General features: G+C 66.8%; 50 protein-coding genes, 1 tRNA gene and 2 pseudogenes (1 of these 53 cut by a window edge). 35 read left to right on the top strand and 18 right to left on the bottom strand.

The window, feature by feature from the left end:
• From ABZW96_RS20310 to ABZW96_RS20300, 3 genes are all read left to right on the top strand, one after another.
• Positions 1 to 1,725, top strand: partial view of a protein kinase gene (locus ABZW96_RS20310; RefSeq protein WP_355076686.1) — the 3' portion only. It extends 1,554 nt beyond the left edge of the window; only the last 1,725 of its 3,279 coding nucleotides appear in the window; the start codon falls outside the window, past its left edge; the stop codon is at positions 1,723 to 1,725.
• A gap of 185 nt (positions 1,726 to 1,910) precedes the next feature.
• On the top strand, positions 1,911 to 2,423 hold the full coding sequence (locus tag ABZW96_RS20305) for a hypothetical protein (RefSeq protein ID WP_355076685.1): 513 nt from the start codon (positions 1,911 to 1,913) through the stop codon (positions 2,421 to 2,423).
• A 1-nt stretch (position 2,424) separates the two neighbouring features.
• Positions 2,425 to 3,591 (top strand): MAB_1171c family putative transporter, encoded by a 1,167-nt coding sequence (locus ABZW96_RS20300; protein ID WP_355076683.1) that lies wholly within the window; start codon positions 2,425 to 2,427, stop codon positions 3,589 to 3,591.
• Between the two features lie 133 nt (positions 3,592 to 3,724).
• Here ABZW96_RS20300 and ABZW96_RS20295 read toward each other — a convergent pair whose 3' ends face one another.
• Entirely contained in the window at positions 3,725 to 4,300 is a 576-nt protein-coding gene (locus ABZW96_RS20295; RefSeq protein ID WP_355076681.1) for a TetR/AcrR family transcriptional regulator, read from the bottom strand.
• Between the two features lie 78 nt (positions 4,301 to 4,378).
• Between ABZW96_RS20295 and ABZW96_RS20290 the strand changes: the two genes are divergently transcribed.
• Complete coding sequence (locus tag ABZW96_RS20290) at positions 4,379 to 5,164, top strand: SDR family oxidoreductase (protein ID WP_355076679.1); 786 nt, start codon at positions 4,379 to 4,381, stop codon at positions 5,162 to 5,164.
• Positions 5,161 to 5,670: an SRPBCC family protein gene (locus ABZW96_RS20285; RefSeq protein WP_355076677.1), complete on the top strand. Its 510-nt coding sequence runs from the start codon at positions 5,161 to 5,163 to the stop codon at positions 5,668 to 5,670. Before ABZW96_RS20290 ends, ABZW96_RS20285 begins: the two co-directional genes overlap by 4 nt.
• Before the next feature lie 9 nt (positions 5,671 to 5,679).
• On the opposite strand, the gene ABZW96_RS20280 is transcribed toward ABZW96_RS20285, so the two are convergent.
• The 4 genes from ABZW96_RS20280 to ABZW96_RS20265 form a co-directional block, all read right to left on the bottom strand.
• Positions 5,680 to 6,015 (bottom strand): helix-turn-helix domain-containing protein, encoded by a 336-nt coding sequence (locus ABZW96_RS20280; protein WP_355076676.1) that lies wholly within the window; start codon positions 6,013 to 6,015, stop codon positions 5,680 to 5,682.
• A 2-nt stretch (positions 6,016 to 6,017) separates the two neighbouring features.
• Positions 6,018 to 6,404: a hypothetical protein gene (locus tag ABZW96_RS20275; protein WP_355076674.1), complete on the bottom strand. Its 387-nt coding sequence runs from the start codon at positions 6,402 to 6,404 to the stop codon at positions 6,018 to 6,020.
• Between the two features lie 72 nt (positions 6,405 to 6,476).
• Complete coding sequence (locus ABZW96_RS20270) at positions 6,477 to 7,340, bottom strand: class I SAM-dependent methyltransferase (protein ID WP_355076672.1); 864 nt, start codon at positions 7,338 to 7,340, stop codon at positions 6,477 to 6,479.
• Positions 7,341 to 8,189: 849 nt separating this feature from the next.
• Complete coding sequence (locus ABZW96_RS20265; RefSeq protein ID WP_355076670.1) at positions 8,190 to 8,501, bottom strand: hypothetical protein; 312 nt, start codon at positions 8,499 to 8,501, stop codon at positions 8,190 to 8,192.
• A gap of 924 nt (positions 8,502 to 9,425) precedes the next feature.
• Between ABZW96_RS20265 and ABZW96_RS20260 the strand changes: the two are divergent.
• Both ABZW96_RS20260 and ABZW96_RS20255 read left to right on the top strand, forming a co-directional pair.
• Positions 9,426 to 9,614, top strand: a pseudogene (locus tag ABZW96_RS20260) (alcohol dehydrogenase); the annotation flags it as partial.
• Positions 9,615 to 10,235: 621 nt separating this feature from the next.
• The gene (locus tag ABZW96_RS20255) at positions 10,236 to 10,652 is read left to right on the top strand and encodes an OB-fold domain-containing protein (RefSeq protein WP_355076668.1); all 417 of its coding nucleotides are present in this window, start codon (positions 10,236 to 10,238) and stop codon (positions 10,650 to 10,652) included.
• A 126-nt stretch (positions 10,653 to 10,778) separates the two neighbouring features.
• Here the strand turns inward: ABZW96_RS20255 and ABZW96_RS20250 are convergent, their stop codons facing one another.
• Complete coding sequence (locus tag ABZW96_RS20250) at positions 10,779 to 11,723, bottom strand: LysR substrate-binding domain-containing protein (RefSeq protein WP_355076667.1); 945 nt, start codon at positions 11,721 to 11,723, stop codon at positions 10,779 to 10,781.
• An 82-nt stretch (positions 11,724 to 11,805) separates the two neighbouring features.
• On the opposite strand from ABZW96_RS20250, the gene ABZW96_RS20245 reads away from it, so the two are divergent.
• From ABZW96_RS20245 to ABZW96_RS20230, 4 genes and pseudogenes are all read left to right on the top strand, one after another.
• Positions 11,806 to 12,996, top strand: a complete 1,191-nt coding sequence (locus ABZW96_RS20245) for a thiolase family protein (RefSeq protein ID WP_355076665.1) — start codon at positions 11,806 to 11,808, stop codon at positions 12,994 to 12,996.
• Positions 12,996 to 13,652 carry a 3-oxoacid CoA-transferase subunit A gene (locus tag ABZW96_RS20240; protein WP_355076663.1) on the top strand — a complete coding sequence of 219 codons (657 nt, stop codon included), beginning with the start codon at positions 12,996 to 12,998 and terminating at the stop codon, positions 13,650 to 13,652. Before ABZW96_RS20245 ends, ABZW96_RS20240 begins: the two co-directional genes overlap by 1 nt.
• Positions 13,649 to 14,302: a 3-oxoacid CoA-transferase subunit B gene (locus ABZW96_RS20235; RefSeq protein ID WP_355076661.1), complete on the top strand. Its 654-nt coding sequence runs from the start codon at positions 13,649 to 13,651 to the stop codon at positions 14,300 to 14,302. The genes ABZW96_RS20240 and ABZW96_RS20235 overlap by 4 nt, the downstream gene beginning before the upstream one ends.
• Positions 14,303 to 14,520: 218 nt before the next feature.
• Positions 14,521 to 14,714, top strand: a pseudogene (locus ABZW96_RS20230) (helix-turn-helix transcriptional regulator); the annotation flags it as partial.
• Positions 14,715 to 15,034: 320 nt separating this feature from the next.
• Here ABZW96_RS20230 and ABZW96_RS20225 read toward each other — a convergent pair.
• From ABZW96_RS20225 to ABZW96_RS20200, 6 genes are all read right to left on the bottom strand, one after another.
• Positions 15,035 to 15,108, bottom strand: a tRNA-Pro gene (locus ABZW96_RS20225).
• A 128-nt stretch (positions 15,109 to 15,236) separates the two neighbouring features.
• A complete protein-coding gene (locus ABZW96_RS20220; protein ID WP_355076659.1) occupies positions 15,237 to 16,040 on the bottom strand; it encodes an NAD(P)H-binding protein in 804 nt (267 codons plus the stop codon).
• Positions 16,037 to 16,657, bottom strand: a complete 621-nt coding sequence (locus tag ABZW96_RS20215; protein ID WP_355076658.1) for a TetR family transcriptional regulator — start codon at positions 16,655 to 16,657, stop codon at positions 16,037 to 16,039. Before ABZW96_RS20215 ends, ABZW96_RS20220 begins: the two co-directional genes overlap by 4 nt.
• Before the next feature lie 101 nt (positions 16,658 to 16,758).
• Complete coding sequence (locus ABZW96_RS20210) at positions 16,759 to 17,943, bottom strand: cytochrome P450 (protein WP_355076656.1); 1,185 nt, start codon at positions 17,941 to 17,943, stop codon at positions 16,759 to 16,761.
• A 533-nt stretch (positions 17,944 to 18,476) separates the two neighbouring features.
• The gene (locus ABZW96_RS20205) at positions 18,477 to 19,214 is read right to left on the bottom strand and encodes a GNAT family N-acetyltransferase (protein WP_355076654.1); all 738 of its coding nucleotides are present in this window, start codon (positions 19,212 to 19,214) and stop codon (positions 18,477 to 18,479) included.
• Between the two features lie 118 nt (positions 19,215 to 19,332).
• Positions 19,333 to 20,790, bottom strand: coding sequence for an MFS transporter (locus ABZW96_RS20200; protein ID WP_355076652.1), 1,458 nt, complete (start codon positions 20,788 to 20,790; stop codon positions 19,333 to 19,335).
• A gap of 206 nt (positions 20,791 to 20,996) precedes the next feature.
• On the opposite strand from ABZW96_RS20200, the gene ABZW96_RS20195 reads away from it, so the two are divergent.
• The 3 genes from ABZW96_RS20195 to ABZW96_RS20185 all read left to right on the top strand — a co-directional run bounded on the left by ABZW96_RS20195 (position 20,997) and on the right by ABZW96_RS20185 (position 23,419).
• On the top strand, positions 20,997 to 21,572 hold the full coding sequence (locus ABZW96_RS20195) for a TetR/AcrR family transcriptional regulator (protein ID WP_355076651.1): 576 nt from the start codon (positions 20,997 to 20,999) through the stop codon (positions 21,570 to 21,572).
• Between the two features lie 74 nt (positions 21,573 to 21,646).
• Entirely contained in the window at positions 21,647 to 22,435 is a 789-nt protein-coding gene (locus tag ABZW96_RS20190) for an oxidoreductase (RefSeq protein ID WP_355076649.1), read from the top strand.
• Between the two features lie 159 nt (positions 22,436 to 22,594).
• Entirely contained in the window at positions 22,595 to 23,419 is an 825-nt protein-coding gene (locus ABZW96_RS20185) for an MBL fold metallo-hydrolase (RefSeq protein WP_355076647.1), read from the top strand.
• A 77-nt stretch (positions 23,420 to 23,496) separates the two neighbouring features.
• Here ABZW96_RS20185 and ABZW96_RS20180 read toward each other — a convergent pair whose 3' ends face one another.
• Positions 23,497 to 24,528 carry an amidohydrolase family protein gene (locus ABZW96_RS20180; RefSeq protein WP_355076645.1) on the bottom strand — a complete coding sequence of 344 codons (1,032 nt, stop codon included), beginning with the start codon at positions 24,526 to 24,528 and terminating at the stop codon, positions 23,497 to 23,499.
• Positions 24,529 to 24,702: 174 nt separating this feature from the next.
• Between ABZW96_RS20180 and ABZW96_RS20175 the strand changes: the two genes are divergently transcribed.
• From ABZW96_RS20175 to ABZW96_RS20160, 4 genes are all read left to right on the top strand, one after another.
• Entirely contained in the window at positions 24,703 to 25,566 is an 864-nt protein-coding gene (locus ABZW96_RS20175; RefSeq protein WP_355076643.1) for an alpha/beta fold hydrolase, read from the top strand.
• Positions 25,566 to 26,594, top strand: coding sequence for a VOC family protein (locus ABZW96_RS20170; RefSeq protein WP_355076641.1), 1,029 nt, complete (start codon positions 25,566 to 25,568; stop codon positions 26,592 to 26,594). Before ABZW96_RS20175 ends, ABZW96_RS20170 begins: the two co-directional genes overlap by 1 nt.
• Positions 26,591 to 28,309: a bifunctional 3-(3-hydroxy-phenyl)propionate/3-hydroxycinnamic acid hydroxylase gene (locus ABZW96_RS20165; RefSeq protein ID WP_355076639.1), complete on the top strand. Its 1,719-nt coding sequence runs from the start codon at positions 26,591 to 26,593 to the stop codon at positions 28,307 to 28,309. Before ABZW96_RS20170 ends, ABZW96_RS20165 begins: the two co-directional genes overlap by 4 nt.
• Positions 28,310 to 28,669: 360 nt before the next feature.
• A complete protein-coding gene (locus ABZW96_RS20160; RefSeq protein ID WP_355076637.1) occupies positions 28,670 to 29,575 on the top strand; it encodes a class I SAM-dependent methyltransferase in 906 nt (301 codons plus the stop codon).
• A gap of 33 nt (positions 29,576 to 29,608) precedes the next feature.
• Here ABZW96_RS20160 and ABZW96_RS20155 read toward each other — a convergent pair whose 3' ends face one another.
• Positions 29,609 to 30,856 (bottom strand): alkane 1-monooxygenase, encoded by a 1,248-nt coding sequence (locus ABZW96_RS20155; protein ID WP_355076635.1) that lies wholly within the window; start codon positions 30,854 to 30,856, stop codon positions 29,609 to 29,611.
• 738 nt (positions 30,857 to 31,594) lie between these two features.
• Entirely contained in the window at positions 31,595 to 32,896 is a 1,302-nt protein-coding gene (locus tag ABZW96_RS20150; RefSeq protein ID WP_355076633.1) for a lipase family protein, read from the bottom strand.
• Between the two features lie 190 nt (positions 32,897 to 33,086).
• Here ABZW96_RS20150 and ABZW96_RS20145 point away from each other — a divergent pair, with 190 nt between their 5' ends.
• From ABZW96_RS20145 to ABZW96_RS20135, 3 genes are all read left to right on the top strand, one after another.
• Positions 33,087 to 33,626: a helix-turn-helix domain-containing protein gene (locus ABZW96_RS20145; RefSeq protein ID WP_355076632.1), complete on the top strand. Its 540-nt coding sequence runs from the start codon at positions 33,087 to 33,089 to the stop codon at positions 33,624 to 33,626.
• Between the two features lie 102 nt (positions 33,627 to 33,728).
• Positions 33,729 to 34,385, top strand: coding sequence for an SRPBCC family protein (locus ABZW96_RS20140; protein ID WP_355076630.1), 657 nt, complete (start codon positions 33,729 to 33,731; stop codon positions 34,383 to 34,385).
• Entirely contained in the window at positions 34,385 to 34,786 is a 402-nt protein-coding gene (locus ABZW96_RS20135; protein ID WP_355076628.1) for a metalloregulator ArsR/SmtB family transcription factor, read from the top strand. Before ABZW96_RS20140 ends, ABZW96_RS20135 begins: the two co-directional genes overlap by 1 nt.
• Positions 34,787 to 34,814: 28 nt before the next feature.
• Here ABZW96_RS20135 and ABZW96_RS20130 read toward each other — a convergent pair whose 3' ends face one another.
• On the bottom strand, positions 34,815 to 36,074 hold the full coding sequence (locus ABZW96_RS20130; RefSeq protein WP_355076626.1) for a KasA/KasB family beta-ketoacyl-ACP synthase: 1,260 nt from the start codon (positions 36,072 to 36,074) through the stop codon (positions 34,815 to 34,817).
• Positions 36,075 to 36,180: 106 nt separating this feature from the next.
• Between ABZW96_RS20130 and ABZW96_RS20125 the strand changes: the two genes are divergently transcribed.
• Entirely contained in the window at positions 36,181 to 37,149 is a 969-nt protein-coding gene (locus tag ABZW96_RS20125) for a helix-turn-helix domain-containing protein (protein WP_355076625.1), read from the top strand.
• Here the strand turns inward: ABZW96_RS20125 and ABZW96_RS20120 are convergent.
• Both ABZW96_RS20120 and ABZW96_RS20115 read right to left on the bottom strand, forming a co-directional pair.
• Positions 37,146 to 37,844, bottom strand: coding sequence for an HAD-IB family hydrolase (locus tag ABZW96_RS20120; RefSeq protein ID WP_355076623.1), 699 nt, complete (start codon positions 37,842 to 37,844; stop codon positions 37,146 to 37,148). The two genes, ABZW96_RS20125 and ABZW96_RS20120, sit on opposite strands and share 4 nt — an antisense overlap.
• On the bottom strand, positions 37,841 to 39,112 hold the full coding sequence (locus ABZW96_RS20115; protein WP_355076621.1) for a cation:proton antiporter: 1,272 nt from the start codon (positions 39,110 to 39,112) through the stop codon (positions 37,841 to 37,843). Before ABZW96_RS20115 ends, ABZW96_RS20120 begins: the two co-directional genes overlap by 4 nt.
• A 307-nt stretch (positions 39,113 to 39,419) precedes the next feature.
• Between ABZW96_RS20115 and ABZW96_RS20110 the strand changes: the two genes are divergently transcribed.
• From ABZW96_RS20110 to ABZW96_RS20050, 13 genes are all read left to right on the top strand, one after another.
• Positions 39,420 to 40,235 (top strand): SDR family oxidoreductase, encoded by an 816-nt coding sequence (locus tag ABZW96_RS20110; RefSeq protein ID WP_355076620.1) that lies wholly within the window; start codon positions 39,420 to 39,422, stop codon positions 40,233 to 40,235.
• A 10-nt stretch (positions 40,236 to 40,245) separates the two neighbouring features.
• The gene (locus tag ABZW96_RS20105) at positions 40,246 to 41,424 is read left to right on the top strand and encodes an acyl-CoA dehydrogenase family protein (RefSeq protein WP_355076618.1); all 1,179 of its coding nucleotides are present in this window, start codon (positions 40,246 to 40,248) and stop codon (positions 41,422 to 41,424) included.
• A 5-nt stretch (positions 41,425 to 41,429) separates the two neighbouring features.
• The gene (locus tag ABZW96_RS20100; RefSeq protein ID WP_355076616.1) at positions 41,430 to 42,575 is read left to right on the top strand and encodes an acyltransferase; all 1,146 of its coding nucleotides are present in this window, start codon (positions 41,430 to 41,432) and stop codon (positions 42,573 to 42,575) included.
• 382 nt (positions 42,576 to 42,957) lie between these two features.
• Positions 42,958 to 43,986 carry an isocyanide synthase family protein gene (locus ABZW96_RS20095; protein WP_355076614.1) on the top strand — a complete coding sequence of 343 codons (1,029 nt, stop codon included), beginning with the start codon at positions 42,958 to 42,960 and terminating at the stop codon, positions 43,984 to 43,986.
• 14 nt (positions 43,987 to 44,000) lie between these two features.
• Entirely contained in the window at positions 44,001 to 44,804 is an 804-nt protein-coding gene (locus ABZW96_RS20090) for a TauD/TfdA family dioxygenase (RefSeq protein WP_355076612.1), read from the top strand.
• 27 nt (positions 44,805 to 44,831) lie between these two features.
• The gene (locus tag ABZW96_RS20085; protein ID WP_355076610.1) at positions 44,832 to 46,628 is read left to right on the top strand and encodes an NAD(P)/FAD-dependent oxidoreductase; all 1,797 of its coding nucleotides are present in this window, start codon (positions 44,832 to 44,834) and stop codon (positions 46,626 to 46,628) included.
• 9 nt (positions 46,629 to 46,637) lie between these two features.
• Positions 46,638 to 47,579, top strand: a complete 942-nt coding sequence (locus tag ABZW96_RS20080; RefSeq protein ID WP_355076609.1) for a helix-turn-helix domain-containing protein — start codon at positions 46,638 to 46,640, stop codon at positions 47,577 to 47,579.
• A 217-nt stretch (positions 47,580 to 47,796) separates the two neighbouring features.
• Positions 47,797 to 49,476, top strand: coding sequence for a S8 family serine peptidase (locus tag ABZW96_RS20075; RefSeq protein ID WP_355076607.1), 1,680 nt, complete (start codon positions 47,797 to 47,799; stop codon positions 49,474 to 49,476).
• Between the two features lie 4 nt (positions 49,477 to 49,480).
• Positions 49,481 to 49,888: a hypothetical protein gene (locus ABZW96_RS20070; protein WP_355076605.1), complete on the top strand. Its 408-nt coding sequence runs from the start codon at positions 49,481 to 49,483 to the stop codon at positions 49,886 to 49,888.
• Positions 49,889 to 49,977: 89 nt separating this feature from the next.
• Positions 49,978 to 50,328, top strand: a complete 351-nt coding sequence (locus tag ABZW96_RS20065; protein WP_355076603.1) for a hypothetical protein — start codon at positions 49,978 to 49,980, stop codon at positions 50,326 to 50,328.
• Positions 50,329 to 50,849: 521 nt separating this feature from the next.
• Complete coding sequence (locus tag ABZW96_RS20060; RefSeq protein ID WP_355076601.1) at positions 50,850 to 52,493, top strand: fatty acyl-AMP ligase; 1,644 nt, start codon at positions 50,850 to 50,852, stop codon at positions 52,491 to 52,493.
• A 30-nt stretch (positions 52,494 to 52,523) separates the two neighbouring features.
• On the top strand, positions 52,524 to 52,790 hold the full coding sequence (locus ABZW96_RS20055) for an acyl carrier protein (RefSeq protein WP_355076599.1): 267 nt from the start codon (positions 52,524 to 52,526) through the stop codon (positions 52,788 to 52,790).
• Positions 52,787 to 57,073 carry an aminotransferase class I/II-fold pyridoxal phosphate-dependent enzyme gene (locus ABZW96_RS20050; RefSeq protein WP_355076597.1) on the top strand — a complete coding sequence of 1,429 codons (4,287 nt, stop codon included), beginning with the start codon at positions 52,787 to 52,789 and terminating at the stop codon, positions 57,071 to 57,073. Before ABZW96_RS20055 ends, ABZW96_RS20050 begins: the two co-directional genes overlap by 4 nt.
• Positions 57,074 to 57,438: the final 365 nt, after the last annotated feature.

Below are 57,438 nucleotides of genomic sequence, written 5' to 3'. Positions count from 1 at the left end.
GAACTCACCGAGGACAACCAACGCCCCATCGCCCGGATCTGCCGGCAGCTGGACGGCTTGCCGTTGCCGATCGAGCTGGCGACGGCCTGGTTGCGGGTGATGTCGCCGGAGCAGATATTGCGACGCTTGACCGACCGGTTCGCCTTGCTCACTCGCGGCAGCAGGAGCGCACCGCCGCGGCAACAGACATTGCGCATGTGCATCGACTGGAGCTACGACCTGTGTACACCGGTGCAACAACGAGTGTGGGCTCAGTTGTCGGTCTTCGCGGGCAGCTTCGACCTCGAGGCCGCGCAATACGTCTGCGGAGAGGATCTGGCAGCGGAGAACATTCTGGATACGGTCGCGTTCCTCGTCGACAAGTCGATCCTCATTCGCGAAGAGTCGGCGGGGGTGGTGCGGTTTCGGATGCTGGACACGGTGCGTGACTACGGCCGCGAAAAAGGGGAGCGGACCGGCGAATACCTCGAACTCTGCCGTCGCCACCGTGACTGGTACGAACAGCTGGCGATCGATGCGAATGCCGACTTGATCAGTCCTCGGGACTTCGAGTGGGTCGGACGGTTGCGCCGGGAGCAGCCGAACATGCGGCAAGCGCTGGAATTCTGCGTGTCCGACAGCCCCGAAGCCGGAATCCGGATCGCCAACGCTCTGTTGCCCTTCCGGTTCTCCCACGGCTCCCTCGCCGAGGAGCGTCGCTGGCTGGAGCGTCTGCTGGCCCGCCGCACCGGCACAGTCACCGTCGACCAGGCCGCGGCGATATTCGCGACCTCCCTCATAGCCGCAGTACAGGGCGACGTCTCAGGGGTGGCCGATCTGGTACGCGAAGGGCACGCGTTCGCCGAGCGGACGACCGACCCGCTGATCCGCGCACACATCGACTTCGCCGATGGACTCCTCGCACTGTTCAATGGAAACCTCTCCGACGCCCGCCTGTATCTCGAGAAAGCCCTCCAGGTGTATACCGAGCGAGGCGGCCCTCTCCTCTTCCGAGTCGACGCGCTGACCTTTCTCGGTCTCACACACGGACTTAGTGACGACAGCGCGCGGGCCATCGAATATTTCGAACGCTCTCTCGCGCTCATCGAAGAACACGGCGGGACGGTATATCAGGCCTACGCGATGTGGGCGCTGGCTATTTCGTTGTGGCGTCGAGGAGATTCCGTGCGGGCGACTCGACTCATCGTGCGAGCACTGCGGGTGAGCAGGAAGGTGGACGACCGCACGAACCTCAGCATGTGCCTGCAAGCACTGGCGTGGATCGCAGCCGACCACGAAGCTGCCGAGCGTGTGGTCGTCTTGTTCGCGGCCGCCGAACAGATCGGCCGGTCCGTGGGTACCGCGCCGACCCAATTCCCAGAGCTGCTCGCTTATCAGGAAGAGTGCGAGCGCCGAACTCGAGAAGCCATCAGCGAGCACGCCTACGCCGCGGCCCACCGGGAGGGCGCCGCGCTCGATCTCGACGCCGCGATCGCCTACGCCCTGGGTGAACCGGCCTCACCCTCGGCGCGAAATCCCCTGGGCAGCAAATTGACCAAACGCGAGCGTCAAGTCGCCGAACTGGTCGCCGAAGGCCTGACCAACAGGGAGATCGCCGCTCGCTTGGTGATCTCGCCCCGCACCGCACAAGGCCATGTCGAACACGTGCTGACCAAACTGGGCTTCACCTCGCGAACACAGGTCGCGGCGTGGATAGCGGCCTCACGCAACTCCTCGGCAACATGAGCGAGCTTTCACGATCGACTACGCATTTCTCGGTCGGTCAACCGGACGAATGATGTCGCGGCCGATCCGTCGAAGTCGGTGCGAGAAAGCCTGCGCGACAAGCCGCGTCCGCGACGATGCTCGGTCGGCGGCTACGCTCATCGCGGTATCGGCATAGGTGACGTGATCGACAAGGGGAAGGCGTAATGGAGGATCTCGCCGCGCGATTCGAGGAGCTGGGTCGCCTGGTACCGATCCCCCACCCATGGGACGTAACGGAGTACATCGCGCGGGTGGCAGAGTACCGGGAACGGCCGATCACGTTGTGCCCGATCGATGTCGGCGCACTCTCGGAGAACGGATGCGGCACCGGAAGCGGCCTGTGGATCGCCCGTGCAGGCGACGACGTGATCATGTACGGAGCCGACACCGAATGGCATGCCGATCACATCATCGCCCACGAGATCGGTCATATGTTGCTCGGCCACGGAGGAACTGCGAGCGGTACCGATGGTGCCGCGGCCGATCTGCCGTTGCGCGAATTGATGCCCTCGCTGTCGCTGGAAACCATCCGCAGCGTACTGCGCCGCCAGGACTACGGAAGTGAGCGCGAGCGCGCCGCCGAAACCTTCGCGGACCTGTTGCTCGTCGAAGCGATGCTGCCGAAGCGGTCGGCGAGCCGGTTCCGCTCGACGTTCTTCCGAAACCGGCATCGGTGAGATGACTTCCCCGATCCCGGGTTCGATCACCTGGCCCGTCCTGACAGGTATCGCGTTGGCGCTCATCGGTCGGTGGTGGCTGTTGCCGGACAGCGTCGTCGACCGGCTCGTCAACCGCGCGCTCGCCGCGGCTCTCCTCGAACACCTGTTGCGGGAGTCGTGGTTCGAACAGTCACTGACCCGGCTGCTGCCCGGCGACAACAGCGACGTGGTGAACATCGCCCGGCAGCTCTCGCTGGGAGCAACCGTGCTGGCCGTCTCGAATATCTACGGCATCGCCAAGCTGTGGGCAGGCGCAGACCCCGCCCACACGTGGCACAGGCAGCGGCGCTACTACCTGCTCACCCTCACCGCCACCGTTGTCATCCTGATCGCAGGGACGCCCGCCCGCCGCGCCGACCAGTTGATCGACCAAGCCCTCGGCTGGCCTGCCGTCGTGATCTGGATCGCGTTTTCCCTGCCGCTCGGTGCGACGGCTGTGCTCGTCAGCCGGGCAAGCGTGCGCGAGATGCGCGCCGCGGGCGATAGCCCCTGGCAGGAACGCGCACTGTACACGGTGGTCCTGTGCACCGCGGTGGGCATGGGGATTGTCGCGGTCGCATACCCGATCGATTCGCTTGTCAGTGTCCTGACCGGCCAACCGCCATTCGATCCCGAAATGCGCTGGAAAGCATGGTGCGGGTTCCTTCTCTCGGCGGTCGGCGCTCCCGCTGTGGTCACGGTGCCGCTGATCAGCGCCTTGGTCTCCCACGTCGGATGGGACCGCACCAGCCGATATCGCCGCCGCTTGCAGCCGATGTGGGCCGATCTCACCGCAGCCGTACCGGAAATCGTCATGGAGACGCGGCGCGACCTCGACGGCCGAACAGACCCGGCCATCCGTCTGCACCGCATGACGGTCGAGATCCGCGACAGTCTGCTGCATCTCAAGCGCTACAGCGACTGCCCCGACGATCTGGCCGCCACCGGCGGCGACCCGCACATCTATGCCCGTCGCGTCGCCGAGGCCATCGCCACGAAAGCTGCCGGGCACGCCCCGCGCGCGAGCCGGCTCACGCCGCGGCACCAAATCCAACCGGGGGCAAGGGATCTCACCGCGGAGCTGCGCCAGCTCCTCGCACTCGCCAAGGCATGGCCACACGTCCGCGGCCTGACAAAATCGCCGTAGCCGTCGCGCGTCGGTGTATCCGCCGCCGTCGACTGCTCGAAATTCCTCATATCGACGGTGATGGTGTCGCGAAAATCGTCCCCACGCGAACGTCCGCCTAGTCAGGGCGCCGCAGGGTGGATGCCACGGGTGGTCACGGTAGCCCGGCGAGGGCCGCGACGACTGCCCATGCGTCGGCACGTGGTTCCGAAGTCCAAGGGGCCGTTGGTTTGTGGATCCGTAGCGAGACCACGCCGTGCAGGGCGCACCACGCGCGCAGCGCGAGGTCCGGGGACTTCTCGGCGGCCGGTAACAGATCGGCCAGACGATCCAGCAGATCCAGTCCCGGCCCGGTACCGGGCTCGATCGAGGGATCGGGTCGTTCGAACAGCAACTGGTAGGCGCCGGGATGATTCTCGGCCCACGTCAGATAGGCATCGATCAGCGAACGAAGCCGGTCGACGCGGGTGCCGTCGGGCATGTCCGCGGCGTCGAGCGCATGCCGCAGCCGGCCGAACAATTCCTCGGTCACGGCATAGTTCAGCGCATCTTGAGACGGGAAGTGCATGTAGACCGCGCTGGGCGCGACACCGCAGGCCCGGGCGATGGCCCGCAGTGACGGCGTCGGCAACGACTGCGGTTCCAGCAGCAGCTCGATCGCGGCGGCAACCAACTCCGCGCGCAGCTGCTCGCCCTCTCCGCGCGCTCGTCGTTGGCGTGTATCGGTCATCGAGGCTCCCTTGACATGGATCACTGAACAGATGTTAAGTATAGCTAGCTGAACACCTGTTCACCTTCAGGAGGCGACATGAAGAACTGGGATGGCGCGACGGCGGTCGTGACCGGTGCGAGTAGCGGAATCGGCGCGGCATTCGCCACGGCCTTGGCGGAAAGACGGTGTGACCTGATCCTGGTCGCCAGGCGCGAGCATCGGCTGCGCGAGCTGGCGACAGACCTCGAACACACCTTCGGTATCCGGGCTCGGGTCGTCACCGCGGACCTTTCGATCCCCGCGGATGTCGAGCGCCTCGCCGCCCTGCTGAGCGCGGACGAGCACCCGATCGACGTACTGGTCAACAACGCCGGTTTCGCGACCCACGGCCCGCTCGCCGACCACGACCGCGCGCGCGTGCGCGAGGAGATCGCGGTCAACATCACCGCCGTCGCGGAACTGACCCGGGCGGCACTGCCGGACATGATCCGGCGCGGCCGCGGAGCGGTGATCAACATCGCCTCCACCGCGGCGTTCCAACCGATCCCGTTCATGGCCGTCTACGGCGCGACGAAGGCGTTCGTGCTCTCGTTCACCGAGGCGTTGTGGGGCGAGCTGGAAGGTAGTGGCGTCACCGCGCTCGCCGTGTGCCCGGGCGCCACCGATACCGAGTTCTTCGAGGTGGCGGGCGAAGCCGCCAGTGTCGGACGACGGCAGACATCGGAGCAGGTGGTGGCGACCGCTCTGCGCGAACTGGACCGTCGCACGCCCCGGCCGAGCGTGGTATCCGGGCTGACGAACGCGGTGTCCACGCGTCTGCCGCGGTACCTGCCGCGCCGCACCACGATTCGCCTGACCCGTGGATTGGTCGCCGCGAAATGACCATGTACGCCCTGCGTCCCAGCAGCCTGCGCGATATCTCTTCGATGCGCCGCCACCTACTCAGCGAACGTATCGTGGACGCATCGGCGCAGCGAACCTTCGACATTCTCGCCACCGGGGAAGGCCAAGGGGAGTGGGCCGACGGGTACCGGGCCACCACCTGGTACGGAAATGCTGCGCATGACGTGGGAACGATCCGCGACATTCACTTGCGCTGGATCACGGTGCGCGAACGATTCCTGGCCTGGGAGCCCGCCGCCCGTTTCACGTTCTCCGCCGATGCCATGTCGATCCCGCTGGCGCGCCGAATGATCGAAGACATCACCTTCGAGCCGCTCGGCCCCGGCCGCTGCCGCATGGTCTGGCAGGTACACCTCGACCCGGCGCCGGCGCTGCGCCCGGTCGAATCATTGGTGATGCGACGCCTTTTCGAGCCGATGTTCGACTCGTTCGCCGCCGGACTCGCCGGATTCGCTCGCACACATAGTACTCGCGGGATGGTTTGACCATGGCGGCTAGTGAAGTTGGCGGTCCCAGTCTTGGGCCCATGCGGTGATCGGTTGCAAGCTGTGGATGAGTCGTTGTCCGATCGGTGTCAGCGAGTAGCCGTTCACGTGGTCGACGATGCCGGCCGCCGTGAGTTCATGGAGCCGACGGGTCAGCACGCTCGAGGAGATTTCGCCGCATGCCGTACGCAGTTCGCGGAAGGTCGGTGGGTGTGCGGCTCTGTCGAGTTCCCAGATCACTCGCAGGGTCCACCGCCGCCCGATCAGGTCGAACAGGGCCATGATCGGGCGGCCGGTCGAGGAGCCGCGGACGGGATGTCCGGGTCGTGGCGCGTCGGTGGGCATGGCTATCCGGCCTGGCTGGGCAGAGGTGAATCCTGCAGCCGCCGTGCCATTTCCGCGATCGCGATGCGCAGGGTTCCCAACGGACGCAGGAACAACGTGACGTGTGTGATCCGATCGGAGGCGTCGCGTTCCTCGCGCAGCATGCCCTGCAAGTGGTGATCCTCGACCTGTGCGGTGAACGCGAAAACCCCGTCCCGTTCGGCTCTCCACTGGTTCGTCTCGGTGATACCACCGAGCACTGTCGAGATCAGTCCCAGCACGTGTGTGGCGTCCTCGCGCCCGTGATAGTCGGCGACCGGGCTGGTGAAGATCGCGTCGTCCGCAAGATGCTGTGCGAGGTCCTGCGAGCGGTCGGCTTGCCAGAAGGAGAGAACCACACTGTCGCTCATGCCTCTATTTTAGAGGCATGAGCGACAGTGTGGTAGGCGCTGGTCCGGCGGCCGCAACCGCGGCAGACGAACTCAGCGGCTCGCGCGCAGTATGCGGATCGCGCGCAGTGCGGGGGGCGGTTCGCCCTCGAAATTTTCGGATCCTTCGAGGTAGCCGGCGATGAGGTCGGGGGCGGAGTGGTCTTCGAGGTCGGTGAAGCCGAGGGCGCGCAGCTGTGCGGCGAGGTCGTCGGGCGTGAAGTAGCTGAACACGGGTTCACCGAGGCCGGCCAGCCGATCGGCGCGGGCCTGCTGGTGCGCACGGTCGTCATCGGTGTCCGCGGGCTGCAGGTAGTCGAAGACCACCTCGACCGGCTGGGCCTGACCGGCGATGTATTCGAGAGTGGCGTGGGCGGCGTCGGGAGTCAGATAGAAGACGACGCCGAGCCACACGAAGACGGCCGGGTCCGTCCGTTCGAATCCGGTGGATTCCAACGCCGCTGCCAGCGTCTGGGTTTCGAAATCGACCGGCACGAAGGTCAACGTCTCGGGGCGGTCGATTCCGGCGGTAGTGAGGCGTTCGCGTTTCCACGCTTGGGTGGCGGGGTGGTCGACCTCGAAGACACGCAAGTCCGGGCGCGGATTGCGGTAGGCGAAGGTGTCCAGACCGGCGCCGAGGATCACGACCTGCCGCACACCGGCGGCGATGGCCGCGGCCACGGCCTCCTCGGCGAAGCGCGCGCGGGCGGCGAAGAACAGTCGGCGGGGCCGATCGCTGACCCCGTCACGGTGGTGATCGGTTGTGGGTGTCCCCTTTTCGGCCAGGTCCTCTGCGGTGACGCCGAGTAGACGTGCCGCCAGGGGGTCGGTGAAGATTTGTGGTCGGTCAGCGATCTGGTGATAGGCGCGGGCGTACGCGGTGATGAGCGCTGTACGGCTGGGTCCGTCGTTATCCATGTTCGACAACCTAGTCACGAGTGTGGCGCACGCTCTATGCATTACTCACGCTCACTCCGATCTGCGCACCCGCAACCCGATGATCACCTCGCGACTGGTTATCGCGATGTCCGACAACCGCCGCCGGTAACGGCTGTGAACCCGCCCGGAGCACCCCGCAGCCGGAACACGCCACCGGATCCTCACCGGTAGCAGCCTCGATCCGCACTGCCGAACCCGCCGCGCGCACCACCTCGATCCGCGCATATCCCTACCGAGGGTCAGGAGCCGTCGGATACACGGTCCAGAACGCTATCGTCGGCTATCGGCTATCGGCTATCGGCTATCGGCTATCGGCTATCGGCTATCGGCTATCGGCTATCGGCTGGACTACTCCGACCCCATATTTCCCATTAGCTGGGATCGGTACGGATCGAGCCAACCGGCCACCGCCCTCCAGTCGGCTGGGGTCATTCGAGCAAGAGGATGTGCCGCGAACTCGAGACAGTATGTGTGCAGGCGTCGACGCTGATCCGCTGCCGATAGCAGCGCTCTTCTGCATCGTGAGCAGAATCTGTTCGTTGTTGTGTTGATGTTCTCGTCCATTGTTCTCCCGCCAGTAAATGCGCGAAGAGGATCGGAACCGGTTGTGTAGCGCTATCGAGACCGAGCCGATCAGTCGTCGGTTACGAGCGACTGTGTCCATGTCCACGTAGCTGCGAACAACCATGCGAATCGGTGACGTCCAGGCGAGCTGGATCGACACGCTCAGGATCCGGCGACGCTATCGCGCTTCGGCCGTGCCATGTACGGCGAACTGTCGCGTGACGTGCGTGGCACGGCGACTCGCTGACGAGCCTGCCTGAGGGGTCATCGGTGCGAGATTGCTCGAGTTCGGAGCGGCCTCGACAATGCGCATGCGCAGTTCGAGTCGGCGATCTGACCCGAGGTGGAGCGTATTCCAGCATCGGCTGGTCGCGTCGGGTCGATTCTGTCGCACCATTGGCTGTGCAGTGTTCGCCAGCCTTCGGGGGCCGTGCGGATCCACTTCTCTTGCAGCTCTGCCGCAGCCAAGGCGGGGTTCTCGCGCTCGACTTCGTTTTCCGCGTGTGCGGCCCGGTCGACCAGCGCGGTCCAGCGGTGGAAATCCTGATGGAGTGCCTGTTCGGCCTTCTTGTGCACTGTCAGCTCCTAAGGTGACGGTTGTCGTTGTTTTTCTGAACCTGCGCTTCTGGATGGTGCGCTCGGATCACCACAAGTCGGATCCGTATATCGCGAGCGTTGCTGTGGGCGGTGACTGGTTGTGACGTATCACGGCTCCTGGCTCACCTTGGTAAAATTGATGCACCGCATCAGATTTCGATCTACCGGTACTCGAATGTGCCGATGCCCCTCGCTGTGCGTATTGAATAGCTACATGCTCGGTCGGCTGCATGTGCGGTAGGTGCGGCCACGGCTACCATGCCCGTGGCGCCGAGGGCGACGCCGATGCGTTCGCGATTCGCGCCGCAGCGCTGGTATAGATGTCGGCAGTCAGACATTGTGCATCGATCTCTTGTACGGAAGGATCGGATTCCGACAGCGCGTAGGGCTGCACGGACCCTTGGAGAGAGCCGCTGAGGCTCGCCGATGGAGCGGTCTTCTGTTGTCGGATGCTCAACTCTCCGGCGTCACGCATTCGCGCGGCTACCATCCCGTCATCACGGGGCTGACCGCGGTGCCGGGTGGCCAACGTTTGATGTCGGCTTGGTCACAATTCAAGCACAGACGATTAACTATGCACAGGGCAAGTGGGGACTTTTCTATCAAAAGCCGCAGGTCTGCCATGGCTTCGTCGCCCAACCAGCGAATTTGCTGATTGCATGTGATGCATATCACATGCGATATCTATTGACGGTTACCTGACCCTCTGTGTCCGACTTCCGGCTCGATGGAGCGGACATGAATTCGCCACCTGAGTGTGGTGGCGTGGGCCGGCGACCGGGCTGAGGGCTCTGCAACGAGTCGGTGCTACGTCGGCATGGTCTATTGCCGTGCGATGTTGTCGCAGTGCGGGATTCAGCCACCGCTGTATTTTTGGGGAGGCGGAACGCGCCGCACTCGCGGCGCCAACTGCACATCCACGGAGCCAACGGGTCCGCACCCGAACACAACAAGCGCGCACTCGAATACATCTCCTCAGGGCAAGTGCCGGTGAAAGACCTCATCACCCATCGCATCCCCCTCGAAAACGTGCTGGACGCATTCTCGATCGTCAAGAACGGCGCGGCCATCAAGGTGACCGTGGAGCCTTGAGCTGTCGGCGGCCTTCCGTGCCCCGGCCGCGGGCCGGGGACGGGGGAGGCCCTCTGCGGTCCGTGTCGCATCACGGACCCAGATGGGCAACCGTGCACACGGGTGTGCAGAAGGTCGATCGGACGGTGAAGAACACCGCACCATCGCGAGTTGCGGTGCGCCGCGATCGGAGATCACCCGGACGCCGCCTCCTCGAATAGGTCAAGGGGTGACCGGCCACGCCCGGAGTTGTTCCTACAACAGCTGAGATCACTATCGAACCGGGAACGTCCGGCAGTCTTACCGGCTTGCAGTACCTGCGACGTGTCCGTGGCCTTGGCAGCAGATGTCGGGTGTGTGCCGATTCGTCGGCGGGTACCCGCAGGTTGCGCGAGCACTGAGGTTGTGGCGCTGGAATCAGGTGCCGAACAGCGAGCGAGGTTGTCAGAGATGCCGCGGGCTGGTGCGGAGCGTGAATGCAGTGTGGCCTGTCCAGGCCCTGTGGCTGACAGGGGGTTTTCCGCCGCGCCGGTCGGTTGAGGCGGGAAATAGGTATACCGCGGGTCATTCGACCGTCGCCGGGCGCGTCTTTCCATCGCAGGCTGGAGCGGAACCTGTCAGCACCCTCTCGTGGAGGCCCGTATGTACCCGCCTGACCTGGAGAAAACTGCGAAGTGCCTCGGCGACGACAGCGGGCTGTGCGCGGATGACGTGTTGATGATTCACCGTTGCGTGCGGTGCGCCAAGCTGCTCGCGCCGATCACGTCTGGGTGTTCGTCCTGTGGATCCGGCGAGCTCGAGCGTGTGCCGTCGTCGGGTGCGGGTTCGGTCGTGTCGTGGCGGGTTGTCGACCAAGCCTCGTCCGATCGGCCAGGTAGGTTGGTGCCACTGACGATCGCGATCGTGGCGCTCGACGAGGGCCCGTGGGTCTACACCTCCCTGGAAGGGGAGATCCCCTCGTCGCCGGGTCGGTCCGTGCGCGTTCGATTCCAGCCCCATCCATGGGAGGACCGGTTCCCAGTCTTCGCGGTCAGCGCCGATCCCCGAAATTCGGCGTAGTGGCCCGCGACGCGCCTATCCGATCGAGACTGATCGATGCACCGCTCACCAGATCAATCTGTCTACCGAGGCCACTTTGCCACGGGTACGTCGGTGTCCAACCAGTGCCGTAGCGGGGTGGGCCTGCTAGGTAGCGTGCGCTGCGGCTCGGACCAGCGCCGCGACAGTTGCCACGCCGGGCGAGTTTTTTGATTCTCGGTGGGCCAGCATGAGATCGACCGTTTCCGGCTGCCGGAGTGGTCGGTAGGTGACGCCGTCCAGTCCTAGGCTGCGGACGGGTTCGGGGGCGAGGGCGACGCCGAGGCCGGCGGCTACGGAGACGGCGAGGGTGGCGGTTTCGCTGACTTCCAGGACGGGGGGCCGGAATCCGGCGCGGGCGCATGCGTCGAGCACCAGGTGGTGCATGGTGGATCGGTCGCCGGAGGGGTGGGTGATGAAGGTTTCGCCGTCCAGGGCGGCGAGATCGACCGGATCGGTGTGGGCTAGTGGGTGGTTGACGGGGAGGACGGCGAGAAGGTGTTCGGTGCGCAGTGTTTCGAGCACGATGTTCGGCGCGTCGGGGCTCCGTGCGAGCAGGTGGTGGAGTCCTCGGGCTGGTCCCGGTTCGGAGCTCGGTTGGGGTCGGACCAGTGCCAGGTCGTATTCGCCGGTGGCCAGGCCGTCGAGCAGTTGCGGGGACAGCAGTTCGCCGCGCACTCGCAGGTCGATGTCGGGGAGTTCGGTGCGGACCATCCGGGTCAGGCGGGGGAGGACGTCGTAGGTGGCGGTGCCGATGAAGCCGACCGAGACGCGGCCTGCGCTGCCGCGGGCGAATGCCGCCATGTCGTCGGTGGCGCGTGCGCATGCCGCCTCGATCCGCCGGGCGTGTTCGGTGAAGCGTTCGCCCGCGGGGGTGATCTCGACGCGGCGGGTCGAGCGGTCGAACAGCTGGATTCCGAGTTGGGTTTCGAGTTGTTTGATCTGTTGGGACAGGGCGGGTTGGGCGATGTGGACGCGAGCTGCGGCTCGGCCGAAATGACGCTCGTCGGCGAGGGCGAGGAAATAGCGCAGGGTCCGCAGGTCGAAGTCCACACAGCCATCCTATCGCTGCTACTTATCAATTCACCCGAAATGAGTATTGGACTGCATCAATCTGCGTGTCTAGCGTCGAGGCGTGACCGATTCCTTCGTCTATGCCGCGGCGCGCACGCCGTTCGGGCGTTTCGGGGGTGCGCTGGCCGATCAGCGCCCCGATGATTTGGCCGCCGCGGCCCTGTCGGGTGTGCTGGCCAAAGCACCGCACCTGTCGCCTTATGCGGTGGGGGAGGTGGTCTGGGGGTGTGCGAATCAGGCCGGTGAGGACAATCGCAACGTCGGTCGGATGGCGGTGCTGCTGGCCGGGCTGCCGACCGGGGTGCCGGCGACCACGGTGAACCGGTTGTGCGGCTCGTCTTTGGATGCGGTGATGAGTGCCTCGCGGATCATCGAGGCCGGTGACGCGGAGGCGGTGGTGGCCGGGGGAGTGGAGTCGATGACGCGGGCGCCGTGGGTGCTGCCGAAGCCTTCGCGGGCCTTTCCTGCCGGGAACGTCACCGCGGTCTCGACCACGCTGGGCTGGCGGCTGGTCAACGACAGGATGCCTGCGGAGTGGACGGTGTCGCTGGGTGAGTGCAACGAACAGCTCGCGCAGCGGTTCGGGATCTCCCGTGCCCGCCAGGACGGGTTCGCCGCCCGCTCACACCTTTTGGCGGACGCGGCGTGGGATGCGGGTTTCTACGACAACCTCGTGATCGCGGTCGGTGGCCTGGCCCGCGACGAGGGCATCCGTCCCGGCTCCACTGCCGAGAAGCTGGCCGGATTGAAACCGGCGTTCCGGGAGGATGGGTCGATCACCGCCGGGAACGCTTCCCCGCTCAACGACGGCGCCGCTGCGGTCCTGCTCGCGAGCGACTCAGCCGGTTTGGGTATCGATCCGCTGGCTCGGATCGCTGGCCGGGGGACGTATGCGCTGGATCCGCAGGATTTCGGTTACGCACCGGTGGAGGCGGCCAATCGCGCGCTGGCTCGCGCGGGGATCGGCTGGGCTGATGTGTCGGCGGTGGAACTGAACGAGGCTTTCGCGGTGCAGTCGCTGGCTTGTGTCGATGCCTGGCTCGCGCAGGGACTGGCCGATCCGGAGATCGTCAATGCCAAGGGCGGCGCGATCGCGATCGGGCATCCGCTGGGTGCTTCGGGCGCGCGGATCGTGGGCACTTTGGCGCACCGTCTCGTCGAGTCCGGTGGCCGGTGGGGTGTGGCGGCGATCTGCATCGGTGTCGGTCAGGGATTGGCGGTCGTGCTCGAGAACGTGCGGGGGGTGTGGTGATGGTGGACATCTGTGGGACGACCGCGGCGGCGGTCGCCGGAATCGCCGACGGCAGCACCGTTCTCGTCGGTGGTTTCGGTATGGCGGGGATGCCCGTGCAACTCATCGAAGCACTCATCGACCAGGGCGCGACCGATCTGACGGTGGTGTCGAACAACGCGGGCAACGGCGACACCGGCCTCGCCGCGCTGCTGGCCGCCAAACGGGTGCGCAAGGTGATCTGCTCATTCCCCCGTCAGTCCGACTCGTGGGTCTTCGACCGCCTCTACCGGGCTGGACAGATCGAGCTCGAGGTCGTGCCGCAGGGTAACCTCGCCGAACGCATCCGCGCGGCGGGCGCGGGGATCGGCGCGTTCTTCTGCCCCACCGGCGTCGGCACCCAACTCGCCGCAGGTAAGGAGACCCGCGAGATCGACGGCCGCACTTACGTTCTGGAGTATCCACTGCGCGGGGACGTCGCCCTCATCGGCGCCTACCGATCGGATCGAATGGGCAATCTGGTCTACCGCAAGACCGCCCGCAACTTCGGCCCGGTCATGGCGACCGCCGCCACCACGACCATCGTCCAAGTCCAAGAGATCGTCGAAACCGGCGCCCTGGATCCCGAAGCGGTCGTCACCCCCAGCATCTACGTCGACAAGGTGGTCGCGGTATGAACACCGGCCCGCTCAGCAAGGATCAGATCGCGGCCCTGATCGCCGAGGACATCCCGCCCGGCGCGTATGTCAACCTCGGCATCGGCCAGCCCACCACCGTCGCCGATCATCTCTCGGCCAGTTCCGGGGTGGTGCTGCACACCGAGAACGGCATGCTGAACATGGGCCCCGCAGCGGTGGGTGACGACATCGATCCAGACCTCACCAACGCGGGCAAGATCCCCGTCACCGAGCTCCCCGGAAGCGCCTACTTCCACCACGCCGACTCCTTCGCCATGATGCGCGGCGGGCATTTGGATGTGTGCGTGCTCGGCGCCTTCCAGGTCTCCGCGACCGGTGACCTGGCGAACTGGCACACCGGCGCACCCGACGCCATCCCCGCGGTGGGCGGCGCGATGGATCTGGCCATCGGAGCCAAACAGATCTTCGTGATGATGACGCTGTTCACCAAAGACGGCACCCCGAAACTGGTTCCGGCCTGCACCTACCCCCTCACCGGAGTCGCCTGCGTGTCAAGGGTTTACACCGACCTCGCGGTCTTCGACATCGAACCCGACGCAGTCGTCGTGCGCGACACCTACGGCATCAGCCTCCCCGAACTGGCCAGCCGCTTGGACGTGCCCCTGCGAGGCCGACGAGTAACGGCCTGACCGGAGTCACGTCCGGTCTTCCGGCTTCCCGAGTTGTGACCGCCGCAAGACAGCGTGTCACCGGTCGCCGGCCGACCACGCGCGCGGTCCTGGAACGAACGGTCGCATCAGCGTTCACCAGGCACCAGCTTCCGGTGGACCGTTCAGCACCGGGAAAGAGGTCAAGTCCGAATGCGTGGTTTAGCGGATGGTGGTCCGCGTCAGGGCCAGGCGTGGCACTGACCAGACGTGAACGCCAGGTCGCAGAGCTTATCGCCCAAGGCCGCACCAACAACAGATCGCCGCCGAACTGGTGATCTCTCAACGCACCGCCCAGGGCCACGTCGAGCACATCCTCACCAAGCTCGGATTCACCTCCCGCGCTCAGATCGCGGCGTGGATCGCAGAAGGCACCGATCGACAAAATCAGTGAGCGCCTCGACCAGTTGTCGGTGTGCTGTACCTAAAGCAAGGTCGATACTCGGACACGCCCCACACTAGGGACGTGTTGAGCGCTAGTGTTCCGCGCCTGAAATCCGTTGATTGATTCTAGGATTGCCGCGATCGTGGTCCGCCACGGCGAACACGTCGTGCAGGCGCATGCCGGTGCCGGTCCATCGGGACGTCCTGGAACGCTGGGCCCGCGGCGACGAGGGCGAAAGTATGAGATTTTGACTGGCTCGGGTCGAATCCGGCCCCATGCCGATGAACGAGAAAACCCCTTCCGACGCTGGTCGGAAGGGGTTTCCTGTGTCGGGCTGACAGGATTTGAACCTGCGACCACTTGACCCCCAGTCAAGTGCGCTACCAAACTGCGCCACAGCCCGTTGCGTCCGCTGTGCGGGCGCTCGAAGAGATTACCGCACGAGGCTGGAGGGGTGCTAATCGGCTGGTCAGAGGGGGTTGAAGGGTTGGGCTGGCCGGGGTGGATCGCCGGTCGGGGAGGAGTGGGCGGTCAGCGGTAGTCGTCCACGTGGTCTACGGCCCATTGGGCGAAGGTGCGGGCGGGTGTGCCGGTGACCGACTCGGAAGTGAGGCCGACCGGGCTCGGTTCCGAGCCGGCCTTCGCCCACATGTCGAGGACGGGGCGGTAGTAGACGTCGGCTGCTTCCTCATAGGTCAGTTCGATCAGTTGGACCGGCTCGCCCAGGGCGGCGGCGATGGCGGCGACCTGCTGGTGGTGCGACAGGGATTCGGGGCCGGTGAGCGGGTAGGTCTTGCCCGCGTGGGAGGAGTCGTCGAGCGCCGCGATGGCCGCGTCGGCGATATCGGCCTCATGGATGGGGGTCAGGTGCAGGTCGGGGAAGGGGACGCGGACGACGCGCTCGGCCCTGATGGTGGGAAACCAGGTGCGGGCGTTGGCGGCGAAGGCTCCCGGCCGCAGGACGGTCAGCGGCAGGCCGGATGCTCGCAGCGGGTTCTCGACCGCGAGATGCCTTGCGCCGATGGGGTTCTGGTCGTTCTCCGCCGCGATGGACGACAGCAGCACGACGTGGGCGACACCAGCGGCCTCGGCGGCGTCGATGAAGTTGCCGATGCCTTCCGCGGCGGCGTAGCAGAAGACCTTGTCCACGCCCGCGAGCGCGGCGGTGACCGATTCCGGGTCGGTCAGGTCGAGTCCGACGAGTTCGACATCGTCCGGCACGGTGGTCTCGGCGGGACGAGAGCTGGCCGCGCGCACCGGTTTTCCGGCCGCGCGCAGCTGGTCGACGACGGTCCGGCCGACGATGCCGCGAACGCCGGTGACGAGGTAGGTCATGAAATATCTCCTTCGGAACGGGAATCGGTGAGATGGGCGAGAATGCGGCGCAACTGTTCGCCGTAGCGCTGCTCGAATTCGGCGGTCCGGGCCTCCACGCCGAACAGTTCGCGAACCTGGACCGGCAGCAGCAGTGGGGCGATGACCATCCCCATCACCGCGAGCTGGAACGCGGCCGGGTCGAGGTCGGCGGCGACCTCGCCGCGCTCTTGCCGGCGCCTGGTCTCGGCGATGTCGGTCTCGGAGATCGGGTGCGTACCGGTCGGCGCGGCATCGGACAATCCCCGCCACATGAGCAAGCGGATGCCGCGGGGGTCGCGCAGACCATCGCGGAGATAGTTCGTGACCACCTCCGCCAACGGCAGCGCCGGATCGCTGAAGGCGGCCTCACGCTCCAGCCAGTTCTGCTGGAGCGCCCGGTAGAGACCTTCCTTGCCGCCGAAGTAGTAGGTGATCAACTGCTTGTTGACACCGGCCCGCTGGGCGATGTCACCCACCCGGGCACCGGCGTAGCCCTTGGCGGCGAACTCCTCCAAAGCCGCCTCGAGCAGGCAGCGTTTGGTGCGTTCGGCGTCGCGGACGCGGTGAGCGGGATCAGGTGTGCGGTGTGTCGCCACATACCCAGATTAGGCCAGTATTTTACAACTGGCTAATTGTTTTAGACGCTCGGTGGATAGTCGAGGTGCGTTGCCTCGCACCGCGACCCGCCCCATCGCTGTCAAACGAACGCCAGGGGCGGAGACGCCGGAAAGGTCACCGGAACGGCCGCCGGTGCGCGGTGGAAGGAGCTCGGCAGCCACTCCAGTTCGTCGGCGGGGACCGACAGCCGGATCTCCGGAAGGGCGTCCAGCAGTTGGTCGAGCGCTTCCTGGACGATGACCATGGCGACCGACTGGGCAGGACAGGTGTGTGGCCCGGCGCCCCAGGCCAGGTGCGACCGGTTGCCCTGGCGCTCGCCTGCCACCGCCGCGGGATCGTTGTTGCACGCCGCCAAACCGATCAACACCGGTTGGTGCTGGGGCAGCCACACATTCCCGACGATCTGCGGCTGGTTCGGGTATCGCACGCAGGAATTCGCAGTGGGAGGATCGGTGAACAGCACCTCGTCGATGGCGTCCCGGGTGGACAGCGCTCCGCCGAGCAGTTCGCCGCCGAATCGTTCATCGGTCACCAGCAACAGCACGGTGACCGCGATGAGGTTCCACGTCGGTTCGGCGCCCGTGGTGTACAACGAGGCCATCTGCTGCACGAGTTCGGTTTCGCTCAACCGAGCCGGATGCTGTACCAGCCAGGACGCCACATCCGCCGCGGGCGCCGCGCGTTTGGCCGAGATCACCTCGAGCATCGCCGCGGCGAGCGTTCGATGGCTCGCCTCCGCCGAGGCCGCGTCGGCGGCGTCGCGCAGGCTCATCATCGCCGTGTAGGCGTTCTGCCGGACCTCCGGCGGGAATCCCAATACCTCTTCCAGCACCCTGACGGTGAGCGGGATCGCGTACTGGCTGAGCAGATCCGCCGAACCGGCCACGCAGAAACCGTTGATCAGCGACAGCGCGGTGCGTTCCACGGTGTCGCGCAGCGTGTGCAGGTCGATGCGATCGAGGCTGCCGGTGACGGCGTTCCGGTAGCGAGCATGCTCCTCTCCCGCTGTCCGCGACGCGTCCGGCCGCCAGCGCATCGCCCACGGCACCGGACATCCTTCCGGCACGTTCTGTTCCCATACGCTGGGATCGGCCGAGAAATGCACGGCGTCGGTGAGCACGTCCAATGCCGTGCGGTAATCGATGATCAATGTCGCGGGCACCTCCGGCGCTACTTCGACCGGGACGAGCGGGCCGTGATCGCTGCGCATCCGCCGGTATGCGGCGTGCGGGTCGGCCGCGAACTCGTTCGAATACAGCTTCACCCTCGCGCACCGTGGCGATCGAAGGGCAGCGCAAGAGACGAGGGATCAGTCAAGACAGGCTCCTGGAACGAAATGCACGATCGAGAGCGGAATCCGCACGACTTCTCTGGCGTACGCGAATCCGGCCCTGCGCGGAATGGCCGGGTCGGCTACCGAAGGAAAGCGTGTGCGAGAGAACGACGACACGCAGTGGGTGAAAATAGTCGCAGGCCTGCCGATCGGATCGTGAATCCTGGTGATCCGTATACCCGGTGCCACCTCGACACTTCTGAACTCCCCTGCTTACGCCGCCGGCATTCGGTGCCACGGCCGAACCCGGCCGTCATACCGACCGGTCCGCCAAAAGTGTTCGACCGCAGCGTAATTCGACTAACGAGGGGAGCATACCGAGGTCTGTCGTCCTTCGCAGCGCGAGCAATTCGAGACAGTCATGCCCCGCGAGACATTCGCCTCCGCGACGTTCTGCCCGGACATGAATATTTGTAAACGCATCTCTAACAAAGCGTGAACTGATCACCCCCCGACGCGGTGCGTCAAACCATGACACTCGTGGGCGACGACTGCGCAGGGGCCTGCACGACAGTCAATTTCGAACGTTTGCGCAGCGTGAATCCCAGCGTCTCGTACAAATGGATCGCCGATGTATTGCCGGCGGAAGCGTGCAGAAACGGTGTCTCACCCCGCGCGCGGATGCCCGCGCCGACCGCGCGGACCAGGCGCGTAGCGAAGCCGCGGCCACGGAATCCGCCGTCGGTGCACACGGCGCTGATCTCGGTCCAGCCCGGCGGGTGCATGCGCTCCCCGGCCATCGCCACCAGTCTGCCGTCGACCCGCAGCCCCAGATAGGTGCCCATCTCGATGGTCCGCGGAGCGAATGGGCCGGGTTGGGTGCGAGCGATCAGCTCGAGGATCTCGGGCACGGCCGCCGCGGTGAGCCGTTCCAGTTCCGGGTCGTGGGCGACGCGCAGGGCGGTGCCGTCCATCTGTACCGAGTCCATGTGGTTCAGGACCGTCCAGCCGTCGGGCGGCACGTGGCCGTAGCCGCGCAACGCGGTGCTGCCGCCCGGCCCGAGAAGTGTGGCCAGGTCGGCCCAGTCTCGTTCGTCCAGCACCGGCGGGTGGCCGACGAACCTGGCGACCTCCGGGTCGTAGCGGCCGATCCGGCCCACCCAGCCGGCGAACCGGCGGTGTTCGCCACGCAGCGACGCCCGCACCGGGTCGTCGAGCGGGTGTAGCGAGGTATCGACGTCGACAATCGAATCAGTGGTCACCGCGTACTCCTCCACAACAGCGTCCGACGGGAGAACGTTAGCGAGGCGCACGATCACCCGACACTGGTTGCGCTCACCGCGATTCCGATGCATCGACCCGCGTGGAGGCGCGGGCGAGTCATCGCGCGTGTGTCGAAACCATCGATGTCTGCGGCGTATTCGCGCCGGTGCGGAAGTCGGGCGCGAACGCCGCCACTGTCGCCAGGGCCGAGGCCGCGAAGCACAGCAGCACCGCCCAGCCAAGTGACGCCGACGACGCGGTTCCACCGAATGCCAGTAGTACACCGGTGGTCATGGCGATGCAGAACGTGGCCGACAGCCGCTGCGTCAACTGCAGGAAGGACGCGGCCACCCCGTGCAACGACGAGGGTGAGAACGCCAGTGTCACCGCCCGCAGCGGCGGCTCCACCACGCCGCTGGTGAGACCGCAGGCGACTTGGATCGCGGCCAGCACGAGGAACAGAATCCACCCGTCCAGGAACAGTGTCGTGGCGGCGGTCGCCGCCATGCAGGCGGTTTGGACGACGAGCCCGTAGGCTACGACCACGGACCCGTGCACCGCGAAAAGCCGTTGCCCCCAACGCGCCGCGAAGATCCGGGCCAGCGCGGAGGGAATCAGTGCCAGCGCGACCACCAGTGCGGGGATCTTGTGGACCTGGAGGAAGTACACCGTCTTCACCGTGGTGAACGCGAGCATCGATCCGAACCACAGCAGCGCCACCACATTTCCCGTGACGTAGCCCCGGGAACGCATCAACGGCGGCGCGAACAGCGGCAGACGGCCGCGGCGGGCGTATGCGCGCTCCCAGAGGGCCAGTCCGATGACGAGAAGGCCGCTCGCGACGACGATGGCGGCGACCGCTGGGGCGGGGAGACCTGGATCGATGACGGGGATCGTGACGATGACGACGAGCAGCCCGAGCGCCGCGATCCCTGGGAGGTCCAGATCGGTCGAGCGGCGCCCACGGACGTCGCGAGGGAGCCCGCGGAGGCCGAGCGCGACCGTCGCGAGCGTGAACGGCACGGGCAGCACCAGTACGGCGCGCCAGCCCAGATCCGGCGGCAGCATCCAGAGTGCCGTTCCGGCGAGGACCGGCCCGGCGATCGCGGCCAGCGCGCCCGCGGTGGTGTACGCAGCGAGAGCGCGCAGGCGGGCGGCTCCGGTGAAGACGTCCTGGATGACGCCGAGCACCTGCGCGCTGATCACCCCCGCGCCGAAGCCCTGCACCAACCGGCCCGCGATCAGCGGCCACGCGCCGGGGGCGAACGCGGAGACGACGGCGCCCACGAGGAAAAGCCCGAGTCCGGCGACGAACAGGTTGCGGCGGCCGTACGCGTCGCCGAGCCGCCCGGCGGGGGCGAGCCCGAGGCCGAAGGTCAGCGAGTACGACGCCAGGTACCACTGCACGTCCGAGTTCGCCAGACCGAGCGTCGACCGCACGTCCGGCGCCGTGAAAGCGACCGCCGCGGAGTCGAGCAGCGTCGCGAAGCCCGCCCCCAGGCAGCACCAGAGAGCGGCAGCCCGATCGCGGATGACCGGTGGGCGGGTGACCGAGGATTGCGGTGAGTGCCTCAACTCGGCGCCTGTCCCGCACCACCGTGCGGCCTGATCCGGCCGCCGGTGGTCGTCGCATGCATGCCGGAAGTATCGAGCCGCGACGAATCGATCGGAAGCTTTAGGATCGCCCCGATCTCATGGCCGATGCCCGGCAGGCGGGCCGGAGAGGCGCCGAATCACACGCTTTCTTGACCTGCCGGTCGAAAACTATTACGGTTCAAATCATGGGCAGGCCGCGCAACTTCGATCCGGACACGGTGGTGGAGCGGGCCATGGAGGCGTTCTGGACCCATGGGTACGCCAACACCTCGCCCGCGCAGCTGGCCGAGGCCACCGGGGTCGGCAAGGGGAGTCTCTACCACGCTTTCGGTAGCAAACGCGCGTTGTTCGACCAGGCTTTGGATCGCTACGACCGGCTCGGTGCCGAGCTGGCCGCCGAGATCCTGTCCCGCCCGGGTTCCACTCGCGACTGTCTGGCCACGTTCCTGTGCGGTCTGGTGGATTCCGACCTGGCCCAGCCGGTTCGGCGCGGCTGCTTGGCGGTGAACACCGCCATGGAACTGGGCGGACACGACCCGGAGATCACCCGCGCGGTCCGCGCCATGCAGGACCGTGTGATCGGAGCGTTGGAGGCTCGCATCGATCAGGGGCGGCGCGACGGTGACGTGCGCGCCGGGGCCGACCCTCGGGCGGCGGCCGAATTCTTGATGAACACCATCGTCGGCCTGCGAGTGATGGCCAAGACCTACGATGCGCCCACGTTGCATCGCGTCATCGATACCGCTTTGACCAGCCTCTGAATTCCGATGCCCGACCGTCGGCCCGCTTGCTGCCCACATTGTTGACCTGTAGTTCAAGAAAGAAAGGTTCCCTCATGGATCTCGAACTGTCCGGCAAGACCGCCGTCGTCACCGGCGCCAGTCGCGGCATCGGCCTCGCGGTGGCGGAGGCGTTGACCGCCGAAGGTGTCCGGGTGGTCGGCGCCGCGCGCACCATCACCCCCGAGCTCGAAAAGGCCAGTGTCGCGGCCGTTCCCGTCGACCTCTCCACTTCCGAGGGCGCGACTCGGTTGATCGATGCCGCCCTCGAAGAACTGGGCGGCTTCGATATCGTGATCAACAACGTCGGCGCGGTGAACGCCGCGCGCCTGGAGTTGGGCGGATTCCTCGAGGTCGATGACGCGCAGTGGCGCGAGCTGTTCGACCTGAATCTGTTCAGCGCGATCTGGGTCACCCGTGCGGCCCTGCCCAGCCTGCTGGAACGGCGCGGCTCGATCGTCACCATCTCATCGATCAACAAGCATCTGCCCGCCGCGGGCCCGGTCGGTTACAGCGAGGCCAAGGCCGCGTTGACCGCGCTCACCAAGCGGCTCAGCGAGGAGTTCGGGCCGCGCGGAGTGCGGGTCAACACCGTCTCTCCCGGCGTGGTCGGCACGCCGCTGTGGCGTGGACCCGACGGCGTCGGCGCCAAGTTCGCTGCTGCCCAGGGGCTTTCGCAGGAGGAACTGCTCGCGGCCGTGCCCGAGCAGTTCGGCATCGCCTCCGGCCGGATCAGCGAGCCGGAGGAGGTCGCCGCTCTCGTCGCCTTCCTCGCGTCACCGAAAGCAGCGAATATCGTCGGTGCGGACTACATCATCGACGGAGGCACCTTGAAGATCGCCTGACGAGGTCCGCGGCGGGAGTGCTCTCGTGCTCCCGTCGCATGGTCTTCCGGGTCGAATACGTTCGCGCACTTGGTATCACGAGCTTCGCCGGTATCTGTCGCGTCCGGAAGCGTCAGCATGTAGCGTGGCTGGTCGGACGGCGCGGATAGGAGCGGACTGGTGCGTGTCCATCATTTGGATGCCGGGGGAACCCGTCCCTTCGGAGGCCGTTTGTTCGACGGCCGGCCGGGGTTTCGGCGTACGGCCGCCGGAGCTTGCCACTGTTTGTTGATCGAGCACTCCGCTGGATTGGTCCTGGTCGACACGGGTTACGGCGAGCAGGCGCTGTCGCGGCCGGATGCCTGGGTGGGGCGTCAACTCATCCGGCAATCGAATCCGGTTCTGGACCAGCCGATCGCACGGCAGATCGAGGCGCTGGGCTTCTCCCGCGACGACGTCCGCGACGTCATCGTCACGCACCTCGATCTCGATCACGCCGGTGGCCTCGCCGATTTCCCGCAGGCCACCGTGCATGTGCACCGGGCGGAACTCGATGCCGTCGCGGGCCCCTTCGGCAGGCGCGAGAAGTTGCGGTATCGGCCGGTGCAATTCGAGCACGGACCCGAGTGGTCGGTGTACGACGAAACCGACAGCGACGCGGAGCGCTGGTTCGGGTTCCAGGCGGTGCGTGAACTGCGGGGGCTGCCGCCGGAAATCCTCATGGTTCCGCTGGCCGGACACACGCGCGGTCATGTCGGCGTCGCGGTCGACACCGGAAACGGCTGGCTGTTGCACGCCGGTGACGCATACACCTATCACGGGCAGATGCGTGCGAAGCCGTCGATGCCGTTGGGCGCGCGAATCTTCCAGTGGTACGTGGACACTCGGCGACAGTCCCGCATCGAGAATCAGCAGCGGCTACGGGAACTCGTCCACGACAACGGCGACGCGGTGACGGTCTTCTCCGCTCACTGTGCGACGGAGTTCGAACGACTTCGCGGTTGACACCCGACGCCCGGAGCGGCACGCGCCTATGATCCGACACCGAAGGATCGGTGCGACGGCCGGCGCCGAAGCCGGGTTCAGCGCCGGGCGATCGCCCGCGCCACGCTGCGGAAGAGTTTGCGCCGAAGGCTCGTTCGTGCCCTGGCGAGCAGCGGTGGCTCCGGCGCCGGTGCGGTCGCGCCGAAGCGGGGGAAGAGCGCGATGGCATTGTCGCGCTGAATGTTTCGTCGCGTGCTGTCGTCACATCCGGGAAAAGTGTCGAGCCCGGCGTTGAAATAGTGGACCGCGGGTTCGGGCGCGAAGGGCCAGTCGCTGCCGTAGAGCACGTGCCCGGGTTCGGCGAACGCGAGCAGGGACGGCAGTGCCGCCGCGCTCGCCGACAACGCGGTATCGAAATAGAACCCGGCGAAGTCGTCCAGGATGTCCAGCGGGCTGCGCCCGGTGTCGTTGAAGATGGCCAGTGCCATGCGGTGTGCGGCGTAGGGGACGAACCCGCCTGCGTGGGCGAGGACGAAGCGGATGTTGGGATACCGCCGCCGAATGCCATTGCGTACGAGCAGGTACGCCGCGCGGGTGGTGTCGAGCAGGAAATCCGCGGCGAATGGCGCGACGCCCGGCACGGCGGGCGCGGGCAGGTCCGCCGGGTGGACGAACGCGACGGCTGATCGCCGGTCCAGCACCCGGAAGAGGTCGTCCTGCCCGTCCTCGCCGAGATAGGTCCCCGCCGCGTTGCCGAGCAGCACGACGCCGTCGGCGCGCAGGTCGTCGAGGGCGCGTCGAGCCTCGTCGGCGGCAGCGGTGACGTCGGGCATGGCGAGGGTGGCGAAGAACCCGAACCGGCCGGGTTCGGCCTGTGCCAGCGCGGCGGTGTAGTCGTTGACCGAACGGGCGAGTGCGGCCGCCTGTGCCGGCTCGGCCAGGAAGGTGGTGCCGGGCGTCGACACCGACAGCACCGCCGAGGCGATCCCGGCCCGCGCCATCGACGCACGCGCCGCCTCGGGACTCCACTCGGGCAGTGCACGCCCGCCCGGGGCGGTCACACCGTGCGCCCGCAGCGCTTGGGCATAGTCCGGCGGGATCACGTGCTGATGCACGTCGATGCGATTCATGGGGTTCCAGCAGTCCTTTCTCCGGGCGCACCGGGCTCGAAGAGGTCCGGACCCTCACTCTGGCGCACTCCCGGGGCGTTGCGCAAGCAATTCTGATGATTTCATCATTTCTGCTTGACAGACTATTTCTACATAACTGATGATTACATCAGATAGACGATCTGGGAGGTAGTGATGACAACCGGCAGTGCCGCCGAGACCGGGCGGATGATCCGGGTCGGCAATCGAGACATCTTCTACAGCGAAGCCGGCGCGGGCGCCGCCGTGGTGCTCTTGCACGGGGGCGGACCTGGAGCCAGCGGCAGGTCGAACTACTCCCGCAACATCGAGGCGCTGGCCCGGCGTTTCCGAGTGATCGTTCCGGACATGCCCGGCTACGGGCGCTCGACCAAGCGCATCGACCAGTCCGATCCGTTCGGCGACTTGGCCGCGGCGGTCGGTGGGTTGCTCGACGCCCTCGATATCGACTCGGCACACCTGATCGGCAACTCCTACGGGGGAGCGGCGGCGTTGCGGTTGGCCATGGACCGACCCGAGAAGGTGCGGAAACTGATCCTCATGGGCCCCGGTGGGGTGGGCACCACGCGCGCGTTGCCGACCAAAGGCTTGCAGTCGCTGCTGTCCTATTACGGCGGTGACGGCCCGAGCCGGGCCAAGCTGGCCGAGTTCATCCGCGAGTATCTGGTTCACGATGCCGGCGGTGTCACCGAGGAGATCATCGACGACCGTTATCGGGCCAGTCTCGATCCCGACGTGCTCGCCGATCCGCCCTTGCGGCGTCCCTCGGGACCGTCGGCATTGCGAACGCTGTGGCGGATGGACTTCACCCGCGACGCCCGGTTGCCGGGCGTGCGCAATCCGACGCTGGTGATCTGGGGCGCCGAGGACAAGGTGAACCGGCCCGGCGGTGGGCGCATGCTCGCCGAGCGGATGCCCAACTGCGATCTTTACCTGGCGGCGGAGACCGGCCACTGGGTGCAGTGGGAGCGCGCGGAGCTGTTCAACGCGCTGGCCGTCGCGTTCCTGGGAGCGGCGTGATGAGCGAGCGCACGGGCCGGGCAACCGGTGGGTCGGTGTTCGGCGCGGTGCATCTGGGCTATGTCGTCGTGCATTCGCGGCGACTGGCCGACTGGCGTCGGTTCGGCGGATTGGCCATCGGGATGCACGTCGACGAACTGGACACCGACGTGTTGCGCTTCCGTCTGGACGACCACGCCTGCCGCTTCCTCATCCGGCACGGCACGGCCGAGGACGTCACCGCGCTGGGCTGGCAGGTGGACGACCACGAGACCTTCGACCGCATCCTTGCCCGGGTGAGCGACCGCGGCGTGCCGATCGAGGAAGGCACCGCCGAGCAGGCGGCCGCGCGCGGCGTGCAGCGCCTGTGGCGCTTCCCCGGCCCCAAGGGCATCGCCACCGAAATCTTCACAACGCCGGTGACCAGTCCGGAACCCTTGCGGATGCTCAGTTCCGGCTGGGTCACCGGCGAGGCGGGGATGGGCCACGTGGCGATCGTCTCCCGTGAACCGGAGTCGATGCGCGGCTACTACGACACGGTGTTCGACGCGCGGTTGACGGACTACATCGACGAGAACATCTCCGGCTTGACGATGAAGATCCGGTTCTTGCGAGTGAACGAGCGTCACCATTCGATCGCGATCGCGAACCTGCGCGGGATGAAGATCGATCCGCTGCGAACTCGGGTGCAGCACATCAATATCCAGTCCGCGAGCCTGGAGGACATGCTGGCCGCGTTCGGCCGGGTCACCGATCTGGGTTTCCGGATGGCGTGGTCGGTCGGCCAGCACACCAACGATCGCGAATTGTCGTTCTATTGCGTGACGCCGTCCGGTTTCGAGCTGGAGGTCGGCTGGAATCCGGTGGTGATCGGCCCGGAACTGGAATCGACCTGGGAACCGAGCACCTATCAGGGCATCAGCATCTGGGGCCACACCACGGTGGGGGAGACGGTGCTGGACAAGTTCGCCCAGTTCCGGCAAGCCCTGCGGACCATCAGGACTCCGGAACCCACTGTCGCCGAACTGACGGGAGGACTGTCGCGATGAACGACTTCGATGTCGATGTGGTGGTGGTCGGCCTCGGCCCGACCGGTTTGACCCTGGCCAACCTGCTGGGACGGCGAGGGGTGCGAGTGCTGGTGCTGGAACGGGAGCCGGAGTACTACGGGATGGCCCGCGCGGTGTACACCGATGACGAAGGCATGCGGGTCTTCCAGACCGCCGGGGCCGCGGACGAATTGCCGGCGGACATGAACGTCGATTCGACCGTGCAGTGGGTGCGCGGGGACGGCTCGGTGCTGGCGCAGTTCCATCAGACCGACCGGCCGCTGGGCTGGCCCGTGGTCAACTTCCTGTACCAGCCGTATCTGGAGAACACGCTCGAACGGGCACTCGACCGCTATCCGCACGTCACGGTGCGGCGCGGTCGCGAGGCGGTCGACTTCGACCAGGATGCCGACGGCGTGCACGTCGAGCACGCCGAATGCCGGGGTACGGGCTACGGCAAGCGTCCGGCGGACACCGATCCGCGCACGGCCGAACGGGTGCGGGCGAAGTTCCTGGTCGGCTGCGACGGCGGCCGGAGCGTGGTGCGCACCAAGCTCGGTATCGAGATGTCCGGCACCAGTTTTCCGGAACGGTGGCTGGTCGTCGATCTGAGAGCCCGTGAGGGTGTCGATGCGTTCCGGCATCTGCCGTATTTCAACTTCGTGTGCGACCCGGAACTGCCGATCGTGTCCTGCCCGCAGCCGGACCGGCATCACCGGTTCGAGTTCATGCTGTCGGAATCCCAGACCAACGAGGAGATGGAGGACCCGGAGACCGTACGCCGCTACATCGCACGCTTCGTCGACCCGGACGAAGTGGAGGTGCTGCGCAAACTCGTCTACACCTTCAACGCGGTTGTCGCCGATCGCTGGCGCGACGGGCGGATCCTCGTCGCGGGCGACGCCGCGCACATGACCCCGCAGTTCATCGGTCAAGGCATGAATTCCGGAGTGCGCGATGCGGACAACCTGTCCTGGAAGCTGACCGCGATCATCGAACACGGTGCGGCGCTGCACATCCTGGACAGCTACGAGTCCGAGCGGAGGCCGCACGCGAAGGCGATGATCGATCTGTCGGTATTGAACAAGCAGATCGTCTCGCTCGACAACAAGCTGCTCGCGGCGGCCAGGGACATCGGGCTCACCACCGCGCTGCGGGTGCCGGGGCTCGGCGGCTGGATCCGCGGCGCGAAAATGAAACCGCGGCCGCGCTTCCGTCGCGGCGCCTATCTCGGTCTGCCCCGGCGCGTGCTGCGTGGTATCGAGGGAACCCTTGCCCCGCAACCGGACATCCGCGACTACAACGGACGTCACCGGCGCTTGGACGAGGCGTTGGGCATCGGATTCGCGGTCCTGGGCTACGGCACCGATCCGCGCCGGGCCTTCGGGCCGGAGCAATTGGCATTCCTGCGTGGTCTCGACGCCGCCTTCGTCACCGTGTATCCGCTCGGTGGACGCCCGCAGGGCAAACCGGGCGACGGCCGCGACGACGTCACCGACATCGAAGACCACACCGGCACTCTGACCCGCTGGTTCGGCAAGGCCGGACTGCGCCCCGGCGGCGTCCTCGTGCTGCGCCCCGACCGATTCGTCTTCGGCGCCGCCGCGGCCGGGCACGGCGCGTCATTGGTCACCGAACTCGCACGGCAACTGGGCATCTTTCCGATGTCGCGAGTGGAACAGCACGACACCCGCGCGCAGTACGAGCAGGCCTGACAACCTCGCGCGGCATGTTCCCAGCTGCGGCCGGGGTGGCAGCGGCCCGGACGCACCGGCATCCGCATCGGGCTGCCGGTCCGAGGCCCGCGCGCTGTCTTGCCGCCCGATCCGGCCTCAGGGAGTCGGGCGAGTCGCGATTGGCCTCGAGTTTGCCGAGATGGACCGTTCTAGGACGTGCTCTCGTGGAGCGAGGTAGCGTGAAGATGTGTCGGCCGAGGCCGGCCACGGGAAACAGCGTGGTCGTCCCCGTCGGCAGCGCGTGGTCGGTGCGTTCACATCGTGGTCCGTACCCGGCAGGAAGCCGCCCGGCGGCTTCCGCTGAACAGCAGTGCCGGTTCGTGCGAAAGATCCGCCATCATGAGTGTTCACGCCCCCCTTTACCACGAGGTGCTCTCCCGCGAGGAGTTGCCGGACGAGTTCTTCGGGCTCTTCCTCGACCCGACCCGCACCTACAGCTGTGCTTTCTGGTCCCACCCTGACGACACCCTGGAAAAAGCCCAGACGGCGAAGATCGACCTGGCCTTGGCCAAGTGCGATCTGCAGCCGGGAATGGCCCTGCTGGACGTCGGTTGTGGCTGGGGCTCCACCATGCTGCGCGCCATGGACACCTACGGGGTGAACACGATCGGGCTGACCCGCAGCCGTAACCAGTACCGATACGTGCGGGACATGCTCGTCGACCGGCTGATCCGGGGCCGTCCGTACGGTGGGGTGCGCGTGCAGGGCTGGGAGGACTTCGACCGGCGCGCCGACCGGATCGTCTGCATCGGAGCGCTGGAACACCTGCCGGTGGACCGCTACGGAGAGTTCTTCGATTTCGCCTACCGGATCATGCCCTCCGACGGGGTGCTGCTGTTGCAGACCGTGGTCAGCTACAGCCGCGAACATCTGCGGGCACACGGTACCCAGATCACCAGCGACGACTTCGCGTTCTTGCGATTTCTGCGCGAGACCATCTTCCCCGGCGGCGAGCTTCCGCTGCCGACCGGTCATCATCCCAAAGGGGTCACCGAATACGCCGAGGACGCCGGATTCACCGTCGCCGACATCCAGGCACTGGGACCGCACTACACCACGACACTGGACTGCTGGGCCGACGCCCTCCACGAAAACCGGGACCGGGCTATCGAGCTCGCCGGGCGGGACACCTATAACGCCTATATGCGGTATCTGACCGGTTCCGCCGAGTACTTCCGCCGCGGGCATACCGACGTCATGCAGTTCACCTGTCTCAAACCCGACGCTCGGCGCCCGCCGCACTGAATCCGTACCCTCGCCTGCCGGGCGGCGGCCGCATCAGCGATTCGCCTCCGTGGGGAACAGGTCGTCGTCGCCGGTCGACGGGCTCATGCCGTGCGTGCCGGGGTCCGCGGCCCATCGCACGTCATCGCGCGGGTACCGGATGGGCAGCGGTAGCCTGCGTCTGCGGAGCTTGAGGTTGATGAGCGTCATGTCGCCGTTGTAGTGGGCGAGGACGCGGGGGTCCATGACCGCACGCCACAACGGGGGGATCGCGGCGAGCACGACCATGGTGGCGTAGCCGGCGGGCAGTTGCGGCGCCACGTCGCAGCTGCGCAGGGTCTGATAGCGGCGGCCGGGGTTGGCGTGGTGGTCGCTGTGGCGCTGGAGGTGGAACAGGAAGATGTTGGTGACCAGGCGGTCGCTGTTCCAGCTGTCGCGCGGCGAGCAGCGAGCGTAACGCCCGTCGGGTCGGCGGGTACGCAGCAGTCCGTAGTGTTCGACGTAGTTGACGGTTTCCAGCAGGCCCGCGCCGATGAGCGCCTGAATGGCGAGGTACGGCGTGACAACGGGGCCGAAGGTCACGATCAGGCCGCCGAACAGCACCGCGCTCATCGCCCAGGCCTGCAACAAATGGTTACCGGGACTGAACCAACGTTTGCCGTTACGGGCCAGGCGCGTGCGTTCCAGCGCCAGTGCCGACCGGAACCCGCCCATCATGGTGCGCGGCAGGAACTGCCACAGCGATTCGCCGAAGCGGGCGCTGGCCGGGTCCTCGGGTGTGGCGACGCGGACGTGGTGGCCGCGGTTGTGCTCGACGAAGAAATGTCCGTACCCGGACTGCGCGAGCGCGATCTTGGCCAGCCACCGTTCGAGATGTTCGGCGCGGTGGCCGAGTTCGTGGGCGGCGTTGATACCGATGCCCGAGACGAAGCCGAGAGTGACTGCCAAGCCGAGCTTGTCGGCGAGGCTCAGCTCATGGCTGGCCCACATATAGCCGGCGATGAGCAGGCCGATGAATTGCATCGGCAGGAACAGAAAGGTGCACCACCGGTAATAACGATCGTTGGACAGCGCTTCGTAGTCTTCGTCGCGCGGGTTGCTTCCGTCGTCGCCGATGAACCAGTCCAGCAACGGGATCACCACCAGCACGATGATCGGGCCGATCCACCAGAACAGTTCCAGTCCGGTGTGTGCCACCAACGTGGAAGGCAGCAGTGCGCAACCCGGGGCGATCAAGCCGAGAATCCAGAGGTACCGCTTGGGGTCGCGGGCTCGCGTGTGCTCGAAGATCGTCATAGTCATCTCGCCGATCCGTGAGGACGACACTCAACCGACAGTTCCGACTGCGGACAACACCTGAACCATGCGCGCCAATCCAGGATAACTGGAAGTTCGCCAGGTGGTGGTGAACCGTGGAAAGCGCTGCCTGAGCGGGCAATCCTCATTATGCGCACACGGTCCGACGCCCGATCGGTGGGGAGGTTTTCGGGACCCGTCTCGCGTGTGTCGCCTGTTCGGCTCGGCGTGGCGTGGACGGGATCGGCAACGGTGTGCTTGTTCGCCGCTGTGACGTCGACTGTCTGGAAGCGCTGCGGATTTCGACAGCCGAGGTTCGACAGCCGGCCTTCGGACGGTCGAAGTTGCCGGATCCGACGCGGGTCGATTCGTGCCAGATGTCCGAGTGTCACCGTTGCGCACACCTGAGTGGCTCAGGTCGGCGGGGGTGAGCCAACTCCGACATCCGCACCTTTCCGTCCCGATTTCGACCCAGCTAGCGAAGATCAACAGCAAATTTTCTGCAAATCAATGCACCGGCTCCGAGGCATCGGGAGACCGTGGGGTGCGGCTCCGCCTGCCGCACGGCCGCCTGTGCTCCTCCGGGCAGGCAGTCGGCCGCGGCTCGGTCGTGAAAACCGAACCGCGGCCGACCATGGTGCACGAAGTTCGCGGCACTACGAGCAGAACTTCTGTGCGCGGCGCGGCGCGCCGAATCTCCGATTCAGATACTGACGGTATCCGAGTTGGTCGTGCTTTCGCAAATCAGGGCAGCGCTCCGCAGTTGGTCGGCGCGGGCTGGCCCGCGAGCCGTTCGGTCATCCAGTCCTGCGAGGCCCCCAGCGACGGGAAGAACGCCAGTACGTGGGTAACCCGCAACCCGGTGATGACGCTGGGTAGCTCGGCATTCGCATTCAGCTGGACGGGTGCGCCACCGCCGCACCATCCGGCGGCCAGTTCGCGCACGGGCACGTACGGCGCGCCCTCGTCGGCCTGGTTCGAGGCGATGAGGACTGGCACTCCCGGGGTCATCGTGCCGACCCGCTGGTCGTTGAACGCCGCCTTCAACACCGGCGACTGATCGATCACCGCCGTCAGTGGTTGCCCGCTGGTGGTCCACTGTGAGGTATTCGGGAACTGCTGGGCCAGTCCCAGCGGCACGGCGCACTTGTCCATCGACTCGCGCATGATCGCCTTACCGGTGTCGTTGAGTTCGGCGTCGAGCACCGGCCGGGTCTCGGGGTAATTGGCGGCGATGCCGTTGAGGATCCACGCGAAGGCGGGTCCGAGCGGGGCTCGTCCGTCGTTGAAGGCGATGAAGTACTCGTCATCTACCACCGGCCCGCCGACGTAGGCGCCCCGCACGTTCAGATCGGGGGCGTAGCTCGGCTGCAGTTCGGCCGCGCCCGCGGAGGCCATGCCGCCCTGGGAGTATCCGTACAGAATGACCGGCGATCCGGGATTCAGGCTGGTGCCCGGCAATTGCAGCGCCGCGCGCGCGGCGTCGAGGACCGCGTAGGCCTGAGATTTGCGGTTGAGGTAGTCGTGCACATCCGGTGTGCCCAGACCGTGGTAGTCGGTCACCATCACCGACATGCCGCGGGCCAGCAGCGTGTAGATCGCCAGTACGTCGTATTCGACGATTACGTCGAACGGGGGCTGGTATTGGACGAATTGCGCCAGCAATTTCGACGGCGCGCACTGATCGCCTTGCCCCTTGGTGCCGACCGCGTAGGAGATCAGCGGTCGTTCGCCCGGACCGGTCCACGGCTGGGACGGTTCCAGATAGGTTCCCGTCACCGCTGTGCGGGCACCGTGGGTATCGCTGCTGGTGTACATGATGCGCGTCGACGTCGCGGGGACCTGCCCTGGGACGCCGGGGACCGAGATCGCCAGCCGCGACCCTTCGGTGCGGATGATGGAGCCCGGTGCGCCCGCCGGTGCCGCAGGCGGGATGTAGAAATCGTCGCCGGCGACGGTTTCCGCCGCAGGTTCCGTCCATGCGTGTGGGGCGGCGACGGCCCCACCCCCGACCACGAGGAGGGTTCCCGTCAAAGCTGTGGCCAATCTGAGTATTCGGCTCCTCACGATGCGATCCTTCCTGCGATTGGGATACCCCTGGCATCTAGAATCGGATACTGAGAGTATCTGTAAGGGGTCGAAATTGTCCGGGAATAGCGATGAGTGTCGGCGGCTCGCGGGGGCGGGGCGTTCCCGGCCGACCCGGGCGCAGAGCCAGGCGCGGACGCGCGCTGTTTTGATCGCGACCGCCGAGCGGCTTTTTCTGGAGGACGGTTTTCAGGCCACGACTCTGGACAAGGTCGCGAAAGCCGCCGGTTTCACCAAAGGGGCGGTGTATTCGAACTTCCGCACCAAAGACGAGTTGTGTCTGGCGGTGCTCGACGAAATTCACGCTGAGCGGGCGGCGGAGGTCGCCGAGATCATCGCCGCGCCGACGGCCGCGCAGCGACTGCTCCGGATGACGGAATGGGCCGAACGGGTGGTCGGCGAGCCCGACTGGACGCATCTCGAACTGGAGTTCAGCGTGCACGCTCGGCGCGACGAGCACCTGCGCGCCGAGTTGGCGACCCGGCTCGACAACATCGTGGGCATGGTCGGCGCCGCCTTGCGCGCGACGGACGATCTCGACACCCCGATGCCCCGGGCCGAAGCCGCCGTCGCCGTGCTGGCCCTCGGCGTGGGGCTGGGTCTGTTCCGGTCGATCGATCCCGGCATACCGGTCGCGGGAATGATCTCCGCGCTGCGCGCGATCGCGGGGTTGTCTCCAGACGACTGATCGGGGCGGCGCGCGTCCGGTCTCTCGGGGTGGCGCCGCACCGGGTCTTGCGGTCACGCCGCGCGCCGATAATATAAGTGAAAACTTATCAAGGAGGTTGTCATGGCGTTGCTCACCGATCCCGCCGCCATCGCCGGGCTCGTGACCCGTGAGGTCCGCACCGGATCCCGCGACGGCGTACCCACCCGAATAGCAGTCGCCCGTCGGAACTACCCGACCGGTCGAGCGGATCTCTGGGACGCGCTCACCGATGCCGAGCGGATTCCGCGCTGGTTCCTGCCGATCAGCGGTGATCTGCGGGTCGGCGGGCGCTATCAGCTCGAAGGCAACGCCAACGGCGTCGTCGAACAGTGCGACGCGCCGGAGCGGTTCGCCGTGACCTGGGAGATGGGACCGCAGATCTCCTGGCTCACCGTCGTTCTCACGCCGACCGCGGACGGCACCGAACTGGAGTTGCTGCACGAGGCGCCGGTCGCCCCCGAGTTCTGGGCGCAATACGGGCCGGGCGCGGTGGGCGTCGGCTGGGATCTCGCCCTCATGGGTCTCGGGCTGCACTTGTCGAGCGGAGATCCGGTGGACCCGGCCGAGGGGCTGGCCTTCTCGACCACACCCGAGGGCCTGACGTTCGTCCGGACGGCGGCTCTCGGCTGGGCGGAGGCGGCCGTAAGTGACGGTGACGATCCAGACGCCGCGAACTCGGCGGCGCGGCGGACGATCGACTTCTATACGGTCGTCCCGGAGGACGGCGCCGAGTCCTGATGGATCGATCGCCGGCGAAGATCTTCGAGGCGCTCGGCGACCCCGTCCGCCGGTTTCTTCTCGAAATGGTGGCGGCCGAAGAGCAGCCCGCGGGCGCGCTGGTCGCCGCCGTGCAGCAGCGCACGCGGATCTCCCAGCCCGGCGTCTCCCAGCACCTCAAGGTGCTCCGCGACGCCGGGCTGGTACACGTCCGCGCCGAGGGCACACGACGGCTGTACGCCCTCGACCCCGCCGGTATCGAGGCCGCGCGGGCTTGGCTGACCGGGCTGGCGGACCCGATGCGCCATTTCGCTCAACCGCTCGACGCGCTCGCGACGGAGATCGCCCGTGGAAAACGCGCGCGTCGCGGGACCGGTCGAACCGGCGGCGAGGATTCCGGCAGGCGAACTCGCCACGCATGAGTGGCGGGCGCACCGGGCGTCGCCGCGGTCAGCAGCGGCCGAACACCACGGCCGCGTTGTGGCCGCCGAATCCGTACGAGTTGTTCAGCGCGTACTCGATGTTCTGGGTGCGCGCGCTGCCGTGCACGATATCGAGATCGATCTCGGGATCCTGGTTGTCGAGGTTCAAGGTGGGTGGCACCACACCGTCGCGCACGCTGAGCACGGTCAAGGCGGCTTCGACCGCGCCCACCGCGCCTACGGAGTGCCCCAGCGCGGATTTGGGGGCGTAGACCGAGGGGTGGTCGCCCACGGCCGCCCGGATCCCCTTGGCCTCCGCCAGGTCGCCGAACGAGGTGGCCGTCGCATGGGCGTTGACGTGGTCGATGTCTTTGCCGCTCACGCCTGCCGTTTCCAGCGCGCGGCGCATCGCGCGAATGTTTCCGGCGCCCTCCGGATGCGGGAGCACCATGTGGTAGCCGTCCGCGGTCAGGCCCGCCCCCATCAGGCGAGCCAGGGGCTTCGCGCCTCGCGCCCGCGCGTGATCTTCGGACTCCAGCACGAACAACGCGGCGGCTTCGCCGAAGACGAAACCGTCGCGGTCACGGTCGAACGGGCGCGACGCGCGCTCGGGCTCGTCGATCCGGGTGCTCAATGCCCGCATCATCGCGAATCCGGCCACCGCCAGCGGGTTGATGCGGCCTTCCACACCGCCCGCCACGATCATGTCGGCTTCCCCCAGGATGATCGAGCGCCACGCGTGGACCAGCGCCTCGCATCCCGAAGCGCACGCCGAGACGGGTGTGATCACGCTGGCTCGCGCACCGAGCTCCAGCCCGACCACCGCGGCGGCGCCGTTCGGCATGGCCATGGGCACCGCGAAAGGGGACACCTTGCGGTAGCCCGATTCCCGCATCAGGTCGTTGGACTCGATGATCGTGTCGGCGCCACCGAGACCGGTGCCGATGCAGACGCCGAGTCGATCGGGATCGACCTCCGGGCGGCCCGCGGTGTCCCAGATCCGTTTGCCCATGACATAGGCGACCTGCTGGACGTAGGACATGCGGCGCTTCTGGACGCGGCTGAGCTCTTCGGTCGGATCGAGCTTGAACTGGCCGCCGATGTCGACGGGCACCTGGAAACGCTCGAAGTCGGGGTCCTGCACCTTGGCGATTCCGGTCTCTCCGGCGAGCAGTCCCTTCCATGTCGCATCGGTGCCGGTGCCGACGGCGGTCGACATCTCGACAGCGGTCACGACGACGCTCCGGAACCCTCCGTTGCTGGTCGAGAAGTCCGTCAAATCGGACATCAAACCCCTTCTTTCGGCTTGTCGGCTCGCATACTCGAGCGAGGCTATGTGCGCGCCGGAAGACCGGGGTAGTAGCCCGAGTGCCGTTCACCGCTACGATCGGGCCATGCAACCGGATGGGGGAGAGCGTCGGGTCACGGTGGTCATTCCCGACGAAGTAGTGCTTCTGGACGCCGCGATCCCGATCGACGTGTTCGGATCCGACCCGAACTACCGGCTCGAGGTGTGCGCGGTCTCGCGGACGGCGGCGACCTCGGTTCCGGGGCTGTCGTGTGTGACGGTGGCCGGGCTGGAGGCGCTGCGTGACGCGGAGACGGTGGTGGTGCCCGGGTACGCGTCCTTCGCGACGCCGCCGCCGGAACCGGTGCTGCGAGCGCTTCGCGCGGCCCACGGCCGCGGCGCGCGAATGCTGTCGATCTGTACCGGTGCTTTCGCGCTGGCCGCCGCGGGGTTGCTGTCGCACCGGCCCGCCACGACGCATTGGCGGGCCGCTCCGTTGCTCCAGAGCGAATACCCCGACGTCGAGGTGCACGCGGATCGGCTGTTCGTGGACGACGGCGATGTGCTGACCTCCGCCGGAGTGACCAGCGGTATCGATCTCTGCCTGCACGTGGTGCGCAAAGACATCGGCGCTGCGGCCGCCAACGAACGGGCTCGCGATCTGGTGGCGCCCCCGGTGCGCGAGGGCGGCCAAGCCCAGTACACCCGGCAGTTCGCCAAGCAGACCTCCTCAGGCGCGCTCGCCGAGACACGGGCGTGGATTCTGGCGAACCTCGACCGCAGGCACTCGCTCGAGGATCTCGCCAAGCGTTCGAATCTCTCACGCCGCAGCTTCATACGGCGATTCCGGCAAGAGACCGGAACCTCCACGCACGTTTGGATCACCAGCGCGCGCCTGAACCAGGCGCGGGAACTGCTCGAGACGACCGAACTCCCGATCGACCAGATCGGCTACCGCGTCGGCCTCGGGAACCCGGCGAACACCAGGGCTCTGTTCAAGCGCCATCTCGGTGTCAGCCCGGGGCAGTATCGGCACATGTTCACGATCGGCAACGGAAGGCAGCAGGGAAGCTAGCCGGGCAGCCGTTCCGCGGGATAGCCGTGCAGCCGCCGGTCGGTGTCGCCGACGACGACCGGGTGGCCGACCAGGTCGAACATCGCGATATCGGAGTGGTGATCGCCGAACGCCGTGCAGGACGACAGGTCCACGGCCGTTCGCTCGGCGTAACGCAGCAGCGCCGCGGACTTGTCGGCGCCGACCATCGTCGCGGGCACCGCACCGGTGTATCTGCCGCCCGCGGTCTCCAGCGTCGTGCACAAGACCGACGTGGCGCCGACGGCTTCGGCGATCGGGTGGAGTGCGGGGACGAACGAGCCGGACACCAGGACGATGCGAGTCCCGGCGCGGCGCAACTCGTCCAACCGGCGCCGCACCGCGACATTGAAGAACGCCGAATCCGCGGCACGGGACGCGAACCAGTCACGGCCGGTGCGCGACACCTCGGCGACTTCGCGGCCGGCCCAGTGCCGATAGAACCACCGATGGGATTCGCCGCGGCTCATCCCCGCCGCGCGCAGCGCGCGGAACTCCTCGAGCACGGCGTCGGCTTCCTCGCCTCGAGCACGGCGTCGCGCGTCGAAGACGAACAAGGACAGGAAGGTGACATCACGGACCAACGTTTCGTCGACGTCGACGAAAGCCGCTGGGACGTGGCCGTCGTCGACCGCAGGCGCGCCGGCGGGATCGGGAGCCGCGTGCGGTTGGTTCACGAGGCCGCGGCCTCCGTCTGAACAGCGGATTCCGCGCGTCGCTCGGTTTTCCCCGTGCCCTGGGGCGCGCCGTCGTCGCGCAGGGTGTGCGGGACACCGAAGAGTTTCAGCAACGGCGCCGTCATCGCCGTTGTGATCAACGCCATCATGACGAGCAGCGAGTACAGCCGCTGGTCGATGACGCCGATCGTGAGCCCGACATTCAGGATCACCAGTTCCGTCAACCCCCGGGTGTTCATGAGCGCGGCCAGCGCGGCGGATTCCGTCCGGCCGGTCCGGCCGAACCGAGCCGCCGAGTAGGTACCGCCGAGTTTCCCCGCGAGCGCGGCGAACATGATCGCCGCGAACTCGGCGATACTGGTGCGATCCAGTCCGCCCAGGTCGACCTGGAGGCCGGCCACCACGAAGAACGCGGGCAGGAAGATGCTGCTCAGCAGTTGCGCGCCGCTGTCGACGGCCGCGCGCAGCCGCCGGGGGAAGACGACCCCGAACAGGAACGCGCCGAAGATCAGGTGCAACCCGATCCATTCGGTGGTCGCTCCCAGCAGAAGGGCGCCGGAGACGCCGACGAAGACCATGTTGGACGGGTTCTTCTCGGATCCGGCGCCCGCGATGCGGTCCAGGGCGGGGCGCACCGCCCACCACAACACCACGACCAGCGGAACGAACAACAGCAACCGCCAGTGGTGACCGAGGCCGGGCCGGGCGATGCCGATGACCACCGCCAGGACGCACCAGGCGAGGACGTCGTCCAATGCCGCGCAGGTCATTGCCGTCTGGCCCAGCCGGGTGCCGAGCAGCTTGCGGTCGTGCAGGATGCGGGCCAGCACCGGAAACGCCGTGACGGCCAAGGCGCAGCCGATGAAGAGCGCGAAGTTCAGCCGGTTGCCGCCGTCGTGCCGGGCCAGCGCCCACACCGCGACGGCGGAGCCGAGCGCGAACGGTGTGAGGTAGGCCGACAGCGCGACCGCGGTGACCGATCGTCGCCGTCCCGCGACGGACCGCAGATCCATCTCGAGGCCCGCCGAGAACATGAAGATCATCACGCCGACGTTCGCGAATGCCGTGAGATACGAGCGAATATCGTGCGGGAAGACGGTCTCGGACAAGTGCGCCCCGAGCAACGTCGGGCCCGCGAGTACGCCTGCCACGATCTCGCCGATCACCGGAGGCTGGCCCAATCGCTCGGCCAGCCAACCCAGCACACGCGCCGCGGCCACGATCAGTACGAGATCCAACAACAAGAAGATCATTTGGTCGCTCGGCAACGCCTCGACTCCGTTCCGACATCGAGGGGAGGAGCGGATCCGATTCTCGCACGGGGTATTTCCGTGACGCGTCGACCGCAGTGTGAATCCCCCGAAACATGGACTGCCTGCGCTCAGACGATATCGCACCGGCCCGACGAGCGAGAGTCGAGAGTGATCTACGACACATTCGCGAGGGTGTCGGCGCGGGCTGGCGCAAAGGTGTGCATGTCTGTCGCGAAAGGTACTGGCTGGTCGCTCTTTCCGTTCGGAATACTTCGATCCATGGCTTGCGCCGGTCGGAGGGCGCAGCCGAGGGGAGTCGACGTTGTTCGAAGGTAAGACAGTACTCGTAACCGGTGCGGCAACCATCATCGGCACCGAAGTCGCTCGCGTCTTCGCCGACTATTCGGCGAATGTCGTACTGGGTGACCTGGATACGGACGGGGGAGAGAAGGCGGCCGCCGAGATCGGCGAGCGCGCTCTCTTCGTACCCGTCGACCTGCGCAGCGATTCGTCGGTCAGGTCGTTCGTCGCGGACGCGGCCGACGCGCACGGACGCATCGACGCGCTGGTCAACATCGCCTGCGTCTACGGTGACGACGGGCCTGGCGCAGATGCGCGGGCCGAGTGGCTCGAGGTGCTGAACACCAATGTCGTCGGTACGGCGATGTTGTGCGAAGCGGCCCGAAACCGACTGCGGGACACGGCGGGCTCCATCGTCAACTTCACCTCGCCCAGCGGGCGAGTAGCTCAGGCCGGGCGCGTTCGATACCCGGTCAGCAAGGCGGGGTTGTTGCAGCTGACCCGCAGTCTCGCATTGGAATACGCGGGCGACGGGATCCGGGTGAACAGTGTCTCCCCGGGCTGGACCTGGTCTCGCGTGATGAACGAGATCACCGAAGGGGACCGAGCCCGCACCGATGCGGTGGCCTCCCGGTTCCACATGCTGGGCAGGGCGGGAGACGCACGCGAGATCGGCGAAGTCGCGGCGTTTCTCGCCTCGTCCAAGGCCAGCTTCGTCACCGGAGCCGAATGGACCGTGGACGGCGGTTACTCGGCCCTCGGTCCCGAGCAGACCACTTCGGCGATCGAACTGCTCCAGCGTGAGCGGCCGCGACCGCACGCACCTTCTCTGGCTTAGGAGTTCCGCAATGACTGCAGCAACAATTTCGGCGACATCCCTGCTGACCGCGGTGCGTTCGCTGGTTCCCGATCTGGCGGCACGTCGCAGCGAGATCGATGCGCAGCGCAGGCTTCCCTCCGACATCGTCGAGCGGCTGCGTGAGATCGGTGTGTACCGCATGTGTTTCAGTGCGGAGATCGGTGGCCCCGGCCTGACGTCGCTGGAGCAATTCGAGGTCGTCGAGGCGCTGTCCTACGGGGACACCGCCACCGGCTGGTGCGCCATGATCGGCGCCGCGACCGGCATCTACGCCGGCTATCTCGACGAGCGGGCCGTCGCGGAGCTGATGCCGACCCAGGATCTGATCACCGCGGGACTGATCTTCCCGGCCGGCCGCGCCGAGCGGGTGGCGAACGGTTATCGCTTGACGGGGCGTTGGAAGTTCGGCAGCGCCATCACGCACGCAGACCTGGTCATCGGCGGCGCTTTCGTGACATCGGGCGGTCGCATGGAAGAGACCGCGGAGGGCGCGCCGGTCGTCCGGCTCTTCTTCATGCCCCGCGATCAGGTCGCCGTGTTCGACACCTGGGACACCACGGGCTTGCGCGGCAGCGGCAGCAACGATTACGCGGTCGAGGGTCTCTTCGTCCCAGAGCACCATTCCTTCGCGTTCAGTGAACGGAAGAGCTGTCGCGGGAAGCTGTCCGAACCGGAGGCGCTGGCCCGCATCATGCCGGGTGTCCCGCTCGGCACGGCCCGTGCGGCCCTCGACTACGTCCGCGGCCTGGCGGAGGGGAAGACGGTGAACGCGACCGGTCAGAAGTGGGCGGACAACTACCGCGCCCAGTACCTGCTCGGTGAGTGCGAGATGGAGTACATCGTCGCGCGCGGCGCTGTCGTCAACACGGTGGAGGAGCTGTGGAACGCGTTGGACCACAGGCGTTTCGCGGACTTGCCGACCGATCTCCGGATCGCGACCGCCTTGGCAAGGACCAACGCGTTCCGCGCCGCGCAGCGCATCCTCACCCGGCTGTGCGAACTCGTCGGCACCGATTCGATCTACCGGCCGAATCCGCTGGACATCTGGCTGCGTGACACGAACACGATGGCGCGGCACATCATCGCGCACGACCAGGTGATCCAGTCCACCGGCGCCTTCGTGCTGGGCGGCAGGCCGGAATTCCCCTTCGTCGTGGGTCTGGGCTGATCGCGATGGAAGTCGATAATCGCAAACGGCTGCCGTCCCTGACCGGACTGCGGTTCTTCGCGGCGTTCTCGGTGTTCGTCTTCCATGTGATGCTGCCCGCCTCGCCGATACCGCCTTACAAACCGGTCAATCTGTTCGCCGACCCGGATATCGCCTACGACGCGGCATGGGTGGTCGGCAAGGCGGGTTTTCTCGGGGTGTCGTTCTTCTTCGTCTTGAGCGGCTTCGTGCTGACCTGGTCGTGGAAACCGGGATCGAGCAAATTGCAGTTCATTCGGCGGCGAGTGGTCAAGATATTTCCCAATCACTTGACGCTGTGGGTGGCCTCGATGGTGTTGTTCGCGGCGGCTATCACGCCGTGGAAGGCATGGCTGCCGAATTTATTCCTGATCCATGCCTGGTTCCCGCAGAATTACATCAACGCGGGGGTCAACACGCCGTCCTGGACATTGTCCTGTGAGCTCCTTTTCTATGTTCTGTTCCCGTTCTTGATACCGGGCGTACTGCGCATCGAGTCGAAATACCTGTGGTACTGCGCCGCCGCCATGGTGGCCGGCATCTGTGTGATCGTGCTGCTGACCGCATTCGTCATACCGAGTTCCGAGAAGTCGGAGCTCACACCCATACCCGTATTGCAGCTCTGGTTCGGCTATCTCTTTCCGCCGTCGCGGCTGTTCGAATTCTTCCTCGGCGTGTTCGTGGCACGGATAGTGCAAGAGGGGCGCTGGATACGGGTGCCGCTCTGGGCGTCTCTCGCAGCGGTGGTCGCGGGATACGTGGTGGCGATGTACACGCCGTTCTACGTCGGCTTCGTCCTGGCGACCGCGGTCCCCCTCGCGCTGTTGATCGGGTCCGCCGCCCAGTCCGACCTCGACGGCGCCTCGCGGTTCCTGTCCAGCAGGCTCATGGTGCGGCTCGGTGAGATCTCCTTCGCCTTCTACATCTGTCAAGGCGTGACGCTGTTCTACGTCCGCCGCACGATGGACGCCGCCACCTTCAGCGCGCCGGTCGCGGTATCGCTGATCGTCGCGTTGTTCTTCCTGAATATTCTCGCCGCATGGTCTTTGTTCACCTTTGTGGAATCTCCCGCGATGCGCCGCTTCGCCCGGCCGAAACGCGTCGCGGTTGTCGCGGAAAAGGTGGCGAGTTAGGCGCTTCGGTTTACTGTCGGCAACAATCGAATTACCTGTTCGGCGGTGCGTGGCGATGCCATGCACCGCCGAATTGCCTTCCCTGCGGTGGAAAACAATATGGTTGCCGCCCTGTCCGGGCAGCGCTATCCTGGTGTTATAAACCACAGAACCGTTTAAAACATGGGGGGTGCTGGATCAATTGGGGTAGGTGATTCGGATCCGGCTGTGAGCATCGGGGCTCGCGGTTCTCGGGTATCGAATGAATTTCGGCACTGAATCCGTATCCCAGCACGACGTTCTGATCGCAAGCAGATGCCGACGGCTCGCTCCGCGCTGATCGCGGGAATTTTTCTGTGCCGTCCGGTTGCGTGCGCTCTTTTTGTGTGTCCGGAAGGTAGTGATGAGTACGACTGTCGACAACGGCTCCGAGCGACTCCAGGAGCTCGAGCGACCACAAGCCCACCCGAGACCCGACGACGACGTCGAGTCGGTTGCCACCCAGATCCTTCGCATGGTCTTCGCCCGTCGGCGCAGTGCCGAGGAGAAGTCGCTGTGCGATGTGGCTCCCTGTGCGGACTGCTTCGCGCCGCACCTGAGCAAAGTGATCCGATACATCGAGGCCGGCGTGCCGGTCCATTTCATCATCCCCGCGTTCCCGGCGAAGTCGCGCAACCGCCGCAAGACGCTGGGGCGGCTGCCCGACATGGCGGAAACTCTGGCGATCGAGTCCCTGCAGGGATTCTGTGACCAGATCTCGGCCGTCTACCGGCCGGGCGCCATCGTCACCATCTGCTCCGACGGCCACGTGTTCAGTGACACGCTTGGCATCCCGGACGTTCACGTGGACGACTACGGTGACGAACTCCGCCGCGTCATCCGCTCGACCGGCGGCGGCTCCGTCGGCCTGTACGGCCTGCGCGACGCCATGCCGGAGATGTCCTGGGACGAACGCAGGCGCCGCCTGCTCGCCGAGTACTCCGACGGCATCGACGCGCTGCGCGAGGCGATCCGGACGGAACCCGCGGCCCGGCGCATGTTCAACGGAATACACCGGTTCATGGTCGAGGACAACGCCGTGCTGTTGCCCGACCTGTCGGCCACGAAGCGGCGCAACCGATCGAAGGAGACCGCTTACGCGGTGGTGCAGCGCAGTCAGGCGTGGAGCCGTCTGATGGGAGAGATCTTCCCCGACGCGGTGCGGCTGTCGATCCATCCGCAGACGAATCACTCCGAGAAGATCGGCTTCCATCTGCTGCGGACCCAGGACAGCTGGCTGACTCCGTGGCACGGCGTGGTGCTCGACGACGGAACGAACTACTCGCTGGTCAAGCGGATGCACGCCGAGGAGCTTGGTGCTCGTCTGGTATGGCGCAACAGTCGCCCCAGTCATTTCGTCCTCGGACGGACACCAGAGATCGAAACACAGTGAACCTGAGGAGACACATGACGAAAAGCTTGAACGAGGTACTGCTCGAGGGGGAGCCGCTGCGGCCGTTCGGCCGCCTGGTGGAGTCCGGTTCGGAAGGACGAACCCTCGCCGATGTGCCGGTCGAGGAACTGCTCGCGCTGGCGCTGGATGCGAAAGTGGTCGTACTCCGCGGATTCGGCCTGCTCGGCAAGCAGGAACTCGAAAACTATTGCCGGGCAGCGGGAGAGATCCTGCAATGGAACTTCGGGTCGATCCTGGATCTGGTGGTCCGGGACACTCCCGACAACTATCTGTTCGACAAAGGCGATGTCCCGTTCCACTGGGACGGCGCGTTCGCCGAGCAGGTGCCTCGATTCTTCCTCTTCCAATGTCTGCGCGGCGAGGGCGCGGGCGGCGAGACCGTGTTCTGCGACAGCGTCCAAACCTATCGGGACGCGCCGGAAGACCTGAAAGAACTGTGGGCCCGTACCTCGATCACGTACCGCACCGACAAACTCGCGCACTACGGCGGCCTGGCCGAATGGCCCTTGCTCGGCACCCATCCGGCCACCGGCGAGACGACGATCAGATACGCCGAGCCCCTGGATCCCGCGCGCTACGCCAATCCGCTGTTCTTGACCGTCGACGGCATCTCGGCTGAGGACGGCGTGCGCGTCATGGAGGACCTGCGCGAGCGGCTGCACGACGCCCGCTACTGCTACGCCCACGAATGGCGGACCGGCGACATCGTCGTGGCCGAGAACCACGCTCTGCTGCACGGCCGGAACTCGTTCACCGGGTCGGTCTCGCGGCACCTCCAGCGCATCCAGATCATCTGAGAAATCGGCCATCAGGGAGGAATATCAATGGCTAATTCAATCTCCGGACCAGCGGACGACTACGACGTCGTCATCATGGGTGGTGGGCCCGCCGGGTCCACGCTCGCCGCGATGCTCTGCCGCGACACCGATCTGCGTGTGGCGGTGTTCGACCGCGAGGTGTTCCCGCGCGAGCACATCGGCGAATCGGGTGCGCACCCGCTGGTCCCCGTTCTGCAAGCCAGCGGCGCGCTCGAGAAGGTGCTGGCGAGCGAGTGCTGGATCCAGAAGTTCGGCGGAATCTACCAGTGGGACACCGAGCGGCCGTTCGTCGGCTTCTTCGAGCACTCGGACTATCTGGTCGACGGTGTGTACCGCTGGTCGGTGCACATCAACCGCGCCGAATTCGACACCGTGCTGCTCGAGCACGCCGAGTCCTGCGGCGCGCACGTCTTCCAGGGCGTGCGGGTGGTGCGGTTCCTCGCCGACGCGGACCGGGCCACGGTCGTGCTGGAGGACGGAACCGAGGTCACGGCACGCTATTTCGTCGACGCTTCCGGCCGGGCGAATCAAGTGGCCGCCCGCGGGTCGCAGCGCGACAAGCAGTGGCTCTCGGACTACCGCAACGTAGCCGTGTGGTCGCACTACCGCAATTGCGTGCCCGCCCAGCGGGCGGCGGGGGACTGGAACGTGTTCTGTGCGGACGATCTGTCCCCGATCTACGCGGTGGCGTTCGAGCACGGATGGGTGTGGTATATCCCCACGCCCCGGCTGGTCGACGGCGTGCGGGAGACGGTGTGGTCGATCGGCGTCGTGACCAATCCGGAGTCGATCGCGCGGGTGGATCTGCGTGATCCGGACATTTTCCTGAAGACGATCAAGTCGATTCCGGTGCTCCAGGATCTGGTGGCGAACGCGGAGCCGATCCGTGACGAGATGCTGACGGCCACCAACTATTCCAGGGTCAGCGAATGCTTCGGCTCGTACGAGGATCGCTGGATGGCGGTGGGGGACGCGTCGTACTTCGTCGATCCGCTCTTCTCCTCCGGCATGTCCTTCGCCGTCACGCAAGCGTGGGCGGCCGCCTTGGTCCTGCGCAAGACGTTCGACCAGGAGTTGGACGAGCAGTCCAAGCGAGATCTGTGGCGGGACTACGACGTCGAGTGGCGCGGGATGGCGGAGACCTGGGCGTTGAGTATCGACCAGTGGTACCACGAGATCTCTCGCTCGCATCCGGACAGCCCCTACTGGAGCGCGGAAGGCAGGCGAGTCGAAGCCGACAACGCGACGGAGGGAACCTTCCAGGCGTTGCTGAACACCGCGCTGGTGCCCGACCTGCTGAACATCATGACCAAGGGCACCCGAGATCCGCGCGATCTCGCCAACGAAGGACCGTACCTGCGGGCCTTCACCGCGGCCGACGCGGTCGAACTGGCGCAGGACCACATCGTGGCGCTGTCTCCGGACGCACGCATTCGCACCGGCGTGGCGGCGGACATCCCCGGCTTCAAGGGGATGTCGCCGCCGTTCGAGATTCCGCAGGTGGTTCGCGACGGACTGGCCGCCTACTGGCGGGACCCCATCGCCAACAGCGACGCGGCGCCGTCGCCGCTCGCCGACGCCGTTGCCTGCCATCGGATCTACTCCGCGGCCGACCCGGACATCGAGGTGCGGTGCCTGGAGCGCGACGGTGGCGAGCAACTGTGGGAGACGCTGAACCGTGGTCCCGCCCGGTGGTCGGAGCTGGCGCCACAGTTGACGGTGCTGCAAGGGCGAGCCCTGAAGCGCTTGATCCGAGCCGGGTTGGTGGTGACGGGACCGGACTCGCAGCAGCGGGTCGACTAGGTCGAGGACATGAGGTCATTGGCTGTTCTGGCCGTCGACGACGTGATTCCGTTCGATCTCTCGGTTCCGCTCGAAATCTTCGGGCGGGCCATGCAGGAAGACGGCACCGCGGCGTACGAGGTTCAGGTCTGCGGGGTGCAGTCGGACGTTCCGTCGAAGTTCTTCGACATCTCATGTCTCGGGGGAATCGACTATCTCGAGGACGAGGCCGAAACCATCGTCGTGCCGGGAGCGATGAGTTATCGGTCGCAGATACCGGATCGGTTGCGAAAGGCGTTGGTGCGCGCCCATGAGCGCGGTGCGAGGGTGGCATCGATCTGCTTGGGCGCGTTCACCCTCGCCTCGGTGGGGTTGCTCGACGGAAAGCGCGCGACGACGCATTGGATGGCCGCTACCGAATTGTCGAGGAGCTATCCGCGCGTTCGAGTGGATCCCACGGTGCTCTACGTGGACAACGGGAGCATCCTGACTTCGGCCGGCGCCGCGGCCGGGTTGGATCTGTGCCTCCATATGGTGCGCACGGATTACGGGACCGCGGTGGCGGCGGATACCGCCAGGTTGTCGGTGATGCCGCTGACCCGCGACGGGGGACAAGCGCAATTCATCGTGGAACGTCCGCGCTCGGAGGCGGACAGCAAGTCCATCAATCCCACACTGGAGTGGGCGGAGATGATGCTCAGTGAGCAGATCACCGTGCTGGATCTCGCGGAACGAGCCGGAGTCAGCAAGCGCACGCTGATCCGGCGCTTCCACGAGCAGGTCCGGATGACGCCGAACGAGTGGCTCCAGACCGCCCGGGTGCGCAGGGCGCAGGTGTTGCTCGAGACGACCATTCTGACGATGGAGTGCATCACCGTTCGAACGGGATTTCCTTCGGTGGCCGCATTCCGGAAGGTCTTTCGCAAGACCGTGGGGGTGACGCCGCAGGAGTACCGGCGGGCCTTCCGCTGACCCGTCGCGCGGCTGTCCGCGTGACCCGTCGTCTCGCCGTGGATTCGCGTACCGGTCCGGATCCACGGCGAGAAGTCCCGGGCGCGACGTCTGCGGATTCCATGGGTCTGCCGCGGCGGGAGCCGCCGACACGAGAGTGTCGCTCTACTCCGTGTTTCCGCGGTGGCCGCAGTTTTGGTTCATAGTTGGTGCTTCGGTCCCCACGGCGAAGGAGATCATGGTGCCCACGGCGAATTTCGGTACGAAGGACGATCCTGGTTTCGAGCTGGCGCAGAGTCCCGATCTGATCGTGGTGCGCACGCACAGCGGTCGCGGGATCCGGCGGCAATCAGGGTCGGTGCGGACCCCGCTCGGCGCCGAACTCGACGACGCGACACTGGTGCAGGCCTACCCGGAGGCGGGGGTGGAGGTCTACCGGCTGCCCGCGGGATCGAGATCGGTGGAGCAGCGCAAGCCGGTGCTCGACGCCGCGCCGGAGGTGCGGTTCGCCGGGCACGTCCTGGTGGATCCTGGCACCGGGGAACCGGTGCTCTATACGGAGAACATCTTCGTGAAGTTCGTCGACCGCGTCGATCGGGAGCATTGTCTCGCTGTGCTCGAAGCTGCGAATCTTACTGTGAAGCAAGAGGTTTCGTACGCGAACAATGCGTACTTCACGGCGGCAACGGAGGGCACCGGCCAACAGGTGTTCGACATCGCCGCCGCGCTGCTGAATCGCGACGACGTCGAGTACTGCCATCCCGAGCTGATCCGCAGCCGCGCCAAGAAGACCATCTTTCCCCAGCAGTGGCATCTGAAGAAGACCACCATCGGCGGTGTCACGATCGACGCGCATGCCGGAGTGGAAGCCGCCCACGCGATCACCCGAGGGGCCGGGGTGACGATCGCGATCATCGATGACGGCATCGACATCGACCATCCCGAATTCGCCGGTGCCGCCAAGATCATCGCGCCACGGGACGTCACGGCGAAGACCGGCGATCCGCGCCCGAAGGACAGTTTCGGAACCGGCCCCGACAACGGTGACAATCACGGCACCGCGTGCGCGGGCGTGGCCTGCGCCAACGGCACGGCCGGGGCATCCGGAGTAGCGCCGGAAGCCCGGCTGATGCCGATCCGGCTCGCCTCCGGGCTCGGTTCGCAAGCCGAGGCGGACGCCTTTCAGTGGGCCGCCGACCACGGCGCGGACGTCATCTCGTGCAGCTGGGGCCCGGCCGACGGCGCATGGTTCCAGCCGGGCGATCCGGCACACAACCGGGTCGTGGCGCTGCCCGCGAGCACCAGGCTGGCAATCGAGCACGCCGTCACCAGCGGACGCGGCGGCAAGGGCTGTGTGGTGCTGTTCGCGGCGGGCAACGGCAACGAGTCCGTCGACAACGACGGCTATGCCGGTTTCGCGAAGGTCATCGCCGTCGCGGCCTGCAACGACACCGGTAAGCGCAGCGTGTACAGCGATTTCGGCAAAGCGGTGTGGTGTGCGTTCCCCAGCAGCGACATCGGGCACCGCCCGTTCGGGCATCCCGCCCCGCTCACGCCCGGAATCTGGACGGTGGACCGGCACGGTGCCGACGGCTACAACCCCGGCACGACGGCGTCGGGCGACGCGGCGGGCGACTACACCAACGACTTCGGTGGTACGTCCAGCGCTTGCCCGGGAGCAGCCGGGACAGTCGCCCTGATGCTGTCGGTGAATCCCGGGCTGTCCTGGGTCGAGGTGAAGAACCTGCTGAAAGGCGCCTGCGACAAGATCGATCCGCAGGGTGGCGGCTACGGGTCCGACGGCCACAGCGACAAGTACGGGTACGGCAGGATCAACGCCCTCGCCGCGGTGCGAGCGGCGCGGCCGGAGGGAGCCGAATCCGCCGCCGATGCGGTGCTCACCGTGGGAGGAGACTGAGGGGGTGACGGCGGAGGGCGTTCGGTTGATCGTGGTGGACGCCGCGAATGTCATCGGTTCACGACCCGACGGATGGTGGCGCGACCGCCCGGGTGCCGCTCGGCGACTGCTCGAGCGGATTGCCGGACTGCCGGAACGTCTGGCGGAACGCACCGAGGTGATCGTGGTGCTCGAGGGAGCGGCGAAGACCGCGGTCGATGCGGCGGACCCGGAGGTCGGCGGCGTGCGGGTGGTGCGGGCGGACGGTTCGGGCGACGACGCCATCGTCGGTGTGGTGGCCGCGGCTCGTGCGCAGGACGGCCGCCGTCCGATCACCGTGGTGACGGCGGACCGGGGACTGCGTGATCGCGTGGCGGTTCACAGCGCGGATGCGGTCGGTCCACGCTGGTTGCTCGACCGCGTCGGCTCCTGACGCGGTCAGCGCCGGGCGGTAGGTCTCGCATTGATGACGCCCGGCGTTTCACCCATCTGTCCAGTCCGTTTTGCGGCAGTCTGAGCGGTATGACCGCCTCCGACGTCGTGGGGATGCCGTTGCTCTACCTGGTCGAGATCTCCGAGCCAGGTTACTTCAATCGGCCGTGGTGGAAGATCGCCAGCACCGGCGCGCCCGGTCAGGTTCGCGCGGCGCTCGCCGAACTGGCCGTGCGGGTCGAGCGGGACGTCCAGCGCGCCGGCGGCGCGGGTCGGTGCTGGTACCGCTACGACGTGCGGTGGTCCGACGGCGCGATGCTCGAGTGTTTCCAGGGCGCGATCCGATCGATACTGATACCGGGGGAGTTGCGCTGCCTGGCCGTCGCCCTGACCTCTGCGACGACCGTCGATTTGCGCTCCGCCGAGCGTCCGCCCTGCTGAGTTGGCACTGGTGACAGACGCGTAGAGCCCCGAAGGCTTCGGGGCTCTACCCGTATCCGCGACTCAGTCCAGCAGAGCCGGTTGTTTGGCGTCCTGCTGTGCGGCACTCGCGTGTCCCGCCTCCGTGCGAGCCTCGGCGCAGCAGATCGCGGCCATCATCCGTCGCCCGGATCAGGCGGGCCCGCCCATGAGCCGTATCGGACGAGACTGCCATGGCCGCTCCAGACGAGATAAGTTGCTTGCGCTATGCAACCATAAAGTGATTGCTTGCGCTAAGCAACTAGTGTTGCGGCGGTCCTCGGCCGGTCACGGATATGTGCGGTCAGCAGATCGGCAGCTATCTACACGGCGGCGCGGGAATACCACCACCCCAGGGGTGTCACGATGCCACCCTGTGGGTTTGCCGGGCGCTCCCTGCGGTCCCTGGTTCTGCGGTTATGGCCAGCGCACAGTAGTAGCCGAACTCCCAATGCCGATCGCTACGAAGGAACCACGAGATGCAGCCGACTTTCGTTCACCACATGAGGCAACAGGTTGCCGAATATGGGGATGCCAGGTCATACACCTATCTTCGTGAGGCCGGGCTCGAGCTCAGCGAGGAGATCCGCACCTACCGTGAACTCGACCGTGACGCCAGAGCGTTCGCGGCTTGGCTCGCGGGCCGTCCGGAGTCGGTCGAGCCGGTCGTGCTGCTCCATCTCGACGGTATGGCCTTCTTACGGGCGTTTCTCGGGTGCCTGTACGCCGGGGTCGTGGCAGTTCCCGCGCCCGTGCCGCACGATGCGAACAGCACGCGACGGCTGGCAAGTGTGATCGCGGATTCCGGCGCCCGATTGGTACTCACGACCGCGCACTTCCAGCCGCTGGTCGAAGCGGCTGCGCCCGTGACCGTAATCGCGGCCGACGGTCCGCTCGGTGAGCCCGACGCGTGGCGGATGCCCGCCATCGACGCCGCCACGATCGCCTTCCTGCAATATACGTCCGGCTCAACCGGCACACCCAAAGGCGTTGTCGTGACCCACGGCAATCTCATGCACAACGAGGCCGCCATCGCAGCGGGCGGGATGAACGATGCCGGCACCGGCGTCGGTTGGCTTCCGCACTTTCACGACATGGGTCTGATCGGGCTGCTGCTGGGGGCGGTATACGCCGGCGCGAACCTGGTGTTCATGGCGCCGACGACGTTCCTCAAGCGCCCGGTGCGCTGGCTGCGTGCCATCGACAAGTATCGCGGGACCTTCACCGCCGCACCCGATTTCGCCTACGACCTGATCGCGCGCCGGGTAACCGACGAGCAGTTGGCCGATCTCGATCTCAGCACGCTCGAGATCGCGCTCAGCGGCGCCGAACCGATCCGTGAGCGGACCATGACGGCGGTGCTCGAACGGTTCGCGCCCGTCGGTTGGCGGCCGACGACATTCCGGCCGGCCTACGGCCTGGCCGAGGTGACGCTGCTCGCCAGCGGCCGAACCGCCCCTTCGGCGCCGGTCTTCCTCGACATCGGCCACGAAACTCGGCTCGTCGGCTGCGGACACGCGGCCCGTGGTCTCGATATCCGGATCGTCGACCCGCACCGGCGGCAACAGCTGCCGGAGAACACCGTCGGCGAAATCTGGATTCGCGGCGGCAGTGTCGCCGTCGGTTACTGGAACCGCCCAGAGGAGACCCGCGAAACCTTCGAGGCTTACCTCGGCACCGAGGGGCCGTTTCTGCGCACCGGTGATCTCGGTCTGCTGAGTGACAACGAGTTGTTCGTCGCGGGCCGCCTGAAGGATCTGTTGATCGTCAACGGACGCAACGTCTATCCCCAGGACATCGAGGGGATGATCGGCGAGTTGCATCCGGCGTTCGCGGACAGTGCAGGCGTCGCCATATCCGTCGATGCGAGCGGCCGGGAGAGGCTTGTCGTGCTCCAGGGTGTCAAGACGGCGCTGCAAGGCGACACCACCCTCGCCGAGCTCACCTCGACGATCAAGTCGGCGATCGCTCGCAGGTTCGACGTGCCCGCGCCGAATGTCGTTCTCGTCGCGCCCAGGTCGGTGCACCGCACTACCAGTGGGAAGGTCCGGCGCAGCTCGATGCGGAAGGCGTTTCTCCAGGGCCGCGTCGCGAATGTGCTGCACGAGGATCTCGAACCGGCGCTGAGCCGATCCATGACCGTCTGATCGATCGAAACCCGCCGAGGAGCCTGAAACATGTTCAGCGCCATCACTGTTCGCCCGAAGACGATCGAGGATTGGCTCGTGGAGCGCGTCGCGGATTACACCGAGCGCGCACCGCACGAGGTGGATCCGTCCGTCCCGCTCGCCGAGCTCGGCCTGGACTCCGTCTCGGCGGTGAACCTGTGCGGTGAGATCGAGGACCGATGGTCGCGCGAGGTCGACCCGATCCTGGTCTTCGAGTACCCGACCATCGCCGGTATCGCCGCCTACCTCGCCGCCGAATTCACCCTCGCCGCATGACCGACATCGCCATCGTCGGCATCGACTGCCGATTCCCCCAAGCACCCGATCCGGCCGCGCTGTGGCGGCTGCTGATCGACGGACGTGACGCGATCTCCGAGGTCCCGGCGAGCCGCTGGAACGCCGCCGACTTCCACGACCCGGCCGGTGCGCCCGGCACCATCAACACTCGCGGCGGCGGCTTCCTCGACGACGCGGACGCGTTCGACGCCGAGTTCTTCGGCATCCCCCCGCGCGAAGCCGAGGCGATGGACCCGCAACAGCGATTGCTGCTGCAAGCCACCTGGCGGGCCTTCGAAGACGCCACACTCGACCCGCGCGGCCAGGCCGGTTCGCGGACCGGGGTGTTCGTCGGCGTGATGGCCAACGAATGGGCCAACCTGCAGATGAGCGACTACGCCGCGATCACGCCGCAGCACGGCTCCGGCAACGGCTACTTCATGACCGCCAACCGGCTGTCCTACCAGTTCGACCTGAGAGGAACGAGTGTCGCGGTCGACACGGCCTGCTCGTCGTCGCTGGTCGCGATCCACCTCGCCTGCGGCGCGCTGGCTTCCGGCGAGTGCGACCAGGCCGTCGCCGGTGGCGTCAACCTCGTGCTCACCCCCGCCGTCGGCGTCTTCTACACCCAGGCCGGTCTCTCCGCTCCTGATGCTCGGTGCAAGCCCTTCAGCGGCAGCGCCGACGGGATCGTGCGCGGCGAGGGCGTCGCGGTGCTCGTGCTCCGACGGCTCGCCGACGCGCAGGCGGCCGGCCTGCCGATCTACGCGGTGATCAAGGGCAGCGCGGTCAATTCCGACGGGCGGAGCAACGGCATCACGGCGCCGAACCGGTGGGCGCAGCAGCAGGTGATCGGGGAGGCGTGCGAGCGTGCCGGGGTACGGCCCGAGCAGGTGGATTTCCTCGAGGCGCACGGCACCGGAACGGTGCTCGGCGACATGATCGAGGTCAAGGCGCTGGGGCAACTGCACGGGCGCAACCGGTCGCGGCCGTGCGGAATCGGTTCGATCAAGGGCAATCTCGGTCACACCGAGGGCGCGGCGGGCGTCGCGGGCCTGATCAAGGTGGCCCTCAGCCTGCGGCACGGTGTCGTTCCGCCGTCGCGGTTCGCAGATCAGGAGAATCCGCGGCTGCGGATGAGTCAGCAGGGTCTGCGTCTGCTCACCGACGCGATGCCGCTGGACGGTCCCGGCTACGGCGGAGTCAGCAGTTTCGGCCTCGGCGGCACGAACGCCCATGTCGTGCTGGGCAGCCCGCCCCTCACCGGAACGTCAGGGACGCCCGGTGGCGGAGTGCTCACCCTGTCGGCGACCGACGCGGAAGGCTTGCGGCGCAATGCCTATCGCCTTGCCGATGCCTTGGCGGCCATGCCACAGGACCAGTTCGCGCAAGTCTGCTGGACCAGCAACCGAATCAAGTCCTCCGGTCGCGCCAGGCTCGCTGTCGCCGCGGCCGATCGCGACGCCGCGATCGCCCGGCTGCGCGACGGTGCGGAGACCGGGGTGGTGCGGCCGGTCGGCGTCGGCTGGATGTGCACCGGCCAAGGTTCGCAATTCGCGGGCATGGCACGTGTGTTGGACGCGGCCGTCCCGCTGTTCCGGCACGCGCTGGAGCAGGTCGACCAGGTCATGGCGGCCCATCTCGGCCGGTCGGTGCGCGAGCTGATGCTCGACGAGCACACCGAGATCGACCGCACCGAACTGGCGCAACCGGCGATCTTCGCGATGGAGTACGCCTTGGCCGAGTCGCTCGCCCGCACCGGCGTCCGTCCGGCCTGGGTGATCGGACACAGCATCGGCGAGTTCGCGGCGGCGGCAGTGGCGGGCGTGTTCGACCTGGACGACGCCTGCCGTCTCGTCGTCGCACGAGGCGAGCTGATGCGGCAGCTCCCGGAGGGCGGCGCGATGCTCGCCGTGCGAGCGGACCCGGCGGAAGTCGCCGGAATGCTCTCCGGCCGAACGGACGTCGCGATCGCAGCCGTCAACGGTCCGGGGGAGATCGTGTTGTCCGGCGCCGCCCCGGCGATCGTCCGCATGCGGGAGGCGCTCGCGGCGCGTGGGGTCGGAACCAGGCCGCTCACCGTATCGCACGCCTTCCATAGCCCGCTGATGGAACCCATGGTGGAGCGGTTCGAGGCGGTCGCCCGCGAATGCGCCTATCGGACACCGGTTCTGCCGCTCTATTCGACAGTGCGCGGTCGCCTGCTCGACGCGAACGAGACGATGGACGCCACTTACTGGACCGAACACGTTCGCGCCACAGTGCGCTTCGGCGAGGCGGTCGAGGCCGCGCTCGGCACCGATCCGAGCCATGTGATCGAGATCGGGCCGCGCCGCGTCCTCGCCGCGCTGGTGGGCCGGATCCGTCCGGATCTGGCGCCGCGCTGCCTGACGCCGAGCCCCGGCCCCGGCGCGACCGGCGGCGAATTCGCAGACGTCGTCGCCGCGCTGTACCGCGACGGACTCGACCCCGACTGGGACCGGCTCTACGAACCCGCGCAGCGCGTGCGCCGGAGGCTGCCCGGCTACGAGTTCGCCACCGACCAGCGATTCTGGGTCGACCCATCCACCACGCCTTCCCGATCCACGCAAGCCGAGGAAACCTCCATGGACCAGTTGATCGCACTCTTCCGGGAACAGAACGCCGTCCTGGCGAGTCTCGTCGGCGCGCCCGGAGAGCAGCGGGCGGGCGCCGCGTCCCTGACGGAGCCGACGGTGCGGCAGCAGATGCCGGTGCCGACGACCACCGCGAAGCCGCCGCCCGCACCGGAAGCGGTCGCGGCCGTCGTTCGCGCGGAATGCGCGAGGGTCAGCGGATTCCCGGCCGATCGGCTCCGCGATGCCCAAACCCTCGGCGCCGACCTGGGATTCGACTCCCTCATGGTGACCGACCTGATCGCCGCGCTGGTTCGCAAACTACCCGCGGCGACCATCGACCCGGCTCGGTTCACGCCAACGACGACGCTCGGTGGCGTCGTCACCCATGTCACGACCTCGGCGGGTGCGACCATTCCGCCGCAGAGCGCGCAAGCCATGGCCGCTGAGTCGACCGAACCCCGGCACACGGTCGTCGAGCCGGAGTACCGGATCTCGGAATTCGGGGAGGTCAAGGCGATCGCCGACCGGTTCTCCGGCGTCGAAGCGCTCGGTCTGTCCAACCCCTACTTCCTGATCAACGACGGCATCACGCGGGACACCTCCGTCGTAGACGGCACGTCGGTGCTCAACTTCTCCAGCTACAACTATCTGGGGTTGTCCGGTCATCCGGCGGTCGTCGCCGCCGTGCAGGAAGCCGTGGCGCGCTACGGCAGTTCGTGCTCGGCCAGCCGGATCCTCTCCGGCGAGAAACCGGTGCACCGCGAACTCGAGGCCGAAATCGCGGGCCTGCTCGGCACCGAGGACGCTATCGCGTTGGTCGGCGGCCACTCCACGAACGTCACGATTATCGGGCACCTGGTCGGCCCGGAGGACCTGGTGATCCACGACAGCCTCGCGCACGACAGCATCGTGCAGGGCTGCAAGCTGTCGGGCGCGACCCGCCGCCCGTTCCCGCACAACGACCACGCCGCCCTCGACGAACTGCTGACCGAGATCCGCGGCCGGTACCGGCGGGTGCTGATCTTGATCGAAGGCGTCTACAGCCAGGACGGCGACATTCCGGACCTGCCCGCGATCATCGCGGTCAAGAAGAAGCACAAGGCGCTGTTGATGATCGATGAGGCGCACAGCATCGGTGTGCTCGGCGCGGGCGGTGGGGGCATCGGCGAACACTTCGGCGTCGCCCGCGACGATGTCGAATTGTGGTCGGGAACGATGTCGAAGGCGCTCGCCGGATGCGGCGGGTACGTCGCGGGCAGCGCGGAGCTGATCCGATTCCTGAAATACACGACTCCGGGGTTCGTCTACAGCGTCGGCATGACGCCGATGAACGCCGCCGCCTCGGCCGCGGCGATCCGGCAGATGCGGTCCGACGGCGAACCGCTGGAACGCCTACGCCACAATTCCCGGCTGTTCCTGGGACTGGCCCGGGAGGCGGGCATCGACACCGGCGACAGCCATGACACACCGATCGTCCCATGCATCGTCGGCGACTCGCTGAAGACGCTGAAACTGTCGAACGCGCTGCTGCGCCGCGGCGTCAACGTCAACCCGATCCTGTACCCGGCGGTGCCGGAGAATCTGGCGCGCCTGCGGTTCTTCGTCACCGCCTGCCATACCGAAGACCAGATCCGCGACACGCTCGAGATTCTTGCCGAGGAACTCGCGTTGCTCGCCGACAGCTGACGCGCGACTCGGCTGTCGCCGGTCGGACGCGTACCGACGGTGGCCACCGGTCCGCGGCGACCGGAACGGCTGCGTCTGTACCGCGACGCGCACCGGACCGCTGTAGCATCAGCCGGGTGCCATTGCCGCAGCTCAATCGGTAACGGCGACTTTCCGCGGGTTGGATGGACGATGAGGGCCGGGCACGGCGTCCGCTGTCGGGTGTTGTTCGAACGCCGTCGACGCAGTCGGCCAGGAGGGTTCACGGGCGCCGTACACGTGTGACTGCCAGGTGAAGGGTTCGAGCGGCGATTCGGTTCCCGCCGCGTGCGTCCGGTCGACTCCTGATCCGAGGGTGCACGCCGAGCCGATCGATGCCGGCTACC

The sequence above is a fragment of the Nocardia sp. NPDC004168 genome, assembly GCF_040610355.1.
GTDB classification, from domain to species: Bacteria; Actinomycetota; Actinomycetes; order Mycobacteriales; family Mycobacteriaceae; genus Nocardia; species Nocardia sichangensis.
The sequence above is the reverse complement of the archived record's forward strand: the minus strand, read 5'-3'. Positions and strand labels throughout refer to the sequence as shown.

Bases quoted from the DNA above. Each gene is read 5' to 3' on its own strand.
- ABZW96_RS20305 (WP_355076685.1), top strand. From the start codon at position 1,911: ATGGAGGATCTCGCCGCGCGATTCGAGGAGCTGGGTCGCCTGGTACCG.
- ABZW96_RS20300 (WP_355076683.1), top strand. From the start codon at position 2,425: ATGACTTCCCCGATCCCGGGTTCGATCACCTGGCCCGTCCTGACAGGT.
- ABZW96_RS20295 (WP_355076681.1), bottom strand. From the start codon at position 4,300: ATGACCGATACACGCCAACGACGAGCGCGCGGAGAGGGCGAGCAGCTG.
- ABZW96_RS20290 (WP_355076679.1), top strand. From the start codon at position 4,379: ATGAAGAACTGGGATGGCGCGACGGCGGTCGTGACCGGTGCGAGTAGC.
- ABZW96_RS20285 (WP_355076677.1), top strand. From the start codon at position 5,161: ATGACCATGTACGCCCTGCGTCCCAGCAGCCTGCGCGATATCTCTTCG.
- ABZW96_RS20280 (WP_355076676.1), bottom strand. From the start codon at position 6,015: ATGCCCACCGACGCGCCACGACCCGGACATCCCGTCCGCGGCTCCTCG.
- ABZW96_RS20275 (WP_355076674.1), bottom strand. From the start codon at position 6,404: ATGAGCGACAGTGTGGTTCTCTCCTTCTGGCAAGCCGACCGCTCGCAG.
- ABZW96_RS20270 (WP_355076672.1), bottom strand. From the start codon at position 7,340: ATGGATAACGACGGACCCAGCCGTACAGCGCTCATCACCGCGTACGCC.
- ABZW96_RS20255 (WP_355076668.1), top strand. From the start codon at position 10,236: ATGTACCCGCCTGACCTGGAGAAAACTGCGAAGTGCCTCGGCGACGAC.
- ABZW96_RS20240 (WP_355076663.1), top strand. From the start codon at position 12,996: ATGGTGGACATCTGTGGGACGACCGCGGCGGCGGTCGCCGGAATCGCC.
- ABZW96_RS20235 (WP_355076661.1), top strand. From the start codon at position 13,649: ATGAACACCGGCCCGCTCAGCAAGGATCAGATCGCGGCCCTGATCGCC.
- ABZW96_RS20220 (WP_355076659.1), bottom strand. From the start codon at position 16,040: ATGACCTACCTCGTCACCGGCGTTCGCGGCATCGTCGGCCGGACCGTC.
- ABZW96_RS20195 (WP_355076651.1), top strand. From the start codon at position 20,997: ATGGGCAGGCCGCGCAACTTCGATCCGGACACGGTGGTGGAGCGGGCC.
- ABZW96_RS20190 (WP_355076649.1), top strand. From the start codon at position 21,647: ATGGATCTCGAACTGTCCGGCAAGACCGCCGTCGTCACCGGCGCCAGT.
- ABZW96_RS20180 (WP_355076645.1), bottom strand. From the start codon at position 24,528: ATGAATCGCATCGACGTGCATCAGCACGTGATCCCGCCGGACTATGCC.
- ABZW96_RS20175 (WP_355076643.1), top strand. From the start codon at position 24,703: ATGACAACCGGCAGTGCCGCCGAGACCGGGCGGATGATCCGGGTCGGC.
- ABZW96_RS20170 (WP_355076641.1), top strand. From the start codon at position 25,566: ATGAGCGAGCGCACGGGCCGGGCAACCGGTGGGTCGGTGTTCGGCGCG.
- ABZW96_RS20165 (WP_355076639.1), top strand. From the start codon at position 26,591: ATGAACGACTTCGATGTCGATGTGGTGGTGGTCGGCCTCGGCCCGACC.
- ABZW96_RS20160 (WP_355076637.1), top strand. From the start codon at position 28,670: ATGAGTGTTCACGCCCCCCTTTACCACGAGGTGCTCTCCCGCGAGGAG.
- ABZW96_RS20155 (WP_355076635.1), bottom strand. From the start codon at position 30,856: ATGACTATGACGATCTTCGAGCACACGCGAGCCCGCGACCCCAAGCGG.
- ABZW96_RS20140 (WP_355076630.1), top strand. From the start codon at position 33,729: ATGGCGTTGCTCACCGATCCCGCCGCCATCGCCGGGCTCGTGACCCGT.
- ABZW96_RS20135 (WP_355076628.1), top strand. From the start codon at position 34,385: ATGGATCGATCGCCGGCGAAGATCTTCGAGGCGCTCGGCGACCCCGTC.
- ABZW96_RS20130 (WP_355076626.1), bottom strand. From the start codon at position 36,074: ATGTCCGATTTGACGGACTTCTCGACCAGCAACGGAGGGTTCCGGAGC.
- ABZW96_RS20125 (WP_355076625.1), top strand. From the start codon at position 36,181: ATGCAACCGGATGGGGGAGAGCGTCGGGTCACGGTGGTCATTCCCGAC.
- ABZW96_RS20105 (WP_355076618.1), top strand. From the start codon at position 40,246: ATGACTGCAGCAACAATTTCGGCGACATCCCTGCTGACCGCGGTGCGT.
- ABZW96_RS20100 (WP_355076616.1), top strand. From the start codon at position 41,430: ATGGAAGTCGATAATCGCAAACGGCTGCCGTCCCTGACCGGACTGCGG.
- ABZW96_RS20095 (WP_355076614.1), top strand. From the start codon at position 42,958: ATGAGTACGACTGTCGACAACGGCTCCGAGCGACTCCAGGAGCTCGAG.
- ABZW96_RS20090 (WP_355076612.1), top strand. From the start codon at position 44,001: ATGACGAAAAGCTTGAACGAGGTACTGCTCGAGGGGGAGCCGCTGCGG.
- ABZW96_RS20085 (WP_355076610.1), top strand. From the start codon at position 44,832: ATGGCTAATTCAATCTCCGGACCAGCGGACGACTACGACGTCGTCATC.
- ABZW96_RS20080 (WP_355076609.1), top strand. From the start codon at position 46,638: ATGAGGTCATTGGCTGTTCTGGCCGTCGACGACGTGATTCCGTTCGAT.
- ABZW96_RS20075 (WP_355076607.1), top strand. From the start codon at position 47,797: ATGGTGCCCACGGCGAATTTCGGTACGAAGGACGATCCTGGTTTCGAG.
- ABZW96_RS20065 (WP_355076603.1), top strand. From the start codon at position 49,978: ATGACCGCCTCCGACGTCGTGGGGATGCCGTTGCTCTACCTGGTCGAG.
- ABZW96_RS20060 (WP_355076601.1), top strand. From the start codon at position 50,850: ATGAGGCAACAGGTTGCCGAATATGGGGATGCCAGGTCATACACCTAT.
- ABZW96_RS20055 (WP_355076599.1), top strand. From the start codon at position 52,524: ATGTTCAGCGCCATCACTGTTCGCCCGAAGACGATCGAGGATTGGCTC.
- ABZW96_RS20050 (WP_355076597.1), top strand. From the start codon at position 52,787: ATGACCGACATCGCCATCGTCGGCATCGACTGCCGATTCCCCCAAGCA.